Raw genomic sequence first — 50,777 nt, 5'->3', positions numbered from 1 at the left:
GTGCTGCTGCCCGTGCTCGGGTTCGTCGGCGCGGCCGACGCGGCGACCGCCGGCCAGCTCGACGTGCCCGTGACCCTCATCGCGCTCGGCGTCGGGGTGTCGCTGGTGGTCGCGCTCGTGATGCTCGGCATCGCCGCCCGCACCCGGGACGGCCGCGTCGCGTGGGTCGCGGCGGTCTCCGCGGTGGTGGCGACGCTCGTCGGATCCGCGTGGCCGCTCGTCGCCACCGTGATCGCGGGCGTCGACCAGGTGCAGGACGCGATCCCGTTCCTCCGCGACCTCGTGGGGCACGTGCTCGGCGGCTGAGTCCGCGGGATCCGCATCGGCCGACGCGCCCGCCCGTCCTCGCCGCCCGCCCTGACTCGTCGCCCGGCCCGACCCGCCGCCCGCGCACGGCAGCGGCCGCCGACCCGGAGGTCGACGGCCGCGGGCGCGCGGGATCCGCTACTCGCGGACGAGCACCAGCTCGGACAGCGGCAGGCGCGAGCGCGGCGCGGTCTCGCGCTCGGCGAGCGGGCCCTCGAGCGCGTCGGCCGGGGCGACCGTGCCGACGGCCGTGACCGTGAGCGGCTGCAGGTTCTCGGGCAGGTCGAACGCGGCCGAGAGCTTGTCGAACTCGACGCCGGCCATCTGATGCGTGTGCAGGCCCTCGGCCTGCGCCTGCACGGAGAGGTGGGCGACGGCCTGGCCGAGGTCGTACGCGGCGTAGGGCCGCTTCTCGCCCTCGACCGTGGAGGTCTCGGCGATCGCGACGACGAGCGCCGACGCGTTCACGGCCCACGCGGCGTTGAAGCCGACGAGCGAGTCGACGATCGTGTCGAACGCGTGCGTGCCGCGGCGGGCGACGATGAAGCGGCGCGGCTGCTGGTTGCTGCCGGACGGGGCCCAGCGCGCGGCCTCGAGCAGGGCGTCGAGCTGCGCGTCGGAGACGGTGGCGTCCTTGTCGAAGGAGCGCGGGCTCCAGCGGGTGTCGAGCTCGCGCACGAGCGGCACGGCCGTGTCGGCGGTGCGGGCGGTGGATGCGGGGGTGGTGCTCTCGGTGAGGGTCATGGCCGTCCTTCGGTCGGGGGTCGGGGTCGGCACGCCGTCGGGCCTCGCGGATCACAAGGCGGGGCGCGGCCCGGCTATTCCTGCATGACGCGGGGACGGCCGGGCCGGCGCGTCAGCCGGCGAGCGGGTCGCGCACGTCCTCCACCTGTCCGGACTCCGCGGAGCGGCCCGCGGCCTCCATCAGCGCGAGGCTGCCGAGGTTGTCGCGGCCGCTCGTCTCGGGCGGCGGGCCGCCGAGGATCGAGAGGGCGAAGGCCCGGAGGCCCGCGGCGCGGCCCGTGAGCGGGAGCGTCTCGAGGTCGAGCTCGCGCTCGGCGCCCGCGGCGTCGCGGATCCCGACCCGGTCGGCCGAGACGCCCTCGCCGCGGCTGGTGAAGGTCAGTTCGCCGTCGGCGCCGGAGATGCGCCACTCCCCGGCCCACGGCGTCGCGGGTCCCCGGTGCAGCCAGCTGCCGCGGTAGTCGACGATGAGGCCGCCCTCCAGCTCTATGACCATCGACGCGACGGCCGGGTCGCGGTAGTGGCTGAACGACGGGCGGCTGGTGCGGGCGAACACGCGCACGGCCTCGCGGCCCGTGATCATGCGGATCAGGTCGAAGTGGTGGATCGCCATGTCGTTGATGATCGGCTGCGGGAACCGGTAGTGCGGGTACTCCTCGGGCTCGTCGTTGTCCCACTGGCGGAAGTCGATCTCGATGGTCGCGACCTCGCCCAGCGCATCGGCCGCGAGCAGCTCGCGCACGCGGCGGGGCGCCGGGTACCAGCGGTAGTTCTGGCTGACCTGCACGATGAGGCCCAGCTGCTCGGCCGTGCGGACCACGGCGGCGGCCTCCGCGGTCGAGTTCGCGAACGGCTTCTCGACGATCACGTGCTTGCCGGCCTCGAGCGCCTCCAGCGCGAGCGGCGCGTGCGTGACGGCCGGCGCGGTGATGATCACGGCGTCCGCCTCCACCGCGGCGAGCGCGTCGGCCAGCGACGCGAACGCGACCGACGCCGGCAGGCCGAGCAGCGCGCGGACCTTCTCGCGGGTGGGCTCGCTCGGATCCACGACGCCTGCGACCTCGATCTCGGCGACCTGCGGCACGGCGTTGCGGGCCCAGTCGCCGCCCCAGCCGCCGAGGCCGACGTGGATCACGCGGACGCGGGGGCCGTCGTACGCGGGAGCGGCCGGCTTCTCCGTGGCGCTCATCGGGCGAGGAACCAGTCGCGCGGGTGCTCGTCGGCCGTGAGGTCGGCGCGGCCGTCGGTCGGCGCGACCCAGCGGGCGGCGTTCGCGAGCACGCGGCGGATGTCGGGGTGGTGGTACACGGGGTACTCCTGGTCACCGGGTGAGAAGTAGAAGACCCGGCCGCGTCCGCGGTGGTACGCGACGCCCGAGCGGAACACCTCGCCGCCCGCGAAGGTGGAGAGGAACACCTCCTCGTCGGGGCGCGGGATGTCGAACTGCTCGCCGTACATCTCCTGCCGGTCGATGACGATCGGGTGCGGGATCCCCTCGGCGATGGGGTGCTGCGGCGCGATGGTCCAGACCAGCTCGCGCTCGCCGTCGTTCCGCCACTTGAGCGAGCAGGTCGTGCCCATGAGGCGCGTGAACACCTTCGAGTAGTGGCCGGAGTGCAGCACCACGAGGCCCATGCCTGCGTGCACGTGGCGGATCACGCGTGCGACGACCTCGTCGGAGACGTCGCCGTGCGCGACGTGCCCCCACCAGTAGACGACGTCGGTGGCGGCGAGGCGCTCCTCGGTGAGGCCGTGCTGATCCTCCTGGAGGGTCGCCGTGCTCACCTGCGCCTCGTCGCCCAGCAGCTCGCGGAGGCCGTCGGCGACGACCGCGTGGATCCCGTCCGGGTAGTGCGACAGGACCGTCGCGTCACCCCGGCTCTCGTGCACGTTCTCGTTCCAGACGACGATGTCCATGGCGCTCCTCATCGGGCGGTGATCGGGGGAGCGGGCGTCGTGCGGCCGGGTCGGCCCGGGATCACCCCGGACACCGCGGCGTGCCCGCGCCTACGATCGTACGCATGCCCCGCGCCGATGCGGGCGACCCGGAGGCCGCATGAACGCCATCGCCCACGACCCGACCGGAGCGATCCGATGACGGGCCCGAGCGGGTCCGCCGGCCCGACCGGATCCACGCGTCCCACCGGATCCACCCGCCCCACCGACAAGGCCGTCCACGCCTGGTCGCTCGACGGGACGCTCGGGCATCCGCGCGTCGCCGGCCCGGACGGAACCGGCGCCGTCACCCGCGCCGCGGGGGCGCTCGACCTCCTCGACCTGCCCGCCGAGCTCGCCCGCCGCGGCTACCGGGCGGTGCAGCTCGCCCACTTCCAGCTGCCCACGCGCGACGCCTCCTACCTGGAGGAGCTGCGGTCGTCGCTCGAGTCGTCGGCCATCGTGCTCGACGCGTTCCTCGTCGACGACGGCGACCTCACGCACCCCACCGAGGCCGACCTGCACGAGCGGTGGATCTCCGAGCGGCTCGACGACGCCCTCACCCTCGGCGCGCACCACGCCCGCGTCGGCGCCGGCCGCAGCGCGCCCACCCCGGAGCTGCTCGCGTCGAGCGCGCGGCGCATGTCGCGGCTCGCGGACGCGCACCCGGGCATCCAGGTGGTCGTCGAGAACTGGCGCGAGATGATGCCCGACGCCGACGCCGTGCTCGCCCTCTTGGCCGACGCGGGCGACATCCGCCTCCTCATCGACCTCGGCAACTGGACGATGCCCGACAAGCACGAGCAGCTCGCGCGCATCGCCCCGCACGCGGTCACCTGCCATGCCAAGGCGCACCGCCACGACGACGGCCGCCTCGACGAGGTCGACTACGCCCGCTCCCTCCGCGTGCTCCAGGACGCGGGCTTCCAGGGCGCCCTCGCGATGGTGAACGAGTCGAGCCGGCCCGACGGATCCGACGAGTGGGACGGCCTGGAGCAGGAGTTCGAGGTGGTGCGGCGGGTGTTCGGGTGATGTGCCTGCCGGCGTAGCCCCCTCGGCGACAGCACCCTTCGCGGCTTACCTACTCCTTCGCCTCAACAGCAAGCCATTGGCCTTCGCGCTCCTTGAAGCCACTTCGCCACGCGCGGCTTGCATTCTGGAAGACGAGGAGCGCCTGTCCCGACTATCGCCTTAGTCGACCTACAAGGACTTACAGACAATATCGGGATTTGCTGCGCCGGGCTTCAGCTCCTAAAAACGCCTTTGGCGTACCCCGCAGCGCTCCGCCAAAGCTGCGACTCCGACGCTGCCCCGCCATTTGCCCCCAAAGTGGGTACAAAAATGACGCCCGTTTGTGCCAGTAGTGCGGCATGATTCATCTGCCGCAACATTGTGGGACAACATCCGAAGGAGGTCACCGTGAAGGTCGAGGATCAGCACCCATGGATCAACACGTACTGGGTGGAAGGGGAGCTTGCCTGGCAGGACGAGCACTACCACGTCCCGGTGTCAGTGGGCGATGGCATGCTCGTCCCCGGGCAGGCATACCGGCGGTTTCGAGTCGTCGACGTCTGGTACAGCACCGACAAGCACGGCTACTTTGACATCGGCCGCCATGTTTTCCTGCGAGATGTCACCGACACCCAAGACGACCGCCTCGGACGAGTTGCACCGAACTACTTCAAGAACTGAACATCGCGCCGGCGACGTCGAGTCGACGCACGGAGGATGCATGGACCAGCCAGAACCCGCAGGGTCAACTGACACTCAACGCACGCTCCTCCTTGGCCAGGTGCGCGAAATCTACGGACGGATCGCGTACACACAAAAGACCCACGAAGTCCAAGCAGACCTATTTGAGGCCCGATCACGCAAGCACCGAGTGGTGAAGTTTGTTCTAGTGGCGGCCGGGTCCGGCACCTTTATTGCGTCGCTGGCGGGCGTGTTCCTCGAGCCTAAGTGGGGCTCGCTGGTGACCTCTTTTGTCGCTGTCGTGGTAGCTGGCGCCAGCCTTGCCGATCGTACCTTCCGCTATGGCGAGGAGATGCAGCAGCATCGTAATACCGCGGCACAGCTGTGGGACATTCGGGAGTCCTACCTCTCGCTCATCGTCGATCTAAAGGCCGGCAACGTCTCGACGCATGAGGCGGCGGAGCGGCGGGATGCCCTGCAGAAAGCTGCTGGCGCTGTGCTTCGCGATGCCCCCCGGACAAGCCCCGAGGCCTACATAACCGCGCAGGATCGGTTGAAGAACCGCGAAGATCTGACATTCACCTCGGCGGAACTGGACTTATTGCTACCCGAAAGACTACGGGACAATGAACCAAACAGTAACAAAGAAAGCGAGGACGGCAATGACGCAGACCGCTGACATCTTCGACGCCCTGCTGTCAAATCTGGCTGTTGATACAACTGAAAATATTGCGACCCGCAGAGACGAAATAACGAAAGCGCTAAACAGCGAGTTCCGTGACCTGGAGGGGTCAGACGCAAACAAGTTGATGGTCGGATCCTATGGTCGAGCGACCGCCATTAAGGGTATTTCAGACCTGGATTTACTCTATATTCTACCCTCGAGCCTTAATGTCGACTACCACTCGGCTGGTGGGCCGCGTAAGGCGCTACAGCGATCTCGCGATGCCATTGCAAAACGCTACTCCAACACGACAGTCCGTGTTGACCGACTCGTTGTAGTAGTTGAGTTTACTAACTTTATGTTCGAGGTGCAGCCAGTCTTCGAGAACGATGACACGTCGTACGACTACCCGGACACCTACAGTGACTCGTGGAAGGTCACGAAGCCGCGCGACGAGATAGCCGCAACTAAGGAGACGAACAACACAACATCTGGCAATCTTCGTCGGCTTTGCAAACTGACCAGGGCCTGGCGAAACAAGCACGGGATAGTGATGGGCGGGCTACTGGTCGACACGCTGGCCTACAACTACCTCACCAGCCATGACGCGCACCACAGTTCAAATTCCGAGCTCTACGGCGAAATGATACGTGATTTCCTGCGCTACCTTGCCGACCAAGAGGACCATGATTTTTATGTAGCCTTAGGGAGCCGACAACGCGTCAAGGTCAAGAAGCGATTTCAGAAAAGCGCAGCTTCGGGTGCCGATCTCTGCGACGAGGCCATCAGCGCGGCCGGCACTAAAAGCGAGTTCAAAAAGTGGCGAGCTGTATTTGGCAAAGCTTCGCCGGCGGAGCCCGCAACGGCGAAAACCCTTTCGGCCGCCGCATTGCCGGTCGGAAGATTCACCGACACCGAGCAATTCATTGAGGACCAATACGCGGTAGACATACGGCACGGGCTCGACATCACGTGCATAGTCACGCAGGCTGGGTTCCGCCCCATCTCCCTCACTCAATACTTAATCAAGCATCGTCGACTGCCACCGAAAAAGACTCTCAGCTTCACGATCGACAATACGGACGTCCCACTTCCGTACGAAGTGCGTTGGAAGGTCCTTAACCGGGGACCGGAAGCGGAACGCCGGGACCAAATTCGCGGCGATATTATCAGAGGCAACTATGCGGGTGGTAACGAACGCCGAGAGCCAACGGCATTTCGCGGCGATCACTACGTCGAGTGTTACGTAATCCGCCACGGCATCGTTGTCGCACGTGCTCATCTCTACGTGCCCATCGAAGCAGGCAGCTAACTTCCAGACGGCGGACCTGCGTGTGGCTCACACCTGAGGCCACGACAAGGACTGCTGCGCGTATTGGACACAAGTTGTTTACGCTACGGCGCCATCATCCCTCGGACACTAGTGATGAGTATGACCTCCTCGGCGAGCAAGCCCCTCCTCGGGTCCGGTATCGGCATTAATCCGGGGCACTCAAAGCGGTTCGCTGCTCGCCGGGCCGTTAAAAGTAAACGAACTTGAACCCGCCGAACTTCACGGGCGAATATGCCTTCGGTCGACGACGAGTCGAACGGGCCGGGCGCCGCCATCAGAGGCCGGGCCCGCCGTCCACGTCCGCCGCCACCGCCTTCCGCACCGCGAACTGCGTCCGGTGCAGCTCCTCGTAGCGGCCGTTCGCGGCGAGCAGCTCGTCGTGCGTGCCGCGCTCGACGATGGCGCCGTCCTCGACCACGAGGATCATGTCCGCGCTGCGGATGGTGGAGAGGCGGTGGGCGATGACGAGGGCCGTCCGCCCCTCGAGCGCCTCGCTCAGCGCGGCCTGCACCGCGGCCTCCGACGTGGAGTCGAGCGCGGCCGTCGCCTCGTCGAGGATGACGACGCGCGGCTGCGCGAGCAGGAGCCGCGCGATGGTCATGCGCTGGCGCTCGCCGCCGGAGAGCCGGTAGCCGCGCTCCCCCACCATGGTGTCGAGCTGGTCCGGCAGCGAGCGGACGAGCGGCTCGAGCCGGGCGCGGCGCACGGCGTCCCACACCTCGTCGTCGGTCGCGTCCGGCCGCGCCAGGCGCAGGTTGGACAGGATCGTCTCGTGGAACAGGTGGCCGTCCTGCGTCACCATGCCGAGGGTGTGCCGCATGGAGGCGAAGGTGACGTCGCGCACGTCCGTCCCCGCGAGGCGCACGGCGCCGCGGTCGACGTCGTACAGGCGCGAGAGCAGCTGCGCGATCGTGGACTTGCCGGCGCCGGACGTGCCGACGAGCGCCACGGTCTGCCCCGCCTCGATCCGGAACGAGACGCCATGCAGCACCTCGTCGCCGCCGCGGGTGTCGAGCGTGGCGACCTCCTCGAGGGAGGCCAGCGACACCTTGTCGGCGGACGGGTAGGCGAACCGCACGTCGTCGAACTCGACGGACACGGGGCCGGCCGGGACCGTGACGGCGTCGGGCTTCTCCTGGATGAGGGGCACGAGATCCAGCACCTCGAAGACGCGCTCGAAGCTGACGACCGCGCTCATGATCTCGACCCGCGCGTTCGCGAGGCTGGTCAGCGGCGCGTACAGGCGCGTGAGGAGGAGCGCGAGCGTGACGACCTCGCCGGTGTCGAGCTGGTCGGACAGCGCGAGGAAGCCGCCGAGCCCGTAGACGAGAGCGAGGGCGAGCGCGGAGACGAGCATCAGCGCGGTGACGAAGACGAACTGGAGCATCGCGGTGCGCACCCCGATGTCGCGGACGCGGGCGGCGCGCACGCGGAACTCCGCGGACTCCTCGTCGGGCCGGCCGAACAGCTTCACGAGGGTGGCGCCGGGCGCCGAGAACCGCTCGGTCATCTGCGTGCTCATCGCCGAGTTGTGGTCGGCGGCCTCGCGGCGGAGCGCGGCGAGGCGACCGCCCATGCGGCGCGCGGGCACGAGGAAGAGGGGGAGCATGATCACCGCGAGCACGGTCACGAGCCACGACGTGCTGAGCATGACGGCGAGGGTGAGGATCAGCGCCACGAGGTTCGTGACCACGCCGGAGAGCGTGCCGCTGAAGGCCTGCTGCGCGCCGATCACGTCGTTGTTGAGGCGGCTCACGAGGGCGCCGGTGCGCGTGCGGGTGAAGAACGCGATGGGCATCTTCTGCACGTGGTCGAAGACGGCGGTGCGGAGGTCGAGGATCACGCCCTCGCCGATGCGCGCCGAGAACCAGCGGGTCACGAGCGAGACGGCGGCGTCGGCCACGGCCACGAGGGCGATGACGACGGCGAGCCGGATGATCGTGCCCACCTCGCCGCGGGCGACGATGACGTCGACCACCTGGCCGGCGAGCACCGGCGTCGCGACGGCGAGGAACGCGCCGACCACGGACAGCCCGATGAAGACGAGCAGCTTCGCCCGGTACGGCACGGCGAACGTCAGGATCCGCTTCACGGACGCGCGCGAGATGCCGCGCGCGTCGTCGCGCGCGCTCGAGATCTTGTAGAGCGAGCTCCAGGCGACGCCTTCCATGCTCATGGTGGTTCCTCTCGTGGGCGCTGCGCTCCGCTCGGGCGAGCGGCGGTCCGCCCGGGGTCGGACGTCCCGGCGGCGGGCCGGGCGGTGTCCGCATCGATGCCCGGCCGGCGACGTCGTCGTCGCGACTGGATCCGCGGACGGAGCGTGGACGGGTCGTCCTGCCGGCGGGCGCATGCCCATCATGAGCCACGGACGGCGCGATCACGTCCTCGGACAGGGAGCCGACACCGGATGCGCCCGGGCGGCCCGCTCATTGGACGGATGCCGCCCTCGCCCGACTGCCGCACATGATCGGACCGCGCACGCCGGAGGGGCGGGCCGCCTGCTCGGCGACCCGCCCCTCCGCTGCTTCCGCTACCGGCGGTCGCCCGGCACGCGCCAGCGCGTCCAGGGCTCGCCCGGCCGTGTTCAGCGGCGCACGGACGTGCGGCCGCCGACCTTCACGTAGACGAGCAGCACGATGATGGCGCCGATGATCGAGCCGACGATGCCGGCGGGCTGGAAGAAGCCGTCCATGGCGTCGCGCTGGAAGATCAGGAAGCCGAGGAAGCCGCCGACGAACGAGCCGACGATCCCGAGCAGGATCGTCATGGGGATCGACAGGTTCTGGCGGCCGGGGACGACCGCGCGGGCGATGAAGCCCGCGATGAGGCCGACGACGATGAGGCTGATGATGAGTCCGAGCATGGTGATCTCTCTTCTGTGCGAGCACGTCAGGAAGACGCGCGGTGGTGCCCGTTCGGGGCGATGACCTCAACCAACCACCCTCCGGGGTGTGGGAGCACACCCCTGGGGGTGGGATCCTGGATCCATGCCCGCCACCCGCACCCGCCCCGTCACGATCGCGCTCGTCGACGACTACGACGTGGTGCTGAAGGGCCTCGCCCACATGTTCGACGACTACCGCGACCGTGTGGTCGTCGCCGAGATCGACGCCAACGCGGCTCTCTCCGACGACATCGACATCGTGCTCTACGACTCGTTCGCGCAGCCGGAGTCCGACCACCACGAGATCGCGGAGCTGGTGCGGAACCCCCGCGCCCGCCGCGTGGTCGTCTACACCTGGAACTTCCAGCCCGAGCTGATCGCCGACGCGCGCCGGCAGGGCGTGCAGGGCTACCTCTCCAAGGCGCTGCCCGCGCGGGAGCTCGTGGAGGCGCTCGAGCGGATCCACTCCGGCGAGGAGCTCTTCAACGAGGCGCCGCTACGGGCCGCGAGCGCGCCGTCGCTCGACTGGCCGGGCAAGCGCGAGGGGATCACCGACCGAGAGTCGGAGATCCTCGCGCTCATCACGCAGGGCAAGAGCAACCAGGAGGTCGCGGCGCTCACGTACCTCTCCCCCAACACGGTGAAGAGCTACATCCGCTCGATCTACCGCAAGATCCAGGTGCAGAGCCGCACCCAGGCGGTCATCTGGGGCGTCGGGCACGGGTTCAGCCCGGATCATCATCGGATCGACCATTGGCTGGGTGGGCCGTAGGCCATCCATCCGATCCCCCCGCGGTCGCCACGGGCCTGAACCGGCAGGCGGTCAGGCGCGCTTGGCCGCGATGAACGCTTCCACGTCGAATGGTGCGGCGTCGCCGCTCGCTTCCCCCACGACCAGCGCGGCCCGCAGCACCTCCCTTGCGGACCGGTCTCGCCCGGATACCACCTGTCGGGAGAGGGACGCGTCCCGGCCGCTCAAGCTGTCTTGTGCCATGGAGCATGGATACCGAGGATCGGCACAGGAGGCAAGGGCGCAGCGGGGCGGAGTCCGCGCGCTCACGGCCTCCTCTGGGAGCATGACCCGCATGATCCCCTCCACCTCCTCCCGGTTCCGCAAGTCCGTGCCCAAGGCGAAGGCGGGAGATCGGGTTGCGGTGCTGAGCCCCGCGTTCGCGGCCCCCGGGATCGCGCCCGAGGTGCACGAGCAGGCGATGCGGCGGCTCCAGGAGGCGACCGGGCTGATCCCCGTCGAGTACCCGACCACCCGGCGGCTCGGCGCCAGCGCCCGCGACCGCGCCGCCGACATCACGGCCGCGTTCGCCGACGACTCCATCCGCGCCATCGTCTCGACCATCGGCGGGGACGACCAGGTCACGGTGGTGCCGCACGTCGACATCGAGGAGCTGGCCCGGAACCCCAAGCCGTTCCTCGGCTACAGCGACAACACGAACCTGCACAACCTGCTCGCGGGGCTCGGCATCCCGAGCTTCTACGGCGGATCCACCCAGGTGCACCTCGGCGCAGGCCCCGGCATCGACGACGTGCACCTGCGCTCGCTGCGCGCCGCGCTCATCGAGGGCGGAACGCTGGAGATCACCGAGCCCGGGGAGTCGGAGGACTTCGGGATCGACTGGACGGATCCTCGCGCGCTCACCGAGCACGGCGAGCGCCACACGACCGAGCCGTGGAAGTGGGCCGGGCCCGCGAAGACCGTGGAGGGGCCGACGTGGGGCGGCTGCATCGAGGTGATCGACCAGATCGCGATGGCCGGACGCATGCCCGAGGTCGCGAAGCTCGAGGGCGGGATCCTGCTGCTGGAGACGAGCGAGGAGGTGCCGTCGGCCGACAGCGTGCGGCGGTGGGTGCGCGGGCTCGGCGAGCGCGGGATCCTCGACGTCGTCGCGGGCGTGCTCGTCGCCCGGCCGGTGACCACCGTCATGGGCGCGCCGGTGCCGTCGGCCGAGGAGCGCGCGCGGCTGCGGGCGGAGCAGCGCGACACGATCATCGAGCAGGTCGACCGCTACAACCCGCGCGCGGTGGTGTGCGTGGGCGTGCCGTTCGGGCACACGCGGCCGCAGTGGATCCTGCCCCACGGCGGCAGGGTGCGGCTCGACGGGGCGGCGAAGACGGTGTTCGCGGACTACAGCTGACCGCCGCGAAGTACGCAAACATGCCACCTGGCGCGCCTTTTCATGGCAACTTGTTATCAAGACTGACGCTCGTCGAGCGCTCTCAAGCAAAGGGCGTTTACTTTATCGAAGGCATCGTCTTCGAGCAAGACTCGACTCAACCGATAACCACCTCCGGACTCCAAGTTTTTGTGCCCGCTTGGTCAACGCCGGAAGAAACTCATCGTGCACTCAGTGACATCGTGGACTTGGCACCCCTGGGCCCTGATTCGTGGACGAACTTCCCGCCGGAGATGACGCCGTGGGCGATATGACTGACGCTTCACTACGACCTCGCGCCGGTCGAGCGTCATCTTGATATCAACGCACCGGGGATATACCTTTGCTAGGTCCACAGGCACGAACAAACGGCACGCACAACGACCGTGGTGGGTACGACGAGATATGACCATGCCGTATTGCCGACCTAGCAGCCGCGAACGCTACCAGGTGATCCAGCCTCCGAAGAGATTCGACAGCAGCTAGATAAATAGCGCACCGATTCGCATGCGGCATCCGCAACAAGTTCACTCGCTTGAACTCCAGGCGCGACATCAGTTGAAGCCGACAGCCCCATATATACATCCAAGTGGCGCTCGAGTAGAGGTGGCGAAGCAGGTAAATCGTACTGCACCATGGCGGGAACGAGGACTCCGCTTTTATTAACGGCCGCCCCGAGTCCACGGCTTAGGTTCGAGACATCGCCTGTCGGAAAGTCAACCATCGACCCCCGCGGCGAACGAGTCATTCGATGACGAGTACTCCGCAAGGCGGCGTCCGGCGACCTGGACTCTCTAACGCTTCGTAGTTTCATGCGTAGGGGTCTGTGGACAAGAACCCATTCCCATCCGAACGGGCTAGTACCTTGCCCTCGTCATAGCAAACACTCCCTCCAGCGAATGACTGGTTCATGCAACGCGCACGGAAGGCGCCAACATGCACAAAACAATCAGTGTCATTGCAAACATTGCCTTTGCAATGACTGTCACCGTAGCTGCGCCAGCTGCCGCGTACGGCGCAACCGCCGCACCGGGCAGAGATGCCAATCATCACTATGTCGTGGTCACGGCAGCAATGCCTAAATCAATGATTGACGCAGCATTGAAGCATCAAGTCGTCGCACAAACCGATGAAGCTAGCGAGGTCAGTACTCGCTGGCAGGATTACAAGGACCGGCTCGTCGTCCTGCGAATCACGGCGCAGTCCAAGATCTATTTCAAGCATAACTTGAATTACACAGCAGTTCGCGTCGCGACCCAGGAGCCCGATAGCGGGGAACCGAACGCCGGTAGCGCATGGAAGTACCTCACCACTTTTTTGAAGGTGGATCCCGAGACAGGTGAAGTTGAAGACTCAGTAGTGGTTAAAACCATAGTCGACTTCCGAGACGTAGACGGAGATCCGCAGGGGGTGGTCACTTCCTACTGTGATGGAATTGAAGGGGCATGTCCTTCCTGGGTGAATGAGACAGTCAGCTGACGCGATGTTGCCGCGGGGCATCATGCCCCGCGGCAACGCTCTCCGCACCGCGCAATAAGCGGCATCGAATCATTGGTGCGCGTGGGTGTGCCGTTTGGCACACGCGGCCGTAGCTGATCTCGCCCCACGGCGGTACGTTACGGATCGACGGGGCGGCGAAGACGATGCTCGCGAACTACAGTTGACAGCGTATAGAGGGCCTGAAGATGGAACATTCGAACCTGCCGAGCGGCGCGACGTTCCGCGGGAACCTGCTGTCGCGGCTGACGCTCGTGGAGCGGTCGCAGCCGGAGGGCGTCGCGATCGTCGAGGGCGTCGAGTTCGCGGAGGACTCGTCGACGCTGATCACGACCTCCGGGGACCGGATCCGCGTCCCGGCGTGGGCGACGAGCGAGGAGATCCATGAGGCACTCGCCGCCGTCATGCCGCTCGCGCCGCTGGACACGGACTGCTGGCAGAGCTTCCCGTCCGACATGACGCCGTGGGCGATCTGGCTGACGCTGCACTACGACCTCGCTTCACTTGAGGGTCACCTCGACGACAACGTGCCGGGGGTGCACCTGGTCGAAGTGCATCGCGAGGGCGAGCTCGCGCGCATCGTCACGGGGATCGGCGACGAGCGCTTCCGGCACGAGGTGCCGCTCACGGAGCAGCCGCTCGCGATCCCGGTGGACCTCGCGTTCGAGGTCATGCGGCTGCGGCGCTGAGCCGTCCTGGCGCCAGGAAGGTCAGTCGCGCGGCTCGCCCGTGAGCGGCCGGATCACGCGGTGGCCGTCGAGGGAGCGGGCCGCCTCGAGGACGTGGGCAGGCGTGATCGCGAGGAGCGCCGGATCCGGGATGGCGGAGAACGTGTCGCCGAGGCGCTGCGACGCGTCGGTCAGCACGATGTGCGGGCCGGATGCGGGCGGGCCCCACTCCTCGGGCGGGGCCGGGCCGAAGATCACGACCGAGGGGATGCCGTAGGCGGTCGCGAGGTGGGCGGCGCCGGTGTCGGCGGAGATCACGAGGTCGGCGGCCGCGATGATCCCGGCGAACGCGTCGAGGGCGAGCTCGCCCGCGAGCACGGTCTCGGTCGGCATGCCGGCGATCGCGGCGACCTCGAGGGCGCGCTCGCGTTCCTTGTCCGAGCCGGTGAAGACGACCTTGCGGCCCTCGTCGGCGAGCGCGCGGGCGACCTCGGCGAAGCGCTCGACGGGCCACTGGCGGGATCCGTAGGCGGCGCCCACATGGATCACCACGGCGTGCTCGGCGACGGGCGGCTCGACGGGGACGAGGATGCCGACGTCGTCCGGATCCGCGGGCATGCCGTGCCAGGAGACGAGCCGGGCCCAGCGGTACCGCTCGAGGACGTGGTCCTCCCAGGCGGGGCCGTCGGCGGCGGGCATCCCGTCGAGCTCGGGCGCCGCGTGGCCGAGCGTGCGGTGCGCCCGCAGCTCGTGGAGGAGGGTGCGGCTCTCGATGCCGGCGCCGTGCAGGTTGATCGCGAGGTCGACCGTGCCGGCCTCGCGTGCGATGGGGTGGTCGAAGCCCTGCTGCGGGAGGTGCTCGTCGACCATGCCGAGGAGCCGGACGACCGGCGCGAGCCAGCCGGTGGTGGCCAGCGAGATGCGGGCGTCGGGGTGCGCGCGACGGATGGCCCGGAGCGCGGGGACGGCCACGAGGATGTCGCCGAGCTTGATGGCGCGGAGGACGAGGATCTCGTTCGGGGCGTCGGCGGATCCGGTCGCGGGGCGGGCGTCGTCGGGGAGGGCGGCGCGGTCGCCGGGGATCTGCATGGGTTCCAGCCTGGCAGAGGGGACCGGCGGTGACCGGGTCGCGCCGCCGCCGGGACCAGCGAGTCAGGCCGCCCGCACCCGCCGGATCAGCCGCGACACCACGAACCACACGACGAGCAGCGCGATGACGCCGACCGCCGCGTACGAGATCAGGCCGCTCCACTCCTCGAGCACCGGGCGGATCGCCGGGCCGAACGCGAAGCCGAGGCCCACCCAGATGGCGTTCCAGGCGCCGGATCCGAGCACCGTGTAGAGCGAGAACCGCGCGAGCGGCATGCGCTCGATGCCCGCCGGGATGGAGATGAAGGAGCGCACGAGCGGCACGCAGCGGCCGAGGAGCACGGCCGTGCCGCCCCAGCGCGCGAAGAAGGCCTCGGCCTTGTCGAAGTCGGCGTGGTCGAGCAGCGGGATCCGGCCGACGAGGCGGCGGGTGCGGTCCCGGCCGAGCGCGGCGCCGATCGCGTACCAGATGAGGGCGCCCACGAGCGCGCCGACGGTCGCCGCGGCCCAGGCGCCCCACGCGCTCATGCGGCCCTCGTAGGAGAGGAAGCCGGCGACGGGGAGGATCGCCTCCGACGGAATCGGCGGCACGAACGTCTCGATGAGCACGGCGAGGCCCACGCCCACCTCCCCCAGCGTCTCGATGAGGGAGAGGACCCAGCCGACGAAGCCGTCGTACCCCTCGCTCGGGTGGATCTCGCCGGGGGTCACTGCGGTGATGGCGCTCATGCGGCCTCTCGTCTCTCGGGGGGTCGGGCGTCGGGGTGCGCATCGGTCGGATGCCGGGGTCCCGCGTCGGGGACCCCGCGCAGCCTAGGGAACAGATTTCCACATCCGCTGAATCGGGCTTGTGGGCCGCGCGTCGGCCGCGCCTTGGCCCGTGCGTGGTCCGCGCGGGGGACGTGCCTGCACCGCCCGGGGGACGACGCGCCCGCCCGCGCACGAGAGGCTGGATCCGCGGCCCGCGCCGCACCGCCTCCCACCCGACGCCTCCCGAGGAGCCCCGCCGTGATCCACCCCGCCCGCCGCACGGCCCGCCGCACGGCCCGCACAGCCCGCGCCGCGATCGCCGCGACGCTCGCCGCCGCCCTCCTCGCCGGATGCGCCGCCACCCCCGCCGAGGCCCCGACCGCGACCCCGCCCGCGACCGCCGCGCCGTCCGCATCCGCCGCCCCCGCCGTCGACCGGGCCGCGGCCGACGCCGCCTTCACCGCCCTCGAGCAGCGCTTCGGCGCGCGCCTCGGCGTGCACGCGATCGACACCGGCACGGGCGCCGAGGTCTCCTGGCGCGCGGACGAGCGGTTCGCGTACGCCTCCACCATCAAGGCCCCGCTCGCGGCCGCGCTGCTCGACCGCGTCGGCATCGCCGGGATGGAGCGCGCCGTGCCGATCGAGGCGGCCGACATCCTCGCCTACGCGCCCGTCACCGAGACGCGCGTCGGCGGCACGATGACCCTCCGCGAGCTGGCGGAGGCGGCGATGACGCGCAGCGACAACACGGCCGCGAACCTCCTGCTCGAGGCCCTCGGCGGCCCGGCCGAGCTGGACGCCGCGCTCACCGCCCTGGGCGACGACACGACGGTCGTCTCCCGCACCGAACCGACGCTCAACGAGGCGATCCCCGGCGACGACCGCGACACGACCACCCCGCGCGCGGCCGCCGCGCTGATGCGGGCCTACGCGCTGGGCGGTCCGGGTGCCCTCGCGGATCCGCTCGACGACGACGAGCGCGCCCTCTTCACCGGCTGGCTGACGGCGACGCAGACGGGCGCCACGCTCGTGCGCGCCGAGCTGCCGACGGAGTGGACGGTCGGCGACAAGTCGGGCAGCGGCGCCTACGCGAGCCGCGGCGACGTCGCGGTGATCTGGCGGCCGGACGCCGCGCCCATCGTCATCGCGGTGCACTCGTCGAAGCAGCAGCAGGACGCGGTCGCCGACGACGCGCTGGTCTCCGGTGCGGCGAATGCCGCGGCGGAGGCGCTGGGCGCGCTCGGCTGAGCCGCGGGGTCGGCGCACGGTGCCGTCAGCGACCCGGCGCCGTCAGCGCCGGCGGCACGACCGGATCAGCGCCCCGCGTCGCACGCGGTCGAGCTCGGCGCGGAGCCCGGCCCGCCGGGCCTCCCGCGATCCGTAGGCGGGTGCTCTCGGCGGCGGGCGTCATGCGCGAGCGACCCCACGGAGCGGCGCCGGGCATGCCGCGGCCGGCGGGCGCCTGAGCGCTCCGCCGGCCGGAGGGACGGATCCCGGAGGATCCGGTGGTGCGTGTCGAGCTAGTCGGCGTCGACCACCACGGCCGTGATGACCGGCTGGCGACGGTGCTGGCGCTGCAGCCAGCGGGACAGGCCCTCGCTCATCGCGCGCTCGGCGGCGGGGCCGTCGAGACGGCGGCGACCGGCGGCGGCCTGGAGGGCCTTGCTGACCGCGGCCTCCGCCTCCTTCTTCCAGCCGTCGTGCGCGACGAAGCCGCGCGTGAGGAACTCGGCCGGGTCGAGGAGCTTCTGGCTCGGCTCGTCGAAGATCCCGAGCACGGTGATGTGCCCCTCCTCGGCGAGCGTGCGGCGGTCCTCGAGGGCCTTCTCCGTGGCGACGCCGATGGTGGCGCCGTCGACGAAGACGTAGGGCGCGGGGATCCGGCCGGAGACGGTGGCGCGGCCCTTGACGAGGTCGACGCTCACGCCGTCCTCGATGATGTGGACGTTGCTCTCGGGCACGCCCGTCTTCACCGCGAGCGCGGCGTTGGCGACGAGGTGGCGCCACTCGCCGTGCACGGGCAGGACGCCCTTCGGCTTGACGAGGTTGTAGCAGTAGACGAGCTCGCCGGCGCTGGCGTGGCCGGAGACGTGGACCTTGGCGTTGCCCTTGTGCACGACGTCGGCGCCCCAGCGGATGAGGCCGTTGATCACGCCGTAGATGGCGTTCTCGTTGCCGGGGATGAGCGAGCTGGCGAGGAGGATCGTGTCGCCCTCGCCCACCTCGATGATGTGCTCGCGGCGCGCCATGCGGCTGAGCGCGGCCATCGGCTCGCCCTGCGAGCCGGTGCAGACGAGCACGACCTTCGCGTCGGGCATCTTCTCGAGCTGCTTGAGGTCGACGATGAGGCCCTTCGGCACCTTGAGGTAGCCGAGGTCGGCGGCGATCTTCATGTTGCGCACCATCGAGCGGCCCACGAACGCGACCTTGCGGCCGTGCGTGTCGGCGGCGTCGAGCACCTGCTGGATGCGGTGCACGTGGCTCGCGAAGCTGGAGACGACGATGCGCTTGGGCGCCTTGCGGAACACCTGCTCGATGGCCGGCGCGATGTCCTGCTCGGCGGTCGTGAAGCCGGGGACCTCCGCGTTGGTGGAGTCGGTGAGGAACAGGTCGACGCCCTCCTCGCCGAGGCGCGCGAACGCGCCCAGGTCGGTGAGGCGGCGGTCGAGCGGGAACTGGTCCATCTTGAAGTCGCCCGTGTGCAGGATCAGGCCGGCCTGCGTGCGGATCGCGACGGCGAGGCCGTCCGGGATGGAGTGGTTCACGGCGATGAACTCGAGGTTGAAGACGCCGGCGTCGATGCGGTCGCCCTCCTTCACCTCGCGCGTGACGGGCTTGATCTTGTGCTCCTCGAGCTTCGCGGTGATGAACGCGAGCGTGAGGCGGGAGCCGATGATCGGGATGTCCGGGCGCTCCTTGAGGAGGTACGGGACGCCGCCGATGTGGTCCTCGTGGCCGTGCGTGAGGACGATGCCCTTGATCTTGTCGAGACGGCCGCGGAGGGCGCTGAAGTCGGGGAGGATCACGTCGATGCCGGGCTGCGTCTCCTCGGGGAAGAGCACGCCGCAGTCGACGACGAGCAGCTCGCCGTCCTGCTCGAAGATCGTCATGTTGCGGCCGACGTCGCCGAGGCCGCCGAGCGGGGTGATCCGCATGCCGCCGCGGGGCAGGCGCCCGGGCTTGGCGAGGTCGAGGGAGTGCGCGGTGGTGGGAGGCATGGTGCCTTTCTGGTGGTGTCGTGCTGGTGTGTCGTGCAGGTGATGTCAGGGGGCGGACGCGCGATGCGCGCCACGCGGATGATGCTGGACTCAGCGGCGATGCCGGGCGTCCGTCTGGTCGTGCGGGGTGGTGCCGCACCGGATCGCGGACGACGAGCGCATGCGCCGCACGCGGACCGGCGGTGGTGCCGGAGCGGGCGCGGTGGGACGGGATCGATCGAGGCCCAGGGCCCGTCTCGCGGTCGTGCGGGTCGGTGCGCGATGCGCCGCGACGAGCGCGTCCCCGGGCCGATCGTGCCGAGCCCGTCGACAGCACTGTACCGCGCCGCCCCGACCGGGTGCCCGCGCGGGGGCGGCGCGGCCGTCGCGTCGAGCCCGGTCCCGATCCGACGTGACACCAACCCTACCCTCACGTTAGGGTAGGGTTCCGGAGCCCCGCTCCGATCCCCTCCGCTCCCGCCCGTGCGCGGCAGCCCCGATCCGCGCAGCGACGCGCCCCAGTCCTCAGAAGAGCGGGCGCGACGCCCGCGACAGAACGGAGCACCACCATGCCCACCCGCACCCCGACCCGCACCACCGCACCGGTCCGCCACCGACCGCCGTCCGGCCCGACCGTCCTCCAGGCGCTGAAGGACCCGCGCATGCTCAGCCGCGAGGTGCTCGCGGGCCTCGTCGTCGCGCTCGCGCTCATCCCCGAGGCCATCTCGTTCTCGATCATCGCGGGCGTGGATCCGCGCGTCGGCCTCTTCTCCTCGTTCGTGATGGCCGTCTCCATCGCGTTCCTCGGCGGGCGCCCCGCCATGATCACCGCGGCCACGGGCGCCATCGCGCTCGTCATCGCGCCGGTCGCCCGCGACCACGGGCTCGACTACCTCATCGCCACCGTGATCCTCGGCGGCGTGTTCCAGGTGCTCTTCGCGGTGATCGGCGTCGCGAGGCTCATGCGCTTCATCCCGCGTTCGGTGATGGTCGGCTTCGTGAACGCGCTCGCGATCCTCATCTTCACGTCGCAGCTGCCGCAGCTCATCGGGGTGCCGTGGGCGGTGTACCCGCTGGTCGCGGTGGGGCTCGCGATCATCGTGTTCCTGCCGCGGCTGACGAAGGCCGTCCCGGCGCCGCTGGTCGCGATCGTGCTGCTGACCGCCGCCGTGGTCGTGATGGGCATCGGCGTGCCGCGCGTCGGCGACGAGGGCGAGCTCCCCCGCAGCCTCCCGTCGCTGTTCCTCCCCGATGTGCCGCTCACGTTCGAGACCCTCCGCATCATCGCGCCGTACGCGGCCGCGATGGCCGTGGTCGGGATCCTCGAGTCGCTGATGACCGCGAAGCTCGTCGACGACATCACCGACTCCCCCAGCCACAAGACCCGCGAGGCCTGGGGCCAGGGCGCCGCGAACGTGCTCTCCGGGTTCTTCGGCGGGATGGGCGGCTGCGCGATGATCGGCCAGACGCTCATCAACGTGAAGGCCTCGGGCGCGCGCACCCGCATCTCGACCTTCCTCGCCGGGATCTTCGTGCTCGTGCTCGTGGTGGGCCTGGGCGACGTGGTCGCGATCATCCCGATGGCCGCGCTCGTGGCCGTGATGGTGATCGTGTCGGTCGGCACCTTCGACTGGCACAGCATCCGACCGTCGACGCTGAAGCGCATGCCGCTCGGCGAGACCGCGGTCATGGTGCTCACCGTCGTGATCGTCGTGGCCACCCACAACCTCGCCATCGGCGTGGTCGCGGGCGTGGTCGTCGCGATGATCGTGTTCGCCCGCCGGGTGGCGCACTTCGCCACGGTCGACCGGCGCATCAGCGTCGACTCCACCGGACACGAGACCGTGCACTACGAGGTCGTCGGGGAGCTGTTCTTCGCCTCGAGCAACGACCTCACGACGCAGTTCGACTACGCGGGCGACCCGGAGCGCGTGCTCATCGACATGAGCGGATCCCACGTCTGGGACGCCTCCACCGTCGCGGCGCTGGACGCGATCACCACGAAGTACCACCAGCACGGCAAGGAAGCGGAGATCGTCGGGATGAACGCCGCCTCCACCGCCATGCACGCGCGCCTCGCCGGGAACCTCGGCGCCGGACACTGACCGGCGCGGACCGATCGCGGCGGCGGACCCTACCCTCACGTTACGATAGGGACGCGGCCCGACCGATCGTCGGCGCCGCCCCCGCCTGCCGCACCGGGACGCCACCGCGTCCGCCTCCGGGCCGCCGGCGCCCTCCCGCCCCCTGCACCCGCCACCGCCCCGGAGTCGTCATGCCCGCAGCCCCCGCCCCCGCCGTCCGCACGCCCGCGGTGCGCCACGGCAGCCCGACCGTCCTCGAGGCGCTCAAGAACCCGCGCCTCCTCAGCCGCGAGGTGCTCGCCGGCCTCGTCGTCGCGCTCGCGCTGATCCCCGAGGCCATCTCGTTCTCGATCATCGCGGGGGTGGATCCGCGCGTCGGCCTGTTCTCGTCGTTCGTGATGGCCGTCGCCATCGCGTTCCTCGGCGGCCGGCCCGCCATGATCACCGCGGCCACCGGCGCCGTCGCGCTCGTCGTCGCGCCGCTCGTGCGCGACCACGGCCTCGACTACCTCATCGCCACCGTCATCCTCGGCGGGCTCTTCCAGATCGTGCTCGGCCTCCTCGGCGTCGCGAAGCTCATGCGCTTCGTGCCGCGCAGCGTGATGGTCGGGTTCGTCAACGCGCTCGCGATCCTCATCTTCTCCGCGCAGATCCCGAACCTCGTCGGCGTCCCGTGGCTCGTGTACCCGCTGGTCGCGGTGGGCATCGTGATCATGGTCGTGATGCCGCGCTTCACGAAGGCCGTGCCCGCGCCGCTCGTCGCGATCATCGTGGTCACCGTCGCGACGGTCGCCACCGCGCTCGCCGTCCCGACCGTCGGCGACGAAGGCGCGCTGCCCGACAGCCTGCCGACCCTCTTCATCCCGGACGTGCCGCTCACGCTCGAGACGCTGCGGATCATCGCGCCGTACGCGCTCGCCGTCGCGCTCGTGGGGATCCTCGAGTCGCTGATGACCGCCAAGCTCGTCGACGACATCACCGACACCCCGTCGCGCAAGACCCGCGAGACGCTCGGCCAGGGCGGCGCGAACATCCTCTCGGGCCTCTTCGGCGGCATGGGCGGCTGCGCGATGATCGGCCAGACGATGATCAACGTGAAGGCGTCCGGCGCCCGCACCCGCATCTCCACGTTCCTCGCGGGCGTGTTCCTGCTGATCCTCGTGGTGGGCCTCAGCGACGTCGTCGCGATCATCCCGATGGCCGCGCTCGTGGCCGTGATGATCATGGTCTCGTTCGGCACGTTCGACTGGCACAGCATCCGCCCGTCGACGCTGCGCCGCATGCCCGTGGGCGAGACGCTCGTGATGGTGCTCACCGTCGTGATCGTCGTGATCACCGACAACCTCGCCATCGGCGTCATCATCGGCGTGATCGCCGCGATGATCGTCTTCGCCCGCCGGGTCGCGCACTTCGCGACCGTGGAGCGCTCGGAGCGCACCGCCGAGGATGGCACGCCCGTCGCGCACTACGCCGTCATCGGCGAGCTGTTCTTCGCCTCCAGCAACGACCTCACGACGCAGTTCGACTACGCCGCCGACCCCGAGCGCGTCGTCATCGACATGTCCGGCTCGCACGTGTGGGACGCCTCCACGGTCGCCGCGCTCGACGCGATCACCACGAAGTACGAGCGCCACGGCAAGCGCGCGGAGATCACCGGCATGAACGACTCCTCCGCCGCGATGCACGGCCGCCTCGCCGGGAACCTCGGCGCCGGGCACTGACGGGCACGCCCCGACGGGTGGTGCCCCATCGACCTGCGACCGCCCTCAGAGGGAGCTCCGCCGCCTGCGACTTCCGCGTGCCGCTTGCCTGTGTATCAGACCGGCGGGAGCACCGCGCTCTGAGTTGGCTTGTCGTCATTCAGCACATAGGGCGGATGCGCCCCGGGCGACGAGCCCTGGTGCGCACTTCCGCATGATCCTCGTGAGGAGCGGGAACATGAAGATGCATCAGAAGATCCTGGCGGCGGCGATGGTCACGGCCGCGATGATCGGCCCTGTGTCCGGGGCCCAGGCAGCGACGCGTGCCAGTACGGGCACGCCGCCAGGCCTCGGAGACGAGAAGCTGAGCGCGACCACCATCGCGCTGTGCAACGCCGGATTCGGTGATGTCAGTGTCCAGTCGTGGGATGTGACGGCAGGGCATCTCGACATGTTCTGTGGGGACAAGGACGATGACGACACGTGGGTGAGCGGCTACAACCACATCCGCGATCGTCACCAAGGGGACTGGCAAGCCATCGTGGACAGCGCCGGAGGAGGCGGGAACTGGGACGATCTCATGATGTTCATGACCGATCAATCCATTCGTGCTGACGATCCGGAACCGGAAGGCGACAGCAAGCTGTGCTACTCGACGTCCATCGAGATCCACGATGAGGATGGTGCGCTTCTGAGCGTCTACAACCCGACGGTCATCGTGTCTGCGAACACTCGGAAGGTCATCACCTCGTATCCGACCATCGTCCCGGATTGCGCAGGCGTCCGTGACTGAGAAGAGCACAGATGCACGTCGACGCCCCCTCCGACTCTCCGTCGACTACGGGCAGAAATGGCCACTGAATGATGGCATCGGCGTCGGGCCGCCTGTGGCGTGGGACGAGGTGGTCACGCCGGAGCTGAAGCAGCGGTTGGTCGACTGGGCGACGTTCTTCCGACAGCATGCCGACGAGGAAACGGGTTTGTTCGGGTCCGAGGAGCGGCGTCGTTGGTTCCAACGCGAGGGTTTCCGCCTCCTGAAGGAGCTGCAGGCGCAGGCCGGAGATCGCTTCGACTTCACCATCGACCTCTGGTTCTGACGCGTGGCGCGCAGGGACGGATGCGGTCCATGCATCGCATCCGTCCCTGCAGGGGACAGGCAGAGCCGCGAGAGCCGCTTGACACCGTGCCGCCACCGATCCCCCACGGGGCAGCCACTCGCCCGCCGGTTACGCTGGATCCGTGCCCCACCTCCTCGACGCCGCGACCCGACGCGCCCGCGTCGGCCGCCAGGCGTACCCGAACCGGCTGCTGCTGACCAAGCGCACCTCGGGCACCAACGGGTGGATGAGCCTCTGGGGCAGCAACGCGCACGGCGAGATCGCCGGCTGCCCGCCGCCAGCCGCGTAGGCCGCTCCCGTCGATCACGGCGCCAGAGCGGGGACGCCCTGCTCGCGCTCGTCGACGGAAGACGCACATGACCTCCTCTGCACCCCTGCCCGCCCCTCCGCACGTGCCCGCCGCGCCCGGCCGCGGCGCCCGGCTCGCCCGGTTCCTCAGCCGCGACACGACCGGCGGGATCCTCCTGCTCATCGCGACCGTGCTCGCCCTCGTCGTGGCGAACAGCCCGGCTGCCGACCTCTACGAGCGCGTCCGCGGCTTCGAGTTCGGCCCCGAGGCGCTGCACCTCCACCTCAGCGTCGGCACCTGGGCCGCCGACGGCCTGCTCGCGATCTTCTTCTTCGTCGTCGGCCTCGAGCTCAAGCAGGAGTTCGTGGCGGGGTCGCTGAGGGATCCGCGCGTCGCGACCCTGCCCATCGCGGCGGCGGTCGGCGGCGTGATCGTGCCCGCGGTGATCTTCACGCTGATCAACCTCGGCGCCGGGCCCGAGGCCCTGCAGGGTTGGGCGATCCCCGCCGCGACCGACATCGCGTTCGCGGTCGCCGTGGTCGCCGTGGTCGGCAAGCGGCTGCCGCCCGCGCTCCGGACGTTCCTGCTCACTCTCGCGGTGGTCGACGACCTGCTGGCGATCACGATCATCGCCGTCTTCTACACGGCGGGCATCGCGTTCGTGCCGCTGCTGCTGGCGCTCGTTCCGCTCGCCGCGTTCGGGATCCTCGTGCGCCGCGGCGTGCGGGCCTGGTACGTGCTCATCCCGCTGGGCGTCGCGGCGTGGGCGCTCGTGCACGCGTCGGGGATCCACGCGACCATCGCCGGCGTCGTCCTCGGGATCCTGGTGCCCGCCGTCGCGACCGCCCGCGCCGGCGTCACGCACCGGGACGCCGACGGGCACGAGGAGCGGCACGCCCTCACGCACCACTTCGCCGAGCGCTGGTCGCCGGTCTCCTCCGGCGTCGCGGTGCCGGTCTTCGCGTTCCTCTCCGCCGGGGTCGCGGTCGGCGGGCTCGACGGGCTGCGGGAGTCGCTGTCCGACAGCGTCGCCATCGGGATCGTCGTGGCGCTCGTCGTGGGCAAGGCCGCGGGGATCACGGGCGCGTCGCTGCTCGTGACGCGCCTGCCGGGCATCCGCCTCGACCCGACGCTCCGCTGGCCCGACGTCGTGGGCCTCTCCTTCGTCGCGGGCATCGGCTTCACGGTCTCGCTCCTCGTGGGCGAGCTCGCCTACGGCACGGGCAGCGCGCAGGACGACGTGGTGAAGGTCGGCGTGCTCGTGGGCTCGCTGATCTCGGCGGTCGTGGGCGGGACGATCCTCGCCGTGCGCGGGCGGCGGCTGCCGGCGGAGGCGCGGGGCGACGGGGCCGGATCCGCGGACGCCTGAGGGCGACCGCGCAGCGCTCCTCGGCCGGGCTCAGACGGTGCGGAGCAGCCCGGCGAGCGCGTCGAGGGCACCCGGCACGAGGCGGTAGTAGGCCCAGCTGCCGCGCTTGTCCCGGCTGAGGATCCCGGCGTCGACGAGCACCTTGAGGTGGTGCGAGACCGTCGACTGGCCGAGGCCGAGCGGCTCGGTGAGGTCGCACACGCAGGCCTCCTGGCCGTCGTGCGCGGCGACCATCGAGATGAGGCGGAGCCGGGCGGGGTCCGCGATCGCGCGGAGCGAGCGGGCGAGCTTGTCCGCACCGTCGGCGCTCATGACCTCCCGCGTGAGCGGCGCGCAGCACGCGGTCACGTCCGTGAGGGGGAGCATGTCGAGGACGGCCATGCGCTCGATCCTCGCACACATTGACAGTCGTCGATGGGTTACGTCATGCTCAGGTCATCGACGCACGTCGATGACCCGCCGATCGGAAGTCGCGACACCCCTCGATGCCTCCTGCTGCTCCCGCTCCCGTCCGCCTCGGCACCACCGACCGGCTGCTGCCGGTGTGGATCCTCGCCGCGATGGGCGCCGGCCTCCTGCTGGCGGTGTTCGCGCCGGCGATCGGCGAGGCGCTGCACGCGTCCAGCATCGGATCGGTGAGCGTGCCGATCGCGGTCGGGCTGCTGGTGATGATGTACCCGGTGCTCGCGAAGGTCCGCTACTCGGACGCCCGCGCCGTCGCGGGCGACCGGCGCTTGCTGATCTCCTCGCTCGCCATGAACTGGATCGTCGGCCCCGCGCTGATGTTCGCGCTCGCCTGGTTGCTGCTCCCGGACCTGCCCGAATACCGCACCGGGCTCATCATCGTGGGCCTCGCGCGCTGCATCGCGATGGTGCTGATCTGGAACGACCTCGCGTGCGGCGACCGGGAGGCGGCGGCGTTCCTCGTCGCGGTCAACAGCGTCTTCCAGGTGCTCGCATTCGGCGCGCTCGGCTGGTTCTACCTGCAGCTCCTGCCGTCCTGGCTGGGGCTTCCGACCACGAGCGCGGGGTTCTCGTTCTGGGCCATCACCGCATCCGTGCTCGTGTTCCTCGGGATCCCGCTGCTCGCCGGGTACCTGTCCCGCCGCATCGGCGAGAAGGCCCGCGGCCGTGCGTGGTACGAGGACCGGTTCCTGCCGAAGGTCGGGCCGTTCGCGCTCTACGGGCTGCTGTTCACGATCGTGATGCTCTTCGCGCTCCAGGGGCAGCAGGTCATCGACCGTCCGCTCGACGTGGTTCGCATCGCGATCCCGCTGGTCATCTACTTCGCCGTCACGTTCCTCGCCGGGTTCCTGCTCGGCAAGGCCGTCGGGCTGGGCTACGAGCGCACCACCACGCTCGCCTTCACCGCCGCGGGCAACAACTTCGAGCTCGCCATCGCGGTCGCGATCGGCACGTTCGGCGCGACCTCCGGGCAGGCCCTCGCGGGCATCGTCGGCCCGCTGATCGAGGTGCCGGCGCTGCTCGCGCTCGTCTACGCCGCCCTGTGGCTGCGCCCGCGGCTGTTCCCAGGACGCGCCCCCGATGCGGCCCAAGCCGTCCCTGCGCTCGACCCGGTCGCCGACCGAGCCTGACGTCCACCCCATCCGCCGAGGAGACCCCGATGACCGACACCGCCACCGCCACCGCCCCCACCGTCCTGTTCGTCTGCATCCACAACGCCGGCCGCTCGCAGATGGCCGCCGGGTACATGCGCGAGCTCTCCGGCGGCGCCGTCCAGGTCCGCTCCGGCGGCTCCGAGCCCGGCGACCAGATCAACCCCGTCGCGATCCAGGCCATGGCCGAGGAGGGCATCGACATCTCCCAGGCCGTCCCGCAGCTCATGACCACCGAGCAGGTGAAGGACTCCGACGTCGTCATCACCATGGGCTGCGGCGACGTGTGCCCGGTCTTCCCCGGCAAGCGGTACGAGGACTGGGAGCTCACCGACCCCAAGGGCAAGGCCCTCGACGAGGTCCGTCCCATCCGCGACGACATCAAGGACCGCGTGCGGCAGCTCCTCGCCGAGCTCCTGCCCGCCACCCGCTGATCCACCCACCACCTCCGAGGAGCCCCGCATGTCGATGACGCTGACCGTCCCGCCCCGCACCGACGAGCGGCGCCTCGCCGGCCTGCCCGTCGCGATCATCGGCGCCGGCCCCGTCGGGCTCGCCGCGGCCGCGCAGCTGCTCGAGCGCGGCATCGAGGTGACCGTCTACGAAGCGGGCGACACCGCGGGTGCCGCCGTCCGGCGGTGGGGCCACACGCGCCTGTTCTCCCCGTGGGAGTTCCTCGTCGACGACGCCGCCGCGCGGCTCCTCGACGCCGCCGGATGGGACGCGCCCGCGGCGAAGCGCCTGCCGACCGGGCACGACCTCGTCGACGCCTACCTCGCCCCGCTGGCCGCGACGCCGGAGCTTGCCCCGCGGATCCGCTACGGCGCACGGGTGCGGGCGGTGACCCGGCAGGGCATGGACCGCACCCGCTCCGCCCGGCGCGGATCCGCCCCGTTCCTCCTCCGCCTCGAGTCGGCCGCGGGGACCGAGGACGTCCTCGCCCGGGCCGTCATCGACACCTCCGGCACCTACTCCTCCCCGAACCCCCTCACCTCCGATGGGCTCACACCCGCGGTCCCCGCCGAGGTCGCCGACAAGATCAGTCACGCCCTGCCCGACGTCCGCGGCGCGGATCGGGCGCGGTTCGCGGGCCAGCACGTGGTCGTCGTCGGCGCGGGCCACTCGGCCGCGAGCACCCTCGTCGCGCTCGCCGCCCTCGCCCGCGAGGAGCCCGGCACCAGCATCACCTGGGCCATCCGCTCCACGACGCCCGTCCGCGTCTACGGGTCCGCCGGGGACGAGCTGCCCGAGCGCGGTGCCCTCGGCGGGGTCGTCCACGACCTCGTCCGCCAGGGCGTGATCACCCTCGTCGACCGGTTCGAGATCGACCGGGTGGCGTCCGCCGAGGACGGCCGGGTCGCGCTCGTCGGGCGGCGCCGGGACGAGCTGCACCAGATCGAGGCCGACGTCGTCGTCAACGCCACCGGGTTCCGCCCGGACCTCGGCATGCTGCGCGAGATCCGGCTCTCGCTGGACGAGATCGTCGAGGCGCCGCGCCTGCTGGCCCCGCTGATCGACCCGAACCTGCACTCCTGCGGCAGCGTCCCGGCCCACGGTGTCGCGGAGCTCGCGCACCCCGAGCCTGGGTTCTTCATCGCCGGCATGAAGAGCTACGGCCGCGCACCCACGTTCCTGCTCGCCACCGGCTACGAGCAGGTCCGCTCCATCGCCGACGAGCTCGCCGGCCGCCACGACGCCGCCCGCCGCGTGCAGCTCGTGCTGCCCGAGACCGGCGTGTGCTCGACCGACGTCGGCAGCGGATCCGACGGGGGTGGCTGCTGCGCGTGATCCGCAGCCGCGCCCGCCCGGTCGCGTCCGCCGAACTCCAGGTTGATCTGGACGACCGCCTCGTAGGAGAGGGCGACGACCATCAGGCCAGGCGGCGGAGCAGCTCCGCGTGTCGCTTGGCGAGGATGCGGGCGACCCTCATGGTCTCCTCCACCGACGCGACACGGCCGTCCGGAGGAGACTCGATCGCGGACTCAGGCTGGCTCACGCTCGCCACCTGCTTCTCGCTCTCACCGCGCACCATGACGAGGAGGGTAGGCGACCGGAGATCACAGATCCAGGTCCACGGCACGCTGGTACATTCTCGGCGTACGCCCCAGGACCATTCGGCCGCGCCGGACTCCTGGGGCGATCGTCTTCTCCGGCCGCAAGGAGCACGCACGCGCCCGGTGACGGATCCCCGCCAGCCGCGGACGCCGCCGCCGCGCTGGGGGACGATGGATCCATGACCCCGAGCGCCGACGGCACCCTCCAGGACGGGCGGGCGCTGATCGGCCCGGTCGAGGCACCCGAGCTGCACGTGATCACGTACAACATCCGGCGCCTGTTCCGCCGCTACCGGCCGGGCAGCCCCGACCGCTGGGCTGACCGCGAGCCGCTCCTGGCCGAGCTCCTCCAGCGCGAGCAGCCGGCGATCCTCGGCACGCAGGAGGCGATGCCCACGCAGGGCCGCGCGCTGTCGCACGCGCTCGGGCGGCACTACCGGCGGATCGGGCACGGCCGCAACGCCGACGGCCACGGCGAGGGCTGCCCCACCTTCTACGACACGCGCCGCCTCGAGCTCACGAGCTGGCGGCAGGTCGCGCTGTCGGACACGCCCGCGGTCGCCGGATCCCGCAGCTGGGGCAACATGGTGCCGCGGATCGCCGTGGTCGCCGACTTCCTCGACCGCGCGACGGGCCTCCCGCTGCGTCACGTGAACACGCACTTCGACCACCTGTCGTGGCGGTCGCGCGAGGAGTCCGCGCGGATGATGCTCGAGATCGTCGCCGAGGTGCAGGTGCCCACGATCGTCTCCGGCGACACCAACGCGGGCGTCGACACCGCGCCGCACCGGCTGCTCGTGGAGTCGGGCGCGCTCGTCGACGCGTGGCCCGCCGCGCGCGAGCGCCTCACGCCCGAGTGGGGCACCTGGTCGAACTACAAGGCTCCGAAGCGCACCACACGCCGGATCGACTGGATGCTCGTGACGCCCGACGTCGAGGTCGAGCGGGTCGGCATCAACACCACGCGCGTCGGCGGCCGCGCGCCGAGCGATCACGAGGCACTGCAGGCGGTGGTGCGGTGCTGACGGATCCGACCCCGCCGGACGCGCCGACCCCGCCCGAGGACGTCGCGGCCTTCGCCGGGCTGGCCGGGCTCACCTTCCTGCAGCCGCCGCGCGGGATCACGGCGATCCTCGCCGACGCCGTGCGCGTGATCGGGCTGCTCACGTTCCTCTTCTCCGTGTTCGCGTGGACGGGCGTCACCTCCGCGATGTTCGCGCTCGCGCTGCTCGGGATCGTGGCGCCGCGGGGTCTCGGGGCGCGGCCCGGGCTGGACCTCGCGATCGGGATCACTACGCTCGTCTCCGCCGCGAGCAACCGGCTCGACCTCTACGAGCGGCTGCCGTGGTGGGACATCCCCGCGCACCTCGTCACGACGGCGGCCCTCGCCGCGCTCGTGATCCTGCTCGCCGACCGCGCCGGCGTGGTGGTCGACCGGCGGCCGCTGCCCCTCGGGTTCCTCAGCCTCACGGTGGGCCTCGCGCTCTCGGCGCTGTGGGAGCTCGGCGAGTGGGCGGGGCAGACGTGGCTCGACCCGGCGATCCTCACGGGCTACACGGACACGATCGGCGACATGGCGGTCGGCGGGCTGGGCGCGCTGCTCGTCGCGCCGCTCATGCCGATGCTGCTGGCGCGGTCGCGGTGGATCGCGGGGGCGCCCGCGGCATAGAGGCACAGACACGGACGTAGAGTGACGAGTATCGGAATTTCGGCGATGACGCCGAAGCCAATGGAGGATTCATGAGCAACCCAATAACAGGGCAGCACCCGCCTGTAGTCGCGATCTACCAGAACCCTGACCACGTAGCCGGCTTGCTTCAGCAGCTTATGAATCAGCCACTCGTTACGGCCGAGACTCGCCAAAACGACCACGGTAATAGCGATGCCACTTCTCACACTGGGCGGATTGCTGCACAAACATCAGCGAAGGGTTCCATGCCCGGGATAGTCGGGGCGGCAGCTGGAGGCGAAGGCAACCTTTCACGAGACCACGCAACAACTATTACCACAAACTCCCGTTCTTCACAATCGTTCGTGTATTCGCAAGCGTACTATTTGAACATCGTGAGGGCCGCGCTCCGCGACCAGAACTTTGTCACTTATGTTGACGCCTCCTCAGATATGTCATCCCTTATACCCGGCAATTTTATTGAGTATACCGCGACCTTTTCTCCGTCCACCATCCCCGCACTCATGGACGTCCTAACACCAGATCTGATAGCGGCGATAGTCGAGTGGCTGGCCAGAAGGCGTGGTACTGCTGATATCGACTTCACCGTATTCAAAGAAATAAAGTCGCGAGCGCTTGAACTTGACCTGAAAGCGACATCAAATGCTTCACTGGCGCGTCAGATAACGGAGGCCGTAAAGCTTGATTTCAGACAAGAAAAGACACGTGAATTTTACGGCTCCATTCCCACCATCCCCGACTTGACTATGCTAACTATTTGCGATGCATCACACTTCGTTGTCGAGGACGAAGATCGCATCCTCGATGGCTCTTATACCGTATTAGGCAAAGTAACTTCGAGTCTACAGGCCGATCTGCCCGTATTCCAGAGAAACAAACTCATGCGAAACGTGTCCCCTGACGCGGTTGACAAAATGGTCGACTTCATGAAAGAGAAACTTAATAACACGAGAGGCGGGAAAATCGGTGAGACCGACATTGATGAACTATTGGCTATGGATTTAAGCTCCCGAGTGCCCGGCTCAGCGCTCCGAGTAATACCCGTAGCTATCTTTATCTGACACTTGAGCTGCGGGGTAGCGTGAGCCGGCGGACCTCGTAATAGTCTGCGGCGGGGGTGATTGGCATCCATTGCTCCCACAAAGTGCAGTTCGCTCCATTCCGGCAAGGAACTTCGATCTCGCTTTACTGAACAGCACGCGGTTCCCCAGTTGACAGCCTGACCATCACTGCCGCCACCACGTGGAGGGCTAACCACGCATCCGACCTGGTGACTTCTCCATCTCGGTGGAAGTGCGCAGATCCATGAAGAGAGCGATCTGCATTCGTCCAATCAACATATGGAGTGAAGAGCTTGCGATCCGCGGATGTAATGATATTACGCCGCGCGGCTTCGCTCAATTGATCACTTATACTATTCCCTCGGACACCCATCGCCCGGAAAAATTCCTGGAGAGCGGTCGCCGTCTTGGTGATCGCGTCAGCGGGCTGGTTAGAGCCGAGAGCGTCTAACGCAGACTGAAAAGCGCGCAACGCAACTACATACGTAGGGTTTTGGTTCAGCATTTGCATGGCGGGACTAACTACCTGCACATGCAGAAACCCATCACCTCGCGGAATTAAACTTCCATCACTAAATTCCCAATCCACTCGGCCGCTTAACAAGAGATCATTGGCGTAAAGAACGTAAGACTCTGCATCATATTCCGGCGGCTCCCAACCGAACGCTGTTGTAACAGGATCATCGTCGGTTGCCTTTAGTTCCACCAGGGCGTAATAGATAGCCGCGACAATATCAAGTCGCTCCAGCTCATCGCCATCGCCCCTGAGAGCCAGATACGATGCCTCAGCGAATTGCCCCGAATCACTTGAAGTGAGACGGAATTTATCGGCACGCGCGTACGCCCTGTCTGTAGCGTTCGTGACGCTCGGTAGGAACGCAAATATTTTACGTCCGATCGTTGCAGAGCAACCTTGCTTCCAACTGATTCCAGTGTTGGCCTCCTCCTCAGCCTGCCGGCGTCTACGAAGCATTTCCGAGGGAAGGTGGGGAAGGGGCAATGGAGGGCTCATGAGAATGAGCATACGCGGAGGCGAATGGTAACCAATACCTACACGTAGGACTTAGAGCCAGGTACCTGTCTGAACAAACCTTGCAGAGGCAGACCTTCGATGCGGTAGAGCATCAGGACTGACGCGAAGTTGGCGTGCGGGGACGACATAGACCCCCGCTTAACGTCATCTCATCAGGGGCCGTGGCCACATGCAGTGGCTCGGGTTTGGAACCGGCGGCGCGCGCCAGGACCAGGGCGCTGTGCCCCGCGGGCCCAGGGCACTGCTCCTCGCGACCCCGTCCGGGGGCGCTGCTCCGGTCCTCCGGGGAGAAGCGTGACGCCCCGAAGGAAGTGCTCCCGGCGGGGTTTGGGTCGAGGAGCAGTCGGGTACGGGCCGACCATGCGCTCGCCCGGGAACCACCTCGAGGCCGTCCTGTTCGACCGGGACGGGACCCTCGTCGTCGATGTGCCGTACAACGGGGATCCGGCGCTCGTCACCCTCATGCCCGGCGCCCGCGAGGCGATCGACGCCGTGCGCGCCGCGGGCCTCCGCGTCGGCATGGTGACCAACCAGTCCGGGATCGCGCGCGGCCTCATCACCCGCGCGCAGGCCGACGCCGTGAACGCGCGCGTGCAGGAGCTGCTCGGCGCGTTCGACCTCGTGCTGCTGTGCCCGCACGGATCCGACGACGGCTGCGACTGCCGGAAGCCGCAGCCCGGCATGGTGCTCGAGGCCTGCCGGACGTTGGGCGTGGATCCGTCGACCGTCGCGGTCGTGGGCGACATCGCCGCCGACATGGGCGCCGCCCGGAACGCCGGCGCGCGCGGCGTGCTCGTGCCGACGCCCGTCACGCGCGAGGAGGAGGTGGCCGAGGCGGAGCTCGTGGCGCCGACGATCCTCGACGCGGTGCACCTGCTGATCCACGACCCCGCGCCCCGCCGGGTGCTCGTCGTGCGGCTCGACTCCGTGGGCGACGTGCTGATCTCGGGGCCCGCGGTGCGCGCGGTCGCCGCCGACCCGCGCGTCGAGGTCCACCTGCTCTGCGGTCCGCGCGGCGCGTCCGCCGGCCGGCTGCTGCCCGGCGTGCACGCGGTGCACGTGTGGGACTCCCCGTGGATCTCCTCCCCCGCGCCCGCCGCCGACGCCGCGTCCGTCGACGCGCTGCACGCGATCCTCGCGGAGGTCGACGCCGACGAGGCCGTCATCCTCACGTCCTTCCACCAGTCGCCGCTCCCGCTCGCGCTGCTGCTGCGCCTTGCGGGCGTCGAGCGGATCACGGGCGCGAGCGTCGACTACGCCGGCTCCCTCCTCGACGTGCGCCTGAAGCCCGGCGAGGACCTCGACGAGGACCAGCCCGAGCCCGAGCGCGCCCTCGCGATCGCCGCCGCGGGCGGGCATGCGCTGCCGGCCGACGACGACGGCCGGCTCGCCGTGCTCGACGCCGCGCTGCCGGATGACGTGGCCGCGCTCCTCCCCGCCGGCCCGTTCGCGCTCGTGCACCCGGGCGCCGCGGTCGGCGCGCGCTCGTACCCGGCCGACCAGCACCGGGACGCGGTCGCGCTCCTCGCCGCGCGCGGGATCCCCGTGGTCGTCACCGGCGGCCCCGACGAGCGGGACCTCTCGGCGCACGTCGCCGGATCCGCCGCCCTCGACCTCGGCGGCCGCACGGACCTCGCGGGCCTCGGCGCGCTGATGCGCCGTGCGGCCGTGCTCGTGAGCGGCAACACCGGGCCCGCGCACCTCGCCGCCGCGGTGGGCCTGCCGGTCGTGAGCCTGTTCTCGCCCGTCGTGCCGCCGATCCGCTGGGCGCCGTACCGCGTGCCCGTGATCCTGCTCGGCGACCAGGACGCGCCCTGCAAGCTCAGCCGCGCGCGCGACTGCCCCGTGCCCGGCCATCCGTGCCTCGCCGGCGTCTCGCCCGCGGAGGTCGCCGACGCGGTCGAGCGCCTGCTCGCGACCACCGGGCCCGGATCCGAGCACGCGGCCGACCGCGCTGACTCCCGCGCGGATGATCGCACCGCAGCCGACCGCGACCCCGCGCACGCCGCGGCCCGCGCCGACGCGGAGGTGCCCGCATGAGGATCCTGATGTGGCACGTCCACGGTGGCTGGACCGACTCGTTCGTGCGCGGATCCCACGAGATCCTGTTCCCGACCACGCCCGCGCGCGACGGCTGGGGCCTCGGCCGCGGCGGACGCGACTGGCCCGCGAGCGCGCGCGAGGTGGATCCGTCGTCCCTGCACGAGACGCACGTCGACCTGGTGCTCCTCCAGCGCGTCGCCGAGATCGAGGAGGCGGAGCGCCTGCTCGGCCGCCGCCTCGGATCCGACGTGCCGGCCGTCTTCCTCGAGCACAACACCCCGCGCGGCGCCCCGACCGAGACCGTGCACGCGCTCGCCGACCGCGACGACATCCCGGTGATCCACGTCACGCGCTTCAACGCGCTCATGTGGGACACCGGATCCGCGCCCACGACCGTCGTCGAGCACGGCGTGCCCGACCCCGGTGCGCTCTACACGGGCGAGGTCGCATCGTTCGGTGCCGTGATCAACGAGCCCGTGCGCCGCGGCCGCATCACCGGCACCGACCTGCTGCCCGCGTTCGCGGAAGTCGCGCCCGTCGAGGTGTTCGGGATGGGCACGGATCTTCTGCCCGGCGCGTTCCCCGACCTCGGCGAGCGCCTCGTCCCCCGCGGCGACCTCCCCACGGCCCGCATGCACCCCGAGCTCGCGCGGCTGCGCGCCTACGTGCACCCGCACCGCTGGACCTCGCTCGGCCTGTCGCTGCTGGAGGCGATGCACATGGGCGTGCCCGTGCTCGTGCTCGACGCGACCGAGGCGTCGCGCGCGGTGCCGCCCGACGCGGGCGCGATCTCGTCCGACCCGGCCGACCTCGTGCGCACGGCCCGGCTGCTCGCCGCGGATCTCGGCGAGGCCGCCCGCCGCGGCCGCGTCGCCCGCGAGGCCGCGCTCGCCCGCTACTCGCTCGGCCGGTTCCTCCGCGACATGGACACCGTGCTGCACGACGCGGTGGATGCCGCCGCCGCGCGCCGGTCCCGCCGCGCGCCCGCCGCATCCGGCTCCCCGACTCCCCCGCACCACCCGCACCACCCGCTCGACGAGAGGACGACACGATGAGGATCGCGATGATCTCGGAGCACGCCAGCCCGCTGGCCACCCTCGGCGGGGTCGACGCCGGCGGCCAGAACGTGCACGTCGCGGCGCTGTCCGCGGCGCTCGCGGACGAGGGCCACACCGTCACCGTCTACACGCGCCGCGACGACGAGGCGCTGCCCGCCCGCGTCGCCTTCGCGCCCGGCGTGGAGGTCGTGCACCTCGACGCCGGACCCGCGCGCGCGGTCCCTAAGGACGACCTCCTCCCCCACATGGGCGAGCTCGCCGACGGGCTGCTGGCCGACTGGCGCACCAACAGGCCCGACGTGGTGCACAGCCACTTCTGGATGTCCGGGGTCGCGGCCCTCGACGCGGCCGCGCGCCTCGCGTCCTCCCCGGTGGGCGCCGCCGCGGCCCCGCCCGTGCTGCACACCTTCCACGCGCTCGGATCCGTGAAGCGCCGCCACCTCGGCGTCGAGGACACGAGCCCCGCCGAGCGCACGCACCTGGAGCCGGGCGTCGGCCGCCGCGCCGACGCCGTCATCGCGACCTGCTCCGACGAGGCCGCGGAGCTCGTGCGCGCGGGCGTCGACGCGGCCCGCATCACCGTCATCCCGTGCGGCGTCGACATCGGGCACTTCACGCCGCGGTCGTACGCCGCCGCAGCCGCCGACGCCCCGATGCGCGTCATGGTCGTCGGCCGCCTGGTGCCGCGCAAGGGCGTCGACCTCGCGATCACGGCCCTCGGGATCCTCGCCGACCGCGGCCACCGGGACGTCGAGCTCGTGATCGTCGGCGGATCCGGCGACGCCGCGAGCGCCACCGAGGACGCCGAGGCCCGCCGCCTGATGGACGCCGCGCGCGCCGCCGGGGTCGCCGACCGCGTGCGCCTGCACGGCCGCGTCTCCCAGGCCGACATGCCCGCCGTGATGCGCACCGCCGACGTGGTCGTGTGCGCGCCCTGGTACGAGCCGTTCGGCATCGTGCCGCTCGAGGCGATGGCCTCCGGCGTGCCCGTCGTCGCGTCGTCCGTGGGCGGGCTCACCGACAGCGTCGTGGACGGCGTGACCGGGATCCTCGTGCCGCCGCGCGACCCCGCCGCCATCGCCGACGCGCTCGGGGAGCTGCTCGCCGATCCCGCCCGCCGCCGCGCCCTCGGCCGCGCCGGCCGCGACCGCATGGAGCACGGCTACTCCTGGGCGACCGTCGCCGCCCGCACCGCGGACGCGTACCGCGCCGCGATCCAGGACGCCGCCGTCGACGGGCTCCCCGCCGACCCGACCGTGGTCGACGCCCACCTCGACGCGCTCGCCCCCGTGCTCCAGGCGCTCCGCGCGCACGCACCGCGCCTCACCGCGTGGGGCAGCGAGATGGCCGACCGCCTCAGCCACGGCGCGCGCCTCATCGCGGCCGGGAACGGCGGATCCGCGGCCGAGGCCCAGCACCTCACGAGCGAGCTGGTCGGCCGCTTCGACGGCGACCGCCGCCCGTTCTCCGCGATCGCGCTGCACTCCGAGTCGTCGGCCGTCACCGCGATCGGCAACGACTACGGCTTCGACGAGGTGTTCGCCCGGCAGGTGCACGCGCACGCGAGATCCGGCGACATCGTCGTGCTCCTCTCCACGAGCGGCCGCAGCGTCAACCTGCTGAAGGCGGCGGCCGCCGCGCGCGCCGCCGGCGCCACCACCTGGGCGATGACCGGGCCGGGCCCGAACCCGCTCGTGGAGGCGTGCGACGAGTCCCTCGCGCTCGACGGCCCGTCGGCCAACGTGCAGGAGGCGCAGCTGGTGGCCGTGCACGCGATCTGCCGCGCGTTCGAGAGCCGCCTGAAGGCGAACGACCGGGCGGCCGCGCGCGCGTCGGCGACCGCGGATGCGGCGCCCGCGTCGCCGGGATCCGCCGCGCCCGCGTCCGCCCCCGCCGCCGTCTCCGCCGCCGTCCCCGTGTCGGTGACGCCCGCGTCCACCACGGCCGCTCCCGCGGAGGTGCCGGCATGAGGATCGTCGTGGTCGGCGACGTGCTCCTCGACGTCGACATGACCGGCGCCGCGCACCGGCTCAGCCCCGACGCGCCCGTCCCCGTCATCGAGGTGGAGGAGTCGCTGCCCCGCGCGGGCGGCGCCGGCCTCGTCGCCACGATGCTCGCGCGCGACGGCCACGACGTGCGCCTCGTCACCGTGCTCTCCGACGACCACCGCGCGGAGACGCTGCGCGCGTGCCTCGATCGGATCGAGGTGGTCGCCGGCCCGTCGGGCGCGCCCACGCCCGTGAAGACCCGCGTCCGCGCCGACGGCCACGCCATCGCCCGCATCGACGAGGGCTGCGCGCCGCCACCCACGCCGGAGGCGACCGACGAGATGCTCGACGCGATCGCCACGGCCGATGCCATCGTGGTCGCCGACTACGGCCGCGGCGTCACGCGCGACCCGCGCCTCCGCGCCGCCCTCGACGCGCGCGCCGCCGTGGTGCCGCTCGTGTGGGATCCGCACCCCGCGGGCGAGCCGCCCGTCCCGAACACCGCGCTCGCCACCCCGAACCTGGCCGAGGCGCGCGCGTTCTCCGGGATCGCCGGACGCGACGTGTCCGCGGCCGCCGACGCCGCCCGCCTGCTCCGCGAGAAGTGGGGCGTCGGCACGGTCGCCGTCACGATGAGCGAGCGCGGCGCCCTGCTCGTGTCGGCGCCCGCGTCGGGTGCGGCGGGCGCATCCATGCCCGTCGTCGTGCCCGCCCCGCTCGTCGCGACCGGCGACCCGTGCGGCGCGGGCGACCGCCTGGCGGCCACGGCCCTCGCGGCGCTGGCCGGCGGATCCGCGGTGGAGGACGCCGTGCGCGACGCCGTCGCCGCGGCCGCGGAGTACGTAGACGCGGGCGGCGTCGCCACCCTCGTGGGTCCGCCCGCGGCGCGCCCCATCGGCGGCCACGCGGCGAGCGCCCTCCAGGTCGTGCGCGCGACCCGCGCCGCCGGTGGCACCGTCGTCGCGACCGGCGGATGCTTCGACCTCGTGCACGCCGGCCACGCCCGCACCCTCGCCGCGGCCCGCGCGCTCGGCGACTGCCTGGTCGTGCTCCTCAACTCGGACGACTCGGTGCGCCGCCTCAAGGGACCCGAGCGCCCGATCATGACCGAGGAGGACCGCGTGGATCTGCTGATGTCGCTCGGCGTGGTGGATGCGGTCGTGCTCTTCTCCGAGGACACCCCCGAGGAGGCGTTGCGCTCGATCAAACCCGACCTCTGGGTCAAGGGCGGCGACTACCGCACTGAGGACCTCCCCGAGGCGGCGGTCATCGCCGAGTGGGGCGGCCAGGCCGTGACCGTCCCGTACCACCCCGGCCGCTCCACCACGAAGCTCGCGGGCGCGCTCGCCCGCGTCGGCTGAGCCCTGATGCGCTGAGCCCCTGATCCGCACGACTCCCCCGCACCCCCGCGCCGAACGGGCGCGATCCGCACCACGGAAGGAACACCCATGACCGACTCCCCCCGCCCCAGCACCGGCCGCGTCCTCATCACCGGAGGCGCGTCCGGGCTCGGCGCCGCGGTCGCGCAGGCGGTCCTCGCGGCCGGCGGCGAGCCCATCGTGCTCGACCTCGACACGTCGAGCGTCACCGGCATGGAGGCGCACCGCATCGACGTCTCCGACACCCGCGCCACCGAGGCGCTCGTCACCGAGATCGCCCAGGCGCACGGCGGCCTCGACGCCGTCGTCACCGCCGCGGGCATCGACCGCTGCGGCCGCCTCGTCGACGTCGCCCCCACCGAGTGGGAGAAGGTCATCGGCGTGAACCTCATGGGCACGGTCGCCGTCGTCCGCGCGGCGCTGCCGTTCCTCACCGAGTCGCACGGCCGCGTCGTCACCGTCGCGTCGTCGCTCGCCATCAAGGCCGTCTCGGACGCGACCGCCTACTGCGCCTCCAAGTTCGGCGTGCTCGGCTTCACGCGCGCGCTGGCTGCCGAGACGAAGGGCGAGGTCGGCGTGACCACGCTGATCCCCTCCGGCATGAAGACCCACTTCTTCGACGACCGCGACCCGAAGTACAAGCCCGGCTCCGACGCGAACCTCAACGACCCGGCCGCCGTCGCCGACTCGGTGATGTTCATCCTCGGCCAGCCGCGCGGCTGCGAGATCCGCGAGCTCGTCATCACCCACGAGCTCGAGGACAGCTGGCCGTGAGTCGCGGCTGATCCGCACCCTGCACGCACGACACGAGCCCGGCCCCGCATTGCGCGGGGCCGGGCTCGTCTCGTCCGTCGGGCATCCGTCAGGGCGTCGTCGCGATACCCGTCATGATCTGCGCCGCCACGTTGATCCCGAGGATCAGCACGATGCCGGTCGCCGGCGCCCACCACGCGTTCACGCGGCGCGTGCGGCAGACGACCGTCGCGGCGAGGGAGAGGACGAGGACGCCGATCGTGCCCGCGACCCAGAGCCGCGAAGCCAGCACGCCGAGGGGGTAGTCGCAGCCGGGCGTGCCGCAGCGGTCCGGGATCCAGCTCGCGACCACCATCGCGATGAGGCCCGCGAACGCGAGCACCCCCTCGGTCACGAGCAGGATCATCGCGAGCCGGGCGTCGTACGGCGGCCGGATCGGCTCCGGCCCGGCGAGGCTCGGGCGCTGCATGGTCTGCTGCTGGCTCATGGTGTCCTCCGTCGGAGTCGGGCCCGCGCATCGGCGGGTGTGCGCGACGGTAGCGGTCCGGCGTCCGCCGCGGAAGGGTCTTGCGGCGCGGGCGATCCGCGAGTCGCGTCCGCTCAGCCCGGCCGCACCAGCGTCACCCCGCGCTCGGCCGAGAACCGCGCGAAGTCCGCCACCCCGAGCCGCGCGTCCGCCGCCGTGGATCCCACGCCCGACGGGTTGTGGAACGTCGCTGTCTCCCCGTCGAACGCGTGCACCAGCACGAGGTGCCCGCCGCGCCGGGTCGCCGGCCGCTCCGGGTAGCGGATCTCCGACGACACCGACGCGAGCACCACCCGCCCCTCGCCCACCTCGGCGAGCAGCTCGGGCACGTCGATCCGCGGGTGCACGAGCGCCTCGATCCCGAAGTCGTCGCGCACCCACTCCGCGAACGGCCGGTAGTACAGCCCGCCGACGTCGTCGCCGTCACGCGTGAGGGCGGCGCGGGCGACGGCGCGCGTGATCAGCTCGTGCATGCCGAGCGCGCCGGCCGACGGGATCCACGCCGTGAGCACCGACCGCAGCCCCGCCAGCCCGCACACGTGCCCGGACCAGAAGAGGTACTCGGCCTCCGACGGATAGCCCTCGGTGCGCCAGTCGAAGAACCCGGCCGGGCTCTCGCCGCGCTCGATGAGGGGCGCGTTGCAGGCGAGGTCGCCCCACTGCGACTCGTACGGGTACGTGGTCATGCGGGCTCCTCGGGTCGGATGCGTCCCACGCTCCCACGGCGGCGGGCTCGGCTCACGTCGCCGCGAGGTCCATGAGGCCGCCGGTGCCGTACGTCACCGCGACCAGGACGACGCACCCGACGAGCGGCACCCACCACGCCGACCGCCGCCGCACGCTCCGGAGGACGACGGCCACCACCGACAGGATCACGACGACCGCCACCGCGGCGCGCGCCGTCGTCATCACCACGTCCCCGAGCGCGTAGTCGCAGGTGAGGGATGGATCCGCGCATCGGTCGAAGAACATGCCGCTGAGGAGGACCTGCAGGTACGCCCCGCACGCGACGATCCCCTCGACGCCCAAGAGGATCACCACCGCGACCCGGTCACCCCAGCCCGGCGCCTTCCGCTCGCGCGGCTCCCGCCGTCCGGCCCACGGCACGCGCGACCTGCGGACACCGGCGCGCGGCGCCTCATCGAAGGCGTGCTCGTACTCGTCGTAGCTCATCGCGTCTCCGTCGTCCGGGGGTTTCCGGCACCCTAGCCACGCCGATACGTTCGACGGGTGATCTCCACCCCACGCCGCGGCCCGCGCCCGACCCTCTCCGACGAGGGCCCGCAGCGGCAGCTCACCGACCGCGCGACACCGGAGCTCTGGGGCCGTCTCGTCGCGCGCGCGTTCGCGCTGCCCGGGGTGCGCGAGAGCCACAGCCAGGTGTCCCCCGCCACGTCGCGCGGCCTCTTCCTCGAGGACCTCGCCGAGCCGATCGTCCCCTGGGCGTCGCTCGCGCCGGAGGGCCGCCTCGAGCCCGTGCACCTGCACGGCGTCGACGACACGTCCCTGCACCTCTGCCTCCCGGTCGCCCGCGGCACCGAGCTGACCGCGCTCGGCTGGGCGACGCCGCACCAGTACGAGGACTACGGCACCGAGTTCCTCGTCTACGGCCCGCGCGACGAGGCGGAGGTCGACGTGGTGGTCAGCCTGATCGAGGAGTCCATCGCCTTCGCGCCCGACCCCGGCGACGAGCAGCCGGCGCACCTCCCCGTCGCCGAGGGCTGAGCGCGTCGCCGCTCGGCAGATCACGGGCGCACGGGCGGACGGATGCGCGGACGCGAGCGGACCCGACCATCCCCTGACCGTCCGGCCGTGAGCGGACATCGGGCGGTCCAGCCCGAGGAGCGTCGGATAGCTTCCAGGGAGCGGACATCCGCAGAAAATTGGACACAATGCAGCACCACCACCGCCCCATCCGCCTCGCGACCACCCTCCTCCTGGGTGCCGCCCTCACCGCCGGGATCCTCACCGCAGCATCCCCCGCCAACGCCGCCAGCAGCGGCGCCGCGAGCACCGCGCCGACCGCCGTCAGCGCCGCCCCCACCGTCTCCGACGCCCGGCTCCGCTTCGGCGTCGCGACCCCCGGCGGTCCCACCGCCGGCGGCGAGCTCGACCAGGTCGCCGCGCAGGTCGGCGAGGACCCGAGCATCGTGCTCTCCTACGCCGACTTCACGCAGGCGCCGCCCATCGCCGCCCTCGACCAGGTCCGCGCACGCGGCGCCGAGAGCCTCCTCACGTGGGAGCCGTGGAAGGCCGGGGGCGGCGTGAACCAGCCCGGCTTCTCGAACGCGAGCATCCTCGCGGGCGACCACGACGCCTACCTCCGCGAGTGGGGCACCCAGCTGGCCGCCTGGGGCGGCCCCGTCTCCCTCCGCTACGCGCACGAGATGAACGGCGACTGGTACCCGTGGGCCGAGGGGGTCAACGGCAACGCGCCGGGCTCCTACGTCGCCGCGTGGAAGCACGTGCACGACGTCGTCGTCGCCCAGGGCGCCACCAACGTGCGCTGGGTGTGGACGCCGAACGTGCCGTACACCGGATCCACCCCGCTCGCCGGCCTCTACCCGGGCGCCGCGTACGTCGACGTCGTCGGGCTCGACGGCTACAACTGGGGCACCGGCGTCGCCGGCCGCGCCTGGGTCTCGCCGTCCGACCTCTTCGGCTTCGGCCTCGAGCGGCTGCGTGCCGTCGCGGCGGGCAAGCCCATCATCATCGCCGAGACCGCGTCGTCCGAGGTGGGCGGATCCAAGGCCGCGTGGGACACCGACCTCGTCGCGTTCCTGCAGGCCCAGCCCGACGTGGTCGCCTTCGTCTGGTTCGACATGGACAAGGAGGCGGACTGGCGCATCGGCAGCTCCGCGGCCTCCGCCACGGCCATCCGCGACGCGCTCGCCGCCCGCCGCGTCTGATAGCCGCTCAGCCCCCGCCAGCGGATCCCGTCGCCAGACGGACATCCGCTGGACGGAGGGCGCCGAAGTACATACGATCGCATACATCCATCGGGGGAAGGACCCTATCGCCATGCCCACTCGTCGCCGCCTCAAATGCGCTGTCGTCACCGCCGTCGCACCGGCGGTCGTGACGGCGACCGTGCTCGTCGCACCGGCCGTCGCCTCCCGCGCCGCCGCGGCGCAGCCCGTCCCCACGGCCCCCGCCGCGGTCGTCCTCTCCGTCGCCTCCGGCCCCGTCGGCACGGCCGTGACCGTCACGGGCAGGGGCTTCACGGCGAAGAAGGCCGCGGTCGTCGCCGCCGGGTCCGCCGCGAAGAGCATCACGACCACCGCCACGGGCACGTTCACGACCGCGATCTCCATCCCCCGCACCGCGCTCTCGACCATCAAGATCACCGCGACCTCCGGCACGCGCTCCGCCGCGACGACGTTCACGGTGGCCCCGGCGAAGTCGAGCGGATCCGCCCGCCTCGCCACCCCGGCGCCCGCGCCGACGACGACCCCGGCGCCCGCCGCGACGCCGACCGTCCCGGCCGCCGCGACGCCCGCCCCCGCCACCTCGTCGGCCCCCGCCATCAGCTCCGCCCGCCTGCGCCTCGGCCTCTCGACCCCCGGCGGCCCCACCGCGAACGGCGAGCTCGACGCCGCCTCCGTCGAGCTCGGCGAGAGCCCGTCCATCGTGATGAGCCACGTCGACTTCACGCACCCGGCCCCGATCGCGGGCCTCCAGAGCGTCGCCGCGCGCGGCGCCGACAGCCTCGTCACGTGGGAGCCGTGGCAGGGCGGCGCGGGCACCACCCAGTCCGCGTACACGAACGCGAGCATCGTCGCGGGCGACCACGACGCCTACATCCGGTCGTGGGGCGCCGACCTCGCGAAGTACGGCAAGACCGTCTACCTCCGCTACGGCCACGAGATGAACGGCAACTGGTACCCGTGGTCCGACGGCGTGAACGGCAACGCGTCCGGCTCGTACGTCGCCGCGTGGAAGCACGTGCACGACCTCGTCGCCGCGCAGGGCGCCACCAACGTGAAGTGGGTCTGGAGCCCGAACGTGCCGTACCAGGGATCCACCGACCTGGCCTCGCTCTACCCCGGCAGCGACCAGGTCGACGTCGTCGCGCTCGACGGCTACAACTGGGGCTCCGCGCCCGGCCAGCGGTGGACGGATCCGGCCACGCTGTTCGGCCCCGGCATCGACCGCCTCCGCGCGGTCGCGCCCGGCAAGCCGCTCGTCATCGGCGAGGTGGCGTCGAGCGAGGTCGGCGGATCCAAGTCCGCCTGGAACCGCGACCTCGTCGCGTACCTGCAGGCACAGCCCGACGTGCTCGGCTTCGTGTGGTTCGACTTCCAGAAGGAGGCGGACTGGCGCATCGACAGCACCGCGGCCTCCGCCACCGCCCTCCGCGACGCGCTCGCGTTGCGGCGCGGCTGACCCGCTGTCCGCCTCCCGTGCACGGCGAGCGCATGCCCGGTGTCCAGCGCGCGTGCAGTCGGTGCACGGCCGGAGCCCGATCCGGACGACCTACCATCTGACGAGCGCACCCTTCCGGCGGAGCGCCCGATGAGGAGGCGCACGTGACCCGGGCGCATCGTCGACGCGAGACCGCGCTCGCCCTCGCCGCCGTGCTCGTCGGGCTCCTCATCCTGCCGGCCCCGCCCGGAGGCGGCGTCGACGCGGGGTTCGCGCAGCTCGACCGGTACGCCGCACTCTCCGACGCGCAGGCGCAGCGCATGATCGCCGCGCATCCGTCCCTCGAGCTGCAGGTGCGCGACGCCGCTCCCGCACACGTCGTCAGCTGGTGGGCCGCGAAGGACCGGAAGCGCCAGCGCACCCTGATCCGGCACTCGTCCGGTCTCATCGGCAACCTCGACGGCGTGGACTACGCCTCCCGCGACGCCGCCAACCGCCGCCAGCTGGCGGCGCGTCTCGCGACCGAGGAGGCGGCGGTCGCGGCGCACCCCGGCGACGCGGCCGCGCGCGACCGGCTCACCGCTCTCACCGCGATCCGCGAGGCGCTCCGGTCGAAGGGCGGGCCGCGGCGCACCCTCGTGTCGTTCACGCACCGGGATCCGCCGCTCGCCGCCATCGCCGTGGGTGATCTCGACACCGCGCGCCAGGTCACCTTCACCGTCCCCGGCATGGGCACCTACACCGACGACATGCAGCTCTGGACCGAGACCGCGCAGAACGTGTACGACGCGCAGGCGGCCGTGGGCGCGCCGGCCGCGCATGCCGTGGTCGCGTGGATCGGCTACCGGACACCGGCCCCCGGCATCGACGCGACGCTCGGCGACAGCGCGGAGCGCGGCGCCCCGCTGCTGGCGAGCGAGATCCAGGGGCTGCGGGCGGCTCGCGCGCACGGCGACCTCGCCACCGTGAGCGTCATCGCGCACTCGTACGGTTCCACGATGGCCGCCGACGCGCTCGCCGCCCGCGACCTCGGCGTCTACTCGTTCGTCATGCTCGGCTCGGCCGGCGTCGAGGATGGCATCGCCGGCGTGCGTGACCTGCACGCCCGGCACGTCTACGCGGGCGAGGCGGCCGACGACGCGGAGGCGGTGTGGGGCCGGCTGTCGCGGCAGGATCCGCGTGCGCCCGGCTTCGGCGCCACCGTGATCCAGGTCGACGGCGATCCGTCGCGCGGCCTCCTCCCGGTGACCGGCCACGCCCCGGTGCTGCACTCGCGCTGGAACGACGACCCGCGGTCGGCGGCGTGGACGACCATCCAGGATCCGACCCTGCGCAAGCAGGAGTACGCCGCCCACGAGCGCAGCTTCGGCTACCTCGACGCGGGCACCGAGTCGCTGCGCAACGCGGCGATCGCGACGACGATGCGGCCGACGGAGGCGCTCGCGACCGATCCTCGATGACGGCGAGGTCACCGAAGCAACACTCAACTCTGAGTTGATCGTTCGCCGAGAGGGCGACCGAGATGTTTCGTCTCAGCCGGCGCGGACTGAGACGTCGTCCGCCGCCACGAGCGCGTCGAGCTCCGCCGTGATCCGCGCCCGCAGCGTTGCGTGCGCGTCGCCCAGCGCCGTCGCCGGATCCGCCCACCGCTCCTCCGCGTGCAGCCACACCGGACGCCGCGTGAGCGCCGGCGGCTCCCACGCGTACCGCGGCCAGACGTGGGCGTGCACGAAGGCGTCCGCGTTGCCCAGCACCTCGAGGTTCACGCGACGGAAGGCCGGATCCGCCGCCCGGCACGCGCGCTCGACCGCGGTCGCGAGCAGGTCGGCGTCCGCCAGGAAGCGCACGCGCTCGAGCCGGGGCAGCTCGGCGAGCGCGGTCGCCTGCGCGTCCTTCGCGAGGAGCACGCAGTACCCGGGGAGGAACTGCACGTCGCCGATGACGGCGTACCCCGCTCCCAGCTCGCGCAGCACGGTCGGGTTCTCGCCGCGCACGGCCGAGCCGATGCGGTCCTCTCGCCAGTCCATCCCCCGATGCTCGCCGACCCGGCGGATCCGCGCGCGCCCCGTCACCAGGCGCGGCCGACGCGTGCCTCAGACCGTGACGCGATCCCTGAGCGACGCCCGCCGCAGCTGCTCCACGTCGGCGTGCACGTCGTCCACCTGCACGTCGACCACGTACGACGGGTCGTGCGCGCAGCGCTCCGCCGTCCAGCCGACCTGCGTGACGTCGACGCCGCAGACGGGGCAGCGCGTGGTCCAGCCCATGTGGATCCGGTGCCGGGTGCGGCCGAACGCCCCCGCGTTGATGACGTTGCCGAACCAGAACACGCCGACCGTGCGCGCGCCCACGGCCTGCGCGAGGTGGCGCGGGCCGCTGTCGTTGCCGAGCACGACGTCGGCGTGGGTGAAGAGGCCGGCCAGCTCGCCCAGCGTGAGCGAGTCGGCGAGCGAGGTGATGCGCGCGGCCTGCTCGGCCGGCAGGCCGTCCCGGCCGAGCGCCACGATGCGGTCGGCGTCGGCGGCATCCGTCGCGTCGCCGACCACGACCACCTGCGCGTCGTCGGCGGCGGCCCGGCGCGCGATCTCCGCGAACCGTTCCACGGGCCAGCGGCGGCGCACGTCCGTGGCGCCCGGGTGGATCACGACGAGCCCGCCGGGCGCGCCCGCCAGGTGCCGCGTGGCGGCGTCGCGCTCGGCATCGGTCACCTCGACGACCGGCTCGAGGTCGGCGATCCGCGCGCCCGCGAGCCCCGCGACCTCGAGCCCGCGCAGCACCTCGTGCTGGTAGTAGACGTACGGGATCACGCGCTCGAGCCGCTCGGCGTCGTCGGTCGCGGTGCCCACGGTGTGCCGCGCGCCGAGCCGCAGCAGGAACGGGTTCGAGTTCCGGCCGCCGCCGTGCACCTGCACGGCGAGGTCGAAGCGGCGCTCGCGCATCCGGCCGGCGAACGCCTCGACCTCCGCGGGGTCCGGATCCGTGCCCGGCACGTCCCGCACCCCGTGCGCCACCGGCAGCACCTCGATCTCCTCGGGCGCGCCCGGCCGGCCCGCCAGCAGCGCGCGGTGCAGCGGCGTGCCGAGCAGCGTGATCCGCGCGCCCGGGTATGCGGCCCGCAGCGCCGCGATGGCCGGCAGCGCGAAGATCAGGTCGCCGAGCCCGCCGCCGCGCAGCACGGCGATGGAGCGGACGCGAGGGAAGGTCTCGTGGAGCGGGGCGACGACGGGCACAGGCGGGCCTCCTGGTCGGGCGGGCGGGTCCCCCTCCCCGTTCCCCGCGGCGGGTCGGTCGAAACGCTGGGGCGGGATGCGCTGTGCGGAGGCCGCCCGACACCGTCGAGCCCGCCGTTACGGTGACGCATCAGACGGCCGTCTGACAGCGTGGCCGCGTCGCCAGACGGGGCGCCGCGCATCCTCCCGCGTCGCGGCCCGCGGGCCACGGCGCCTCTCCGAGAGGCATCCATGCGCATCCGTCCCCTGCCCGCCGCGCTCGCCGGCACGCTCCTCCTCGTCGCCCTCACGGGCACCGGCCCGACCGCTCCGGCGGACGCCGCCGCTCCCGCCGCCGCCGCGACGACCACCAGCGCCGCCCTCACCTCGGGCTCGTCCGCGACCGGCGCCGGCGCGACCGCCCGCGTCGCCAGCGTCGATGCGCTGCGCACCGCGATCGCGAAGCACGTGCACCACATCGTCATCACCACGTCGCTCTACGGCGGCCCCTCTCCCGTCTTCGTCGACGTGCTCGACGCGGCATCGAGCGGCACGCTCATCGAGGGCGCCACCCCGACCGTGGAGCTCGTGAACATCCAGCTGCGGATCTACGACCACACCTACGCGGGCGCCCTCCACGACGTGACCGTGCGCGACCTCACCCTGCACGGCCGCCTCTCCGACCTCGTCGCGCTCTCCGGCGCCGCGACGAGGCCGCACGGCGCGGGCGTCAACTACGAGGCCATCAGCGTGCGCGGTGCCGCGCACGTGACCATCGACCGCATCGTCGCGTACGACACCACCGACGACCTCATGTCGGTGACCCGCGGGGCCGACGACGTCACCATCTCGAACAGCACGTTCTCCTACTCGCGCGCGTACGCGGACATCGATCCGAGCATCCGCTGGGACTGGGGCTTCGGCCTCCAGCCGCTCGCCTCCGAGCGCCTCGGGATCCTCGTCGGCGCGAACGCGCAGGACAGCTACGCCACCACCGGGCACCTCCACGTGAACCTGGTGGGCGACCACATCGGACCGCTCATGCGGGGGCGGCCGCTGCTCCGCGGCGACGTCGACGTGAAGGGGGTGGTCTTCGACAACACGCAGGCCGGATCCGGCCAGTACGCCGCCCTCGAGGTCGGCAGCGGCGGCCGCGTCATCGTGGAGGGCTGCCGGTTCGACCACTCGAACAACCCCATCGCGATCCACCTCGACTCACCCGGGGACACCTACGCGCTGTTCGAGGGCGGCAACACCTTCATGCAGACGACGGGCACGGTCGCACCGGGCAAGCCGCTGCCGCCGCGCGCATCCCGCGCGACGTCGGCACGAGGGGTCGTGCGCACCTGACGCGGAGCGCTCAGCCGCGGGTCGCCCGGGAGCTGGCCCGCGGCGCCGCCGCGCTCTCGCGCACCACGAGCCGCGTCGGCACGATGCGGTCGTGCGACGGCTCGCGCCCCTCAAGCATCTCCAGCAACACCTGCATGGAGCGGCGGCCGATCTCGGTGAAGTCCTGGTGCACGGTCGTGAGCGGCGGCCAGAACGAGCTCGACTCCTCCGTGTCGTCGAAGCCGACCACGCTGATGTCCCCCGGCACGTCGCGGCCCAGCTCGTGCAGCGCGTGCAGGATCCCGAGGGCCATCTGGTCGTTCGCGGCCACGATGCCGGTGATGTCGGCGCGCTGCCCGAGCTCCTTCCCGATGCGGTAGCCGGACGCGGTGGTCCAGTCGCCCTGCGCGGGATCCTCCGGGGAGAGCCCGGCGTCGACCATCGTCGCGCGCCACTCCGCCGCGCGCCGGGCCGCGGAGTACGAGGTGGACGGGCCGGCGACGTGCACGATCGCGGTGTGGCCGAGGTCCAGCAGGTGCTGGGTGACGAGCCGCGTGCCCTGCTCCTGGTCGGTGTCGACGACCACGAACGGGTCGCCCGCGTCGGAGTCGATGATCACGACGGGCAGCCCCACGGGGATGATCACGTCGGCGCGGTCGAGCATGTGCGCCTCGATGATGATGACGACCCCGTCGACCGCCTCCTCCTGCAGCCGGCTGAACGCGCCGGCCACCTCCCCCTCGGTGGGGTGCGGCACGGGCATCAGCGTGATCGTGTACCCGGCATCGGATGCGGCGGTGACGATCGCGTCGAGCGTGCGCATGTTCCCGAGGGTGGAGAGCGTGAACATGATGATGCCGATGCTGCGGAAGCGGCCGGTCTTCAGCGCCCGGGCCGCGCTGTTCGGCCGGTAGCCGAGCTCGGCCATCGCGTCGACCACGCGCTGGCGGGTCGAGGCCTCCACGTTCTGCGCGCCGTTGGACACGCGGGAGACGGTCTGGGCGGAGACGCCGGCGTGCGCCGCGACGTCCGCCATCGACACGGTGCGGCCGCCGGGCGTGCGCCGGCCGCCCGACTTGACGGCCGACGGTGGAGATGTCATGGTTGCGAGCATCACAGATGTTTGCGCAAACACCCAATCTTCCCGAGGTGGGTGACAGCCCTCCCCCGACGGGCTGATGGCGCC

At 71.4% G+C, this 50,777-nt stretch carries 50 protein-coding genes; 32 read left to right on the top strand and 18 right to left on the bottom strand.

Features of this window, described 5'->3' with window-relative positions:
* A partial coding sequence (locus AWH51_RS08410; RefSeq protein ID WP_063071633.1) for a hypothetical protein occupies positions 1-306 on the top strand: 306 nt, incomplete at its 5' end.
* A 138-nt stretch (positions 307-444) separates the two neighbouring features.
* Here AWH51_RS08410 and AWH51_RS08405 read toward each other — a convergent pair.
* The 3 genes from AWH51_RS08405 to AWH51_RS08395 all read right to left on the bottom strand — a co-directional run bounded on the left by AWH51_RS08405 (position 445) and on the right by AWH51_RS08395 (position 2,967).
* Complete coding sequence (locus AWH51_RS08405; protein ID WP_063071632.1) at positions 445-1,050, bottom strand: nitroreductase family protein; 606 nt, start codon at positions 1,048-1,050, stop codon at positions 445-447.
* Positions 1,051-1,162: 112 nt separating this feature from the next.
* Positions 1,163-2,239 (bottom strand): Gfo/Idh/MocA family protein, encoded by a 1,077-nt coding sequence (locus tag AWH51_RS08400; RefSeq protein ID WP_063071631.1) that lies wholly within the window; start codon positions 2,237-2,239, stop codon positions 1,163-1,165.
* A complete protein-coding gene (locus tag AWH51_RS08395) occupies positions 2,236-2,967 on the bottom strand; it encodes a ThuA domain-containing protein (RefSeq protein WP_063071630.1) in 732 nt (243 codons plus the stop codon). The genes AWH51_RS08400 and AWH51_RS08395 overlap by 4 nt, the downstream gene beginning before the upstream one ends.
* 177 nt (positions 2,968-3,144) lie before the next feature.
* Between AWH51_RS08395 and AWH51_RS08390 the strand changes: the two genes are divergently transcribed.
* The 4 genes from AWH51_RS08390 to AWH51_RS15710 all read left to right on the top strand — a co-directional run bounded on the left by AWH51_RS08390 (position 3,145) and on the right by AWH51_RS15710 (position 6,653).
* Positions 3,145-4,017, top strand: a complete 873-nt coding sequence (locus AWH51_RS08390; protein WP_063071629.1) for a sugar phosphate isomerase/epimerase family protein — start codon at positions 3,145-3,147, stop codon at positions 4,015-4,017.
* 387 nt (positions 4,018-4,404) lie between these two features.
* Entirely contained in the window at positions 4,405-4,677 is a 273-nt protein-coding gene (locus AWH51_RS08385; protein WP_063071628.1) for a hypothetical protein, read from the top strand.
* Between the two features lie 40 nt (positions 4,678-4,717).
* Positions 4,718-5,356: an SLATT domain-containing protein gene (locus AWH51_RS08380; RefSeq protein ID WP_063071627.1), complete on the top strand. Its 639-nt coding sequence runs from the start codon at positions 4,718-4,720 to the stop codon at positions 5,354-5,356.
* Positions 5,340-6,653, top strand: coding sequence for an SMODS domain-containing nucleotidyltransferase (locus AWH51_RS15710; RefSeq protein ID WP_081234988.1), 1,314 nt, complete (start codon positions 5,340-5,342; stop codon positions 6,651-6,653). Before AWH51_RS08380 ends, AWH51_RS15710 begins: the two co-directional genes overlap by 17 nt.
* A gap of 295 nt (positions 6,654-6,948) precedes the next feature.
* Here the strand turns inward: AWH51_RS15710 and AWH51_RS08375 are convergent, their stop codons facing one another.
* Entirely contained in the window at positions 6,949-8,850 is a 1,902-nt protein-coding gene (locus AWH51_RS08375; protein ID WP_063071626.1) for an ABC transporter ATP-binding protein, read from the bottom strand.
* A gap of 408 nt (positions 8,851-9,258) precedes the next feature.
* A complete protein-coding gene (locus tag AWH51_RS08370; protein ID WP_063071625.1) occupies positions 9,259-9,537 on the bottom strand; it encodes a GlsB/YeaQ/YmgE family stress response membrane protein in 279 nt (92 codons plus the stop codon).
* A gap of 124 nt (positions 9,538-9,661) precedes the next feature.
* Between AWH51_RS08370 and AWH51_RS08365 the strand changes: the two genes are divergently transcribed.
* Positions 9,662-10,330 carry a response regulator transcription factor gene (locus AWH51_RS08365; RefSeq protein ID WP_063071624.1) on the top strand — a complete coding sequence of 223 codons (669 nt, stop codon included), beginning with the start codon at positions 9,662-9,664 and terminating at the stop codon, positions 10,328-10,330.
* A gap of 51 nt (positions 10,331-10,381) precedes the next feature.
* On the opposite strand, the gene AWH51_RS15905 is transcribed toward AWH51_RS08365, so the two are convergent.
* Positions 10,382-10,552 carry a type II toxin-antitoxin system ParD family antitoxin gene (locus AWH51_RS15905; RefSeq protein ID WP_107490182.1) on the bottom strand — a complete coding sequence of 57 codons (171 nt, stop codon included), beginning with the start codon at positions 10,550-10,552 and terminating at the stop codon, positions 10,382-10,384.
* 91 nt (positions 10,553-10,643) lie between these two features.
* On the opposite strand from AWH51_RS15905, the gene AWH51_RS08355 reads away from it, so the two are divergent.
* The 3 genes from AWH51_RS08355 (at position 10,644) to AWH51_RS08350 (ending at position 13,912) form a co-directional block, all read left to right on the top strand.
* A complete protein-coding gene (locus AWH51_RS08355) occupies positions 10,644-11,708 on the top strand; it encodes a S66 family peptidase (RefSeq protein WP_063071622.1) in 1,065 nt (354 codons plus the stop codon).
* Positions 11,709-12,662: 954 nt separating this feature from the next.
* Positions 12,663-13,205 (top strand): hypothetical protein, encoded by a 543-nt coding sequence (locus AWH51_RS16040; protein WP_131798122.1) that lies wholly within the window; start codon positions 12,663-12,665, stop codon positions 13,203-13,205.
* A gap of 206 nt (positions 13,206-13,411) precedes the next feature.
* Positions 13,412-13,912: a hypothetical protein gene (locus AWH51_RS08350; RefSeq protein ID WP_063071621.1), complete on the top strand. Its 501-nt coding sequence runs from the start codon at positions 13,412-13,414 to the stop codon at positions 13,910-13,912.
* A 21-nt stretch (positions 13,913-13,933) separates the two neighbouring features.
* On the opposite strand, the gene AWH51_RS08345 is transcribed toward AWH51_RS08350, so the two are convergent.
* Positions 13,934-14,980: a glycosyltransferase family 9 protein gene (locus AWH51_RS08345; protein WP_063071620.1), complete on the bottom strand. Its 1,047-nt coding sequence runs from the start codon at positions 14,978-14,980 to the stop codon at positions 13,934-13,936.
* A 63-nt stretch (positions 14,981-15,043) separates the two neighbouring features.
* Entirely contained in the window at positions 15,044-15,709 is a 666-nt protein-coding gene (locus AWH51_RS08340) for a DedA family protein (RefSeq protein ID WP_063071619.1), read from the bottom strand.
* 279 nt (positions 15,710-15,988) lie between these two features.
* Here AWH51_RS08340 and bla point away from each other — a divergent pair, with 279 nt between their 5' ends.
* A complete protein-coding gene (gene bla / locus AWH51_RS08335; protein ID WP_081234986.1) occupies positions 15,989-16,978 on the top strand; it encodes a class A beta-lactamase in 990 nt (329 codons plus the stop codon).
* A 272-nt stretch (positions 16,979-17,250) separates the two neighbouring features.
* Here bla and AWH51_RS08330 read toward each other — a convergent pair whose 3' ends face one another.
* Positions 17,251-18,948, bottom strand: a complete 1,698-nt coding sequence (locus AWH51_RS08330) for a ribonuclease J (RefSeq protein ID WP_063071618.1) — start codon at positions 18,946-18,948, stop codon at positions 17,251-17,253.
* 548 nt (positions 18,949-19,496) lie between these two features.
* Between AWH51_RS08330 and AWH51_RS08325 the strand changes: the two genes are divergently transcribed.
* The 6 genes from AWH51_RS08325 to nhaA all read left to right on the top strand — a co-directional run bounded on the left by AWH51_RS08325 (position 19,497) and on the right by nhaA (position 25,487).
* Positions 19,497-21,032: a SulP family inorganic anion transporter gene (locus AWH51_RS08325; protein WP_063071617.1), complete on the top strand. Its 1,536-nt coding sequence runs from the start codon at positions 19,497-19,499 to the stop codon at positions 21,030-21,032.
* A gap of 170 nt (positions 21,033-21,202) precedes the next feature.
* Positions 21,203-22,732 (top strand): SulP family inorganic anion transporter, encoded by a 1,530-nt coding sequence (locus tag AWH51_RS08320; protein WP_063071616.1) that lies wholly within the window; start codon positions 21,203-21,205, stop codon positions 22,730-22,732.
* A gap of 217 nt (positions 22,733-22,949) precedes the next feature.
* Complete coding sequence (locus tag AWH51_RS08315; protein ID WP_131798121.1) at positions 22,950-23,504, top strand: hypothetical protein; 555 nt, start codon at positions 22,950-22,952, stop codon at positions 23,502-23,504.
* Positions 23,497-23,808, top strand: a complete 312-nt coding sequence (locus AWH51_RS08310) for a hypothetical protein (protein WP_131798120.1) — start codon at positions 23,497-23,499, stop codon at positions 23,806-23,808. Before AWH51_RS08315 ends, AWH51_RS08310 begins: the two co-directional genes overlap by 8 nt.
* A 142-nt stretch (positions 23,809-23,950) precedes the next feature.
* Positions 23,951-24,118, top strand: coding sequence for a hypothetical protein (locus tag AWH51_RS16280; RefSeq protein ID WP_175345492.1), 168 nt, complete (start codon positions 23,951-23,953; stop codon positions 24,116-24,118).
* 67 nt (positions 24,119-24,185) lie between these two features.
* Positions 24,186-25,487, top strand: a complete 1,302-nt coding sequence (nhaA, locus tag AWH51_RS08305) for a Na+/H+ antiporter NhaA (protein ID WP_063071613.1) — start codon at positions 24,186-24,188, stop codon at positions 25,485-25,487.
* A 30-nt stretch (positions 25,488-25,517) separates the two neighbouring features.
* Here nhaA and AWH51_RS08300 read toward each other — a convergent pair whose 3' ends face one another.
* Complete coding sequence (locus AWH51_RS08300) at positions 25,518-25,868, bottom strand: ArsR/SmtB family transcription factor (RefSeq protein ID WP_063071612.1); 351 nt, start codon at positions 25,866-25,868, stop codon at positions 25,518-25,520.
* Positions 25,869-25,972: 104 nt separating this feature from the next.
* On the opposite strand from AWH51_RS08300, the gene arsB reads away from it, so the two are divergent.
* Genes arsB through AWH51_RS08285 form a run of 3 tightly spaced genes read left to right on the top strand, consistent with a single transcriptional unit; the run spans position 25,973 to position 28,891 of the window.
* The gene (gene arsB / locus AWH51_RS08295) at positions 25,973-27,082 is read left to right on the top strand and encodes an ACR3 family arsenite efflux transporter (protein WP_063071611.1); all 1,110 of its coding nucleotides are present in this window, start codon (positions 25,973-25,975) and stop codon (positions 27,080-27,082) included.
* 29 nt (positions 27,083-27,111) lie between these two features.
* Positions 27,112-27,537, top strand: a complete 426-nt coding sequence (locus tag AWH51_RS08290) for an arsenate reductase ArsC (RefSeq protein WP_063071610.1) — start codon at positions 27,112-27,114, stop codon at positions 27,535-27,537.
* A 28-nt stretch (positions 27,538-27,565) separates the two neighbouring features.
* Positions 27,566-28,891, top strand: a complete 1,326-nt coding sequence (locus AWH51_RS08285) for an FAD-dependent oxidoreductase (protein WP_063071609.1) — start codon at positions 27,566-27,568, stop codon at positions 28,889-28,891.
* A gap of 82 nt (positions 28,892-28,973) precedes the next feature.
* Here AWH51_RS08285 and AWH51_RS16275 read toward each other — a convergent pair whose 3' ends face one another.
* Positions 28,974-29,135, bottom strand: a complete 162-nt coding sequence (locus AWH51_RS16275) for a hypothetical protein (protein ID WP_175345491.1) — start codon at positions 29,133-29,135, stop codon at positions 28,974-28,976.
* A 201-nt stretch (positions 29,136-29,336) separates the two neighbouring features.
* Here AWH51_RS16275 and AWH51_RS08280 point away from each other — a divergent pair, with 201 nt between their 5' ends.
* The 3 genes from AWH51_RS08280 to AWH51_RS16035 all read left to right on the top strand — a co-directional run bounded on the left by AWH51_RS08280 (position 29,337) and on the right by AWH51_RS16035 (position 31,908).
* Complete coding sequence (locus AWH51_RS08280; RefSeq protein WP_063071608.1) at positions 29,337-30,182, top strand: endonuclease/exonuclease/phosphatase family protein; 846 nt, start codon at positions 29,337-29,339, stop codon at positions 30,180-30,182.
* Positions 30,176-30,826, top strand: a complete 651-nt coding sequence (locus AWH51_RS08275; protein ID WP_063071607.1) for a hypothetical protein — start codon at positions 30,176-30,178, stop codon at positions 30,824-30,826. Before AWH51_RS08280 ends, AWH51_RS08275 begins: the two co-directional genes overlap by 7 nt.
* Before the next feature lie 71 nt (positions 30,827-30,897).
* A complete protein-coding gene (locus AWH51_RS16035) occupies positions 30,898-31,908 on the top strand; it encodes a DUF6414 family protein (protein ID WP_131798119.1) in 1,011 nt (336 codons plus the stop codon).
* Positions 31,909-32,032: 124 nt separating this feature from the next.
* On the opposite strand, the gene AWH51_RS16030 is transcribed toward AWH51_RS16035, so the two are convergent.
* Positions 32,033-32,920, bottom strand: coding sequence for a hypothetical protein (locus AWH51_RS16030; RefSeq protein WP_131798118.1), 888 nt, complete (start codon positions 32,918-32,920; stop codon positions 32,033-32,035).
* A gap of 381 nt (positions 32,921-33,301) precedes the next feature.
* Here AWH51_RS16030 and AWH51_RS08270 point away from each other — a divergent pair, with 381 nt between their 5' ends.
* The 5 genes from AWH51_RS08270 (at position 33,302) to AWH51_RS08250 (ending at position 40,183) form a co-directional block, all read left to right on the top strand.
* A complete protein-coding gene (locus AWH51_RS08270) occupies positions 33,302-34,981 on the top strand; it encodes an HAD-IIIA family hydrolase (RefSeq protein WP_081234984.1) in 1,680 nt (559 codons plus the stop codon).
* Positions 34,978-36,039 (top strand): glycosyltransferase, encoded by a 1,062-nt coding sequence (locus AWH51_RS08265; RefSeq protein ID WP_063071606.1) that lies wholly within the window; start codon positions 34,978-34,980, stop codon positions 36,037-36,039. The genes AWH51_RS08270 and AWH51_RS08265 overlap by 4 nt, the downstream gene beginning before the upstream one ends.
* Positions 36,036-38,012 (top strand): glycosyltransferase, encoded by a 1,977-nt coding sequence (locus tag AWH51_RS16620; protein WP_063071605.1) that lies wholly within the window; start codon positions 36,036-36,038, stop codon positions 38,010-38,012. The genes AWH51_RS08265 and AWH51_RS16620 overlap by 4 nt, the downstream gene beginning before the upstream one ends.
* Positions 38,009-39,391: a PfkB family carbohydrate kinase gene (locus AWH51_RS08255; protein ID WP_063071604.1), complete on the top strand. Its 1,383-nt coding sequence runs from the start codon at positions 38,009-38,011 to the stop codon at positions 39,389-39,391. The genes AWH51_RS16620 and AWH51_RS08255 overlap by 4 nt, the downstream gene beginning before the upstream one ends.
* An 87-nt stretch (positions 39,392-39,478) precedes the next feature.
* Positions 39,479-40,183 (top strand): SDR family oxidoreductase, encoded by a 705-nt coding sequence (locus tag AWH51_RS08250; RefSeq protein ID WP_043584090.1) that lies wholly within the window; start codon positions 39,479-39,481, stop codon positions 40,181-40,183.
* A gap of 88 nt (positions 40,184-40,271) precedes the next feature.
* On the opposite strand, the gene AWH51_RS08245 is transcribed toward AWH51_RS08250, so the two are convergent.
* From AWH51_RS08245 to AWH51_RS08235, 3 genes are all read right to left on the bottom strand, one after another.
* The gene (locus AWH51_RS08245) at positions 40,272-40,649 is read right to left on the bottom strand and encodes a hypothetical protein (RefSeq protein ID WP_063071603.1); all 378 of its coding nucleotides are present in this window, start codon (positions 40,647-40,649) and stop codon (positions 40,272-40,274) included.
* A 113-nt stretch (positions 40,650-40,762) separates the two neighbouring features.
* Entirely contained in the window at positions 40,763-41,374 is a 612-nt protein-coding gene (locus AWH51_RS08240; protein WP_063071602.1) for a hypothetical protein, read from the bottom strand.
* A 52-nt stretch (positions 41,375-41,426) separates the two neighbouring features.
* Complete coding sequence (locus AWH51_RS08235; protein ID WP_063071601.1) at positions 41,427-41,861, bottom strand: DUF6264 family protein; 435 nt, start codon at positions 41,859-41,861, stop codon at positions 41,427-41,429.
* A 57-nt stretch (positions 41,862-41,918) separates the two neighbouring features.
* Between AWH51_RS08235 and AWH51_RS08230 the strand changes: the two genes are divergently transcribed.
* The 4 genes from AWH51_RS08230 to AWH51_RS08215 all read left to right on the top strand — a co-directional run bounded on the left by AWH51_RS08230 (position 41,919) and on the right by AWH51_RS08215 (position 46,513).
* Positions 41,919-42,413 (top strand): luciferase family protein, encoded by a 495-nt coding sequence (locus AWH51_RS08230; RefSeq protein ID WP_254654517.1) that lies wholly within the window; start codon positions 41,919-41,921, stop codon positions 42,411-42,413.
* A gap of 167 nt (positions 42,414-42,580) precedes the next feature.
* Positions 42,581-43,597 (top strand): glycoside hydrolase family 26 protein, encoded by a 1,017-nt coding sequence (locus tag AWH51_RS08225; protein ID WP_063071600.1) that lies wholly within the window; start codon positions 42,581-42,583, stop codon positions 43,595-43,597.
* Positions 43,598-43,709: 112 nt separating this feature from the next.
* A complete protein-coding gene (locus AWH51_RS08220; RefSeq protein WP_063071599.1) occupies positions 43,710-45,074 on the top strand; it encodes a glycoside hydrolase family 26 protein in 1,365 nt (454 codons plus the stop codon).
* Between the two features lie 143 nt (positions 45,075-45,217).
* On the top strand, positions 45,218-46,513 hold the full coding sequence (locus tag AWH51_RS08215; protein WP_063071598.1) for an alpha/beta hydrolase: 1,296 nt from the start codon (positions 45,218-45,220) through the stop codon (positions 46,511-46,513).
* A 72-nt stretch (positions 46,514-46,585) separates the two neighbouring features.
* On the opposite strand, the gene AWH51_RS08210 is transcribed toward AWH51_RS08215, so the two are convergent.
* Both AWH51_RS08210 and AWH51_RS08205 read right to left on the bottom strand, forming a co-directional pair.
* The gene (locus AWH51_RS08210; protein WP_063071597.1) at positions 46,586-47,080 is read right to left on the bottom strand and encodes an HIT family protein; all 495 of its coding nucleotides are present in this window, start codon (positions 47,078-47,080) and stop codon (positions 46,586-46,588) included.
* Between the two features lie 66 nt (positions 47,081-47,146).
* Positions 47,147-48,283, bottom strand: a complete 1,137-nt coding sequence (locus tag AWH51_RS08205) for a glycosyltransferase family 9 protein (RefSeq protein WP_063071596.1) — start codon at positions 48,281-48,283, stop codon at positions 47,147-47,149.
* Between the two features lie 231 nt (positions 48,284-48,514).
* Between AWH51_RS08205 and AWH51_RS08200 the strand changes: the two genes are divergently transcribed.
* The gene (locus AWH51_RS08200; protein WP_063071595.1) at positions 48,515-49,612 is read left to right on the top strand and encodes a hypothetical protein; all 1,098 of its coding nucleotides are present in this window, start codon (positions 48,515-48,517) and stop codon (positions 49,610-49,612) included.
* A 10-nt stretch (positions 49,613-49,622) separates the two neighbouring features.
* Here the strand turns inward: AWH51_RS08200 and AWH51_RS08195 are convergent, their stop codons facing one another.
* On the bottom strand, positions 49,623-50,693 hold the full coding sequence (locus tag AWH51_RS08195) for a LacI family DNA-binding transcriptional regulator (protein ID WP_175345490.1): 1,071 nt from the start codon (positions 50,691-50,693) through the stop codon (positions 49,623-49,625).
* Between the last annotated feature and the right edge of the window lie 84 nt (positions 50,694-50,777).

The organism is Clavibacter tessellarius (assembly GCF_001618005.1).
GTDB classification, from domain to species: domain Bacteria; phylum Actinomycetota; class Actinomycetes; order Actinomycetales; family Microbacteriaceae; genus Clavibacter; species Clavibacter tessellarius_A.
Note: the sequence above shows the minus strand (reverse complement) of the source record. Positions and strands in the feature narration are given on the sequence as shown.

Coding starts and splice junctions, on each gene's coding strand:
- AWH51_RS08350 (WP_063071621.1), top strand. CDS start 13,412: ATGGAACATTCGAACCTGCCGAGCGGCGCGACGTTCCGCGGGAACCTG.
- AWH51_RS16275 (WP_175345491.1), bottom strand. CDS start 29,135: ATGGTGCGCGGTGAGAGCGAGAAGCAGGTGGCGAGCGTGAGCCAGCCT.
- AWH51_RS08345 (WP_063071620.1), bottom strand. CDS start 14,980: ATGCAGATCCCCGGCGACCGCGCCGCCCTCCCCGACGACGCCCGCCCC.
- AWH51_RS08380 (WP_063071627.1), top strand. CDS start 4,718: ATGGACCAGCCAGAACCCGCAGGGTCAACTGACACTCAACGCACGCTC.
- AWH51_RS08250 (WP_043584090.1), top strand. CDS start 39,479: ATGACCGACTCCCCCCGCCCCAGCACCGGCCGCGTCCTCATCACCGGA.
- AWH51_RS16040 (WP_131798122.1), top strand. CDS start 12,663: ATGCACAAAACAATCAGTGTCATTGCAAACATTGCCTTTGCAATGACT.
- AWH51_RS08245 (WP_063071603.1), bottom strand. CDS start 40,649: ATGAGCCAGCAGCAGACCATGCAGCGCCCGAGCCTCGCCGGGCCGGAG.
- AWH51_RS08325 (WP_063071617.1), top strand. CDS start 19,497: ATGCCCACCCGCACCCCGACCCGCACCACCGCACCGGTCCGCCACCGA.
- AWH51_RS08390 (WP_063071629.1), top strand. CDS start 3,145: ATGACGGGCCCGAGCGGGTCCGCCGGCCCGACCGGATCCACGCGTCCC.
- AWH51_RS08330 (WP_063071618.1), bottom strand. CDS start 18,948: ATGCCTCCCACCACCGCGCACTCCCTCGACCTCGCCAAGCCCGGGCGC.
- AWH51_RS08240 (WP_063071602.1), bottom strand. CDS start 41,374: ATGACCACGTACCCGTACGAGTCGCAGTGGGGCGACCTCGCCTGCAAC.
- AWH51_RS08195 (WP_175345490.1), bottom strand. CDS start 50,693: ATGACATCTCCACCGTCGGCCGTCAAGTCGGGCGGCCGGCGCACGCCC.
- AWH51_RS08200 (WP_063071595.1), top strand. CDS start 48,515: ATGCGCATCCGTCCCCTGCCCGCCGCGCTCGCCGGCACGCTCCTCCTC.
- AWH51_RS08300 (WP_063071612.1), bottom strand. CDS start 25,868: ATGGCCGTCCTCGACATGCTCCCCCTCACGGACGTGACCGCGTGCTGC.
- AWH51_RS08405 (WP_063071632.1), bottom strand. CDS start 1,050: ATGACCCTCACCGAGAGCACCACCCCCGCATCCACCGCCCGCACCGCC.
- AWH51_RS08375 (WP_063071626.1), bottom strand. CDS start 8,850: ATGAGCATGGAAGGCGTCGCCTGGAGCTCGCTCTACAAGATCTCGAGC.
- AWH51_RS08265 (WP_063071606.1), top strand. CDS start 34,978: ATGAGGATCCTGATGTGGCACGTCCACGGTGGCTGGACCGACTCGTTC.
- nhaA (WP_063071613.1), top strand. CDS start 24,186: ATGACCTCCTCTGCACCCCTGCCCGCCCCTCCGCACGTGCCCGCCGCG.
- AWH51_RS08225 (WP_063071600.1), top strand. CDS start 42,581: ATGCAGCACCACCACCGCCCCATCCGCCTCGCGACCACCCTCCTCCTG.
- AWH51_RS08270 (WP_081234984.1), top strand. CDS start 33,302: ATGCGCTCGCCCGGGAACCACCTCGAGGCCGTCCTGTTCGACCGGGAC.
- AWH51_RS08280 (WP_063071608.1), top strand. CDS start 29,337: ATGACCCCGAGCGCCGACGGCACCCTCCAGGACGGGCGGGCGCTGATC.
- arsB (WP_063071611.1), top strand. CDS start 25,973: ATGCCTCCTGCTGCTCCCGCTCCCGTCCGCCTCGGCACCACCGACCGG.
- AWH51_RS08285 (WP_063071609.1), top strand. CDS start 27,566: ATGTCGATGACGCTGACCGTCCCGCCCCGCACCGACGAGCGGCGCCTC.
- AWH51_RS08340 (WP_063071619.1), bottom strand. CDS start 15,709: ATGAGCGCCATCACCGCAGTGACCCCCGGCGAGATCCACCCGAGCGAG.
- AWH51_RS16620 (WP_063071605.1), top strand. CDS start 36,036: ATGAGGATCGCGATGATCTCGGAGCACGCCAGCCCGCTGGCCACCCTC.
- AWH51_RS16035 (WP_131798119.1), top strand. CDS start 30,898: ATGAGCAACCCAATAACAGGGCAGCACCCGCCTGTAGTCGCGATCTAC.
- AWH51_RS08235 (WP_063071601.1), bottom strand. CDS start 41,861: ATGAGCTACGACGAGTACGAGCACGCCTTCGATGAGGCGCCGCGCGCC.
- AWH51_RS08255 (WP_063071604.1), top strand. CDS start 38,009: ATGAGGATCGTCGTGGTCGGCGACGTGCTCCTCGACGTCGACATGACC.
- AWH51_RS08220 (WP_063071599.1), top strand. CDS start 43,710: ATGCCCACTCGTCGCCGCCTCAAATGCGCTGTCGTCACCGCCGTCGCA.
- AWH51_RS08365 (WP_063071624.1), top strand. CDS start 9,662: ATGCCCGCCACCCGCACCCGCCCCGTCACGATCGCGCTCGTCGACGAC.
- AWH51_RS08315 (WP_131798121.1), top strand. CDS start 22,950: ATGAAGATGCATCAGAAGATCCTGGCGGCGGCGATGGTCACGGCCGCG.
- AWH51_RS15905 (WP_107490182.1), bottom strand. CDS start 10,552: ATGGCACAAGACAGCTTGAGCGGCCGGGACGCGTCCCTCTCCCGACAG.
- AWH51_RS08400 (WP_063071631.1), bottom strand. CDS start 2,239: ATGAGCGCCACGGAGAAGCCGGCCGCTCCCGCGTACGACGGCCCCCGC.
- AWH51_RS08290 (WP_063071610.1), top strand. CDS start 27,112: ATGACCGACACCGCCACCGCCACCGCCCCCACCGTCCTGTTCGTCTGC.
- AWH51_RS08370 (WP_063071625.1), bottom strand. CDS start 9,537: ATGCTCGGACTCATCATCAGCCTCATCGTCGTCGGCCTCATCGCGGGC.
- AWH51_RS16030 (WP_131798118.1), bottom strand. CDS start 32,920: ATGAGCCCTCCATTGCCCCTTCCCCACCTTCCCTCGGAAATGCTTCGT.
- AWH51_RS15710 (WP_081234988.1), top strand. CDS start 5,340: ATGACGCAGACCGCTGACATCTTCGACGCCCTGCTGTCAAATCTGGCT.
- AWH51_RS08395 (WP_063071630.1), bottom strand. CDS start 2,967: ATGGACATCGTCGTCTGGAACGAGAACGTGCACGAGAGCCGGGGTGAC.
- AWH51_RS08320 (WP_063071616.1), top strand. CDS start 21,203: ATGCCCGCAGCCCCCGCCCCCGCCGTCCGCACGCCCGCGGTGCGCCAC.
- AWH51_RS08210 (WP_063071597.1), bottom strand. CDS start 47,080: ATGGACTGGCGAGAGGACCGCATCGGCTCGGCCGTGCGCGGCGAGAAC.
- AWH51_RS08355 (WP_063071622.1), top strand. CDS start 10,644: ATGATCCCCTCCACCTCCTCCCGGTTCCGCAAGTCCGTGCCCAAGGCG.